55 protein-coding genes, 1 tRNA gene and 1 other RNA gene (2 of these 57 running past the window's edge) are annotated in these 55,682 nt (G+C 61.9%); 38 read left to right on the top strand and 19 right to left on the bottom strand.

Going from position 1 to position 55,682, the window contains the following annotated elements; all coding sequences use genetic code 11:
- A protein-coding gene (polA, locus tag C0V73_RS13830) for a DNA polymerase I (protein ID WP_102020581.1) crosses the window boundary here: on the bottom strand, positions 1–1,060 show its 5' end (the start). The gene continues 1,922 nt to the left of window position 1, outside the view; 1,060 of the gene's 2,982 nt are visible here — the first part of the coding sequence; its start codon is at positions 1,058–1,060; its stop codon lies beyond the left edge, outside the window.
- A 425-nt stretch (positions 1,061–1,485) separates the two neighbouring features.
- Here polA and C0V73_RS13825 point away from each other — a divergent pair, with 425 nt between their 5' ends.
- The 7 genes from C0V73_RS13825 to dnaJ all read left to right on the top strand — a co-directional run bounded on the left by C0V73_RS13825 (position 1,486) and on the right by dnaJ (position 10,437).
- Positions 1,486–1,932, top strand: coding sequence for a MarR family transcriptional regulator (locus C0V73_RS13825; RefSeq protein ID WP_102020580.1), 447 nt, complete (start codon positions 1,486–1,488; stop codon positions 1,930–1,932).
- A 106-nt stretch (positions 1,933–2,038) separates the two neighbouring features.
- On the top strand, positions 2,039–3,427 hold the full coding sequence (locus C0V73_RS13820) for a dipeptidase (RefSeq protein WP_102020832.1): 1,389 nt from the start codon (positions 2,039–2,041) through the stop codon (positions 3,425–3,427).
- A 314-nt stretch (positions 3,428–3,741) separates the two neighbouring features.
- Positions 3,742–4,200 carry a YbaK/EbsC family protein gene (locus C0V73_RS13815; protein WP_102020579.1) on the top strand — a complete coding sequence of 153 codons (459 nt, stop codon included), beginning with the start codon at positions 3,742–3,744 and terminating at the stop codon, positions 4,198–4,200.
- A gap of 180 nt (positions 4,201–4,380) precedes the next feature.
- Entirely contained in the window at positions 4,381–6,609 is a 2,229-nt protein-coding gene (locus C0V73_RS13810) for a transglycosylase domain-containing protein (RefSeq protein WP_102020578.1), read from the top strand.
- Positions 6,610–6,897: 288 nt separating this feature from the next.
- Entirely contained in the window at positions 6,898–8,811 is a 1,914-nt protein-coding gene (dnaK, locus tag C0V73_RS13805) for a molecular chaperone DnaK (RefSeq protein ID WP_102020577.1), read from the top strand.
- Complete coding sequence (locus C0V73_RS13800) at positions 8,811–9,281, top strand: hypothetical protein (protein WP_102020576.1); 471 nt, start codon at positions 8,811–8,813, stop codon at positions 9,279–9,281. Before dnaK ends, C0V73_RS13800 begins: the two co-directional genes overlap by 1 nt.
- A 4-nt stretch (positions 9,282–9,285) precedes the next feature.
- A complete protein-coding gene (dnaJ, locus tag C0V73_RS13795; protein ID WP_102020575.1) occupies positions 9,286–10,437 on the top strand; it encodes a molecular chaperone DnaJ in 1,152 nt (383 codons plus the stop codon).
- A 66-nt stretch (positions 10,438–10,503) separates the two neighbouring features.
- Here dnaJ and C0V73_RS13790 read toward each other — a convergent pair whose 3' ends face one another.
- Positions 10,504–10,755, bottom strand: a complete 252-nt coding sequence (locus C0V73_RS13790) for a hypothetical protein (RefSeq protein WP_245407972.1) — start codon at positions 10,753–10,755, stop codon at positions 10,504–10,506.
- A gap of 98 nt (positions 10,756–10,853) precedes the next feature.
- Here C0V73_RS13790 and C0V73_RS13785 point away from each other — a divergent pair, with 98 nt between their 5' ends.
- Entirely contained in the window at positions 10,854–11,468 is a 615-nt protein-coding gene (locus tag C0V73_RS13785) for a TetR/AcrR family transcriptional regulator (RefSeq protein WP_102020573.1), read from the top strand.
- Here the strand turns inward: C0V73_RS13785 and C0V73_RS13780 are convergent.
- Complete coding sequence (locus C0V73_RS13780; RefSeq protein ID WP_102020572.1) at positions 11,462–11,671, bottom strand: SlyX family protein; 210 nt, start codon at positions 11,669–11,671, stop codon at positions 11,462–11,464. The genes C0V73_RS13785 and C0V73_RS13780 overlap by 7 nt on opposite strands.
- A gap of 77 nt (positions 11,672–11,748) precedes the next feature.
- Positions 11,749–12,036 carry a hypothetical protein gene (locus tag C0V73_RS13775; RefSeq protein WP_102020571.1) on the bottom strand — a complete coding sequence of 96 codons (288 nt, stop codon included), beginning with the start codon at positions 12,034–12,036 and terminating at the stop codon, positions 11,749–11,751.
- Between the two features lie 159 nt (positions 12,037–12,195).
- On the opposite strand from C0V73_RS13775, the gene recF reads away from it, so the two are divergent.
- The 3 genes from recF to C0V73_RS13760 are packed head-to-tail and all read left to right on the top strand — an operon-like array spanning position 12,196 to position 14,597.
- Positions 12,196–13,323: a DNA replication/repair protein RecF gene (gene recF, locus C0V73_RS13770; protein WP_102020570.1), complete on the top strand. Its 1,128-nt coding sequence runs from the start codon at positions 12,196–12,198 to the stop codon at positions 13,321–13,323.
- 42 nt (positions 13,324–13,365) lie between these two features.
- Positions 13,366–14,124: a molybdopterin-synthase adenylyltransferase MoeB gene (moeB, locus tag C0V73_RS13765; protein ID WP_102020569.1), complete on the top strand. Its 759-nt coding sequence runs from the start codon at positions 13,366–13,368 to the stop codon at positions 14,122–14,124.
- Positions 14,121–14,597: a GNAT family N-acetyltransferase gene (locus tag C0V73_RS13760; protein ID WP_102020568.1), complete on the top strand. Its 477-nt coding sequence runs from the start codon at positions 14,121–14,123 to the stop codon at positions 14,595–14,597. The genes moeB and C0V73_RS13760 overlap by 4 nt, the downstream gene beginning before the upstream one ends.
- Before the next feature lie 5 nt (positions 14,598–14,602).
- Here C0V73_RS13760 and C0V73_RS13755 read toward each other — a convergent pair whose 3' ends face one another.
- Positions 14,603–15,607 (bottom strand): D-glycerate dehydrogenase, encoded by a 1,005-nt coding sequence (locus C0V73_RS13755; RefSeq protein ID WP_102020567.1) that lies wholly within the window; start codon positions 15,605–15,607, stop codon positions 14,603–14,605.
- A 199-nt stretch (positions 15,608–15,806) separates the two neighbouring features.
- Here C0V73_RS13755 and C0V73_RS13750 point away from each other — a divergent pair, with 199 nt between their 5' ends.
- Positions 15,807–16,349: an SH3 domain-containing protein gene (locus tag C0V73_RS13750; RefSeq protein WP_102020831.1), complete on the top strand. Its 543-nt coding sequence runs from the start codon at positions 15,807–15,809 to the stop codon at positions 16,347–16,349.
- Here C0V73_RS13750 and C0V73_RS13745 read toward each other — a convergent pair.
- Complete coding sequence (locus tag C0V73_RS13745) at positions 16,342–17,334, bottom strand: adenosine kinase (RefSeq protein WP_102020566.1); 993 nt, start codon at positions 17,332–17,334, stop codon at positions 16,342–16,344. The two genes, C0V73_RS13750 and C0V73_RS13745, sit on opposite strands and share 8 nt — an antisense overlap.
- A 328-nt stretch (positions 17,335–17,662) precedes the next feature.
- On the opposite strand from C0V73_RS13745, the gene C0V73_RS13740 reads away from it, so the two are divergent.
- Positions 17,663–18,607 carry an AEC family transporter gene (locus C0V73_RS13740; protein WP_102020565.1) on the top strand — a complete coding sequence of 315 codons (945 nt, stop codon included), beginning with the start codon at positions 17,663–17,665 and terminating at the stop codon, positions 18,605–18,607.
- Between the two features lie 74 nt (positions 18,608–18,681).
- Here the strand turns inward: C0V73_RS13740 and C0V73_RS13735 are convergent, their stop codons facing one another.
- Complete coding sequence (locus C0V73_RS13735) at positions 18,682–19,425, bottom strand: cytochrome c family protein (RefSeq protein WP_102020564.1); 744 nt, start codon at positions 19,423–19,425, stop codon at positions 18,682–18,684.
- A gap of 155 nt (positions 19,426–19,580) precedes the next feature.
- On the opposite strand from C0V73_RS13735, the gene C0V73_RS13730 reads away from it, so the two are divergent.
- From C0V73_RS13730 to C0V73_RS13720, 3 genes are read left to right on the top strand one after another with little or no spacing between them, the layout of a single operon-like run.
- Positions 19,581–20,345, top strand: a complete 765-nt coding sequence (locus C0V73_RS13730) for a 3-deoxy-manno-octulosonate cytidylyltransferase (protein WP_102020563.1) — start codon at positions 19,581–19,583, stop codon at positions 20,343–20,345.
- Positions 20,346–20,349: 4 nt separating this feature from the next.
- Positions 20,350–21,201 (top strand): prephenate dehydratase, encoded by an 852-nt coding sequence (locus C0V73_RS13725; RefSeq protein ID WP_102020562.1) that lies wholly within the window; start codon positions 20,350–20,352, stop codon positions 21,199–21,201.
- A 12-nt stretch (positions 21,202–21,213) separates the two neighbouring features.
- Positions 21,214–21,831: a hypothetical protein gene (locus C0V73_RS13720; protein WP_143708343.1), complete on the top strand. Its 618-nt coding sequence runs from the start codon at positions 21,214–21,216 to the stop codon at positions 21,829–21,831.
- A gap of 50 nt (positions 21,832–21,881) precedes the next feature.
- Here the strand turns inward: C0V73_RS13720 and nudC are convergent, their stop codons facing one another.
- Positions 21,882–22,841 carry an NAD(+) diphosphatase gene (nudC, locus tag C0V73_RS13715; RefSeq protein WP_102020560.1) on the bottom strand — a complete coding sequence of 320 codons (960 nt, stop codon included), beginning with the start codon at positions 22,839–22,841 and terminating at the stop codon, positions 21,882–21,884.
- Entirely contained in the window at positions 22,838–23,245 is a 408-nt protein-coding gene (locus C0V73_RS13710) for an HIT family protein (protein WP_102020830.1), read from the bottom strand. Before C0V73_RS13710 ends, nudC begins: the two co-directional genes overlap by 4 nt.
- 92 nt (positions 23,246–23,337) lie before the next feature.
- On the opposite strand from C0V73_RS13710, the gene ffs reads away from it, so the two are divergent.
- The 3 genes from ffs (at position 23,338) to C0V73_RS13695 (ending at position 25,768) form a co-directional block, all read left to right on the top strand.
- Positions 23,338–23,434, top strand: an RNA gene (gene ffs / locus C0V73_RS13705) — signal recognition particle sRNA small type.
- Positions 23,435–23,514: 80 nt separating this feature from the next.
- Positions 23,515–25,395: a DNA polymerase III subunit gamma/tau gene (locus tag C0V73_RS13700; protein WP_102020559.1), complete on the top strand. Its 1,881-nt coding sequence runs from the start codon at positions 23,515–23,517 to the stop codon at positions 25,393–25,395.
- Between the two features lie 49 nt (positions 25,396–25,444).
- Positions 25,445–25,768, top strand: a complete 324-nt coding sequence (locus tag C0V73_RS13695) for a YbaB/EbfC family nucleoid-associated protein (protein WP_102020558.1) — start codon at positions 25,445–25,447, stop codon at positions 25,766–25,768.
- A gap of 22 nt (positions 25,769–25,790) precedes the next feature.
- Here C0V73_RS13695 and C0V73_RS13690 read toward each other — a convergent pair whose 3' ends face one another.
- Positions 25,791–26,681 carry an alpha/beta fold hydrolase gene (locus C0V73_RS13690; RefSeq protein WP_102020557.1) on the bottom strand — a complete coding sequence of 297 codons (891 nt, stop codon included), beginning with the start codon at positions 26,679–26,681 and terminating at the stop codon, positions 25,791–25,793.
- A 79-nt stretch (positions 26,682–26,760) separates the two neighbouring features.
- Positions 26,761–27,381, bottom strand: coding sequence for an MOSC domain-containing protein (locus tag C0V73_RS13685; protein ID WP_102020829.1), 621 nt, complete (start codon positions 27,379–27,381; stop codon positions 26,761–26,763).
- Between the two features lie 56 nt (positions 27,382–27,437).
- Between C0V73_RS13685 and recR the strand changes: the two genes are divergently transcribed.
- Both recR and C0V73_RS13675 read left to right on the top strand, forming a co-directional pair.
- Complete coding sequence (gene recR, locus C0V73_RS13680; RefSeq protein ID WP_102020556.1) at positions 27,438–28,043, top strand: recombination mediator RecR; 606 nt, start codon at positions 27,438–27,440, stop codon at positions 28,041–28,043.
- Between the two features lie 46 nt (positions 28,044–28,089).
- Positions 28,090–29,322 (top strand): lytic murein transglycosylase, encoded by a 1,233-nt coding sequence (locus C0V73_RS13675; protein WP_172450187.1) that lies wholly within the window; start codon positions 28,090–28,092, stop codon positions 29,320–29,322.
- Positions 29,323–29,331: 9 nt separating this feature from the next.
- Here C0V73_RS13675 and C0V73_RS13670 read toward each other — a convergent pair whose 3' ends face one another.
- The gene (locus C0V73_RS13670) at positions 29,332–30,966 is read right to left on the bottom strand and encodes an MFS transporter (RefSeq protein WP_102020554.1); all 1,635 of its coding nucleotides are present in this window, start codon (positions 30,964–30,966) and stop codon (positions 29,332–29,334) included.
- Between the two features lie 242 nt (positions 30,967–31,208).
- On the opposite strand from C0V73_RS13670, the gene rimP reads away from it, so the two are divergent.
- From rimP to C0V73_RS13615, 11 genes are all read left to right on the top strand, one after another.
- Positions 31,209–31,805: a ribosome maturation factor RimP gene (gene rimP / locus C0V73_RS13665; RefSeq protein ID WP_102020828.1), complete on the top strand. Its 597-nt coding sequence runs from the start codon at positions 31,209–31,211 to the stop codon at positions 31,803–31,805.
- A 56-nt stretch (positions 31,806–31,861) separates the two neighbouring features.
- Positions 31,862–33,475 (top strand): transcription termination factor NusA, encoded by a 1,614-nt coding sequence (nusA, locus tag C0V73_RS13660; RefSeq protein WP_102020553.1) that lies wholly within the window; start codon positions 31,862–31,864, stop codon positions 33,473–33,475.
- A complete protein-coding gene (locus tag C0V73_RS13655; RefSeq protein ID WP_102020552.1) occupies positions 33,475–34,158 on the top strand; it encodes an RNA-binding protein in 684 nt (227 codons plus the stop codon). The genes nusA and C0V73_RS13655 overlap by 1 nt, the downstream gene beginning before the upstream one ends.
- Before the next feature lie 101 nt (positions 34,159–34,259).
- The gene (gene infB / locus C0V73_RS13650) at positions 34,260–36,968 is read left to right on the top strand and encodes a translation initiation factor IF-2 (RefSeq protein WP_102020551.1); all 2,709 of its coding nucleotides are present in this window, start codon (positions 34,260–34,262) and stop codon (positions 36,966–36,968) included.
- A 160-nt stretch (positions 36,969–37,128) separates the two neighbouring features.
- Positions 37,129–37,533, top strand: a complete 405-nt coding sequence (gene rbfA, locus C0V73_RS13645; protein WP_102020550.1) for a 30S ribosome-binding factor RbfA — start codon at positions 37,129–37,131, stop codon at positions 37,531–37,533.
- 12 nt (positions 37,534–37,545) lie between these two features.
- Positions 37,546–38,475, top strand: coding sequence for a tRNA pseudouridine(55) synthase TruB (gene truB / locus C0V73_RS13640; RefSeq protein ID WP_102020549.1), 930 nt, complete (start codon positions 37,546–37,548; stop codon positions 38,473–38,475).
- A 150-nt stretch (positions 38,476–38,625) separates the two neighbouring features.
- Entirely contained in the window at positions 38,626–38,895 is a 270-nt protein-coding gene (rpsO, locus tag C0V73_RS13635; RefSeq protein ID WP_102020548.1) for a 30S ribosomal protein S15, read from the top strand.
- A 317-nt stretch (positions 38,896–39,212) separates the two neighbouring features.
- Positions 39,213–41,351, top strand: a complete 2,139-nt coding sequence (pnp, locus tag C0V73_RS13630) for a polyribonucleotide nucleotidyltransferase (protein WP_102020547.1) — start codon at positions 39,213–39,215, stop codon at positions 41,349–41,351.
- Between the two features lie 75 nt (positions 41,352–41,426).
- Positions 41,427–42,443, top strand: coding sequence for a class I SAM-dependent methyltransferase (locus C0V73_RS13625; RefSeq protein WP_102020827.1), 1,017 nt, complete (start codon positions 41,427–41,429; stop codon positions 42,441–42,443).
- Between the two features lie 115 nt (positions 42,444–42,558).
- Positions 42,559–43,581 carry an AraC family transcriptional regulator gene (locus C0V73_RS13620; RefSeq protein WP_102020546.1) on the top strand — a complete coding sequence of 341 codons (1,023 nt, stop codon included), beginning with the start codon at positions 42,559–42,561 and terminating at the stop codon, positions 43,579–43,581.
- A 208-nt stretch (positions 43,582–43,789) separates the two neighbouring features.
- Positions 43,790–44,053 (top strand): LuxR C-terminal-related transcriptional regulator, encoded by a 264-nt coding sequence (locus tag C0V73_RS13615; protein ID WP_102020826.1) that lies wholly within the window; start codon positions 43,790–43,792, stop codon positions 44,051–44,053.
- A gap of 86 nt (positions 44,054–44,139) precedes the next feature.
- Here C0V73_RS13615 and fabB read toward each other — a convergent pair whose 3' ends face one another.
- Both fabB and fabA read right to left on the bottom strand, forming a co-directional pair.
- A complete protein-coding gene (gene fabB / locus C0V73_RS13610; protein WP_102020545.1) occupies positions 44,140–45,363 on the bottom strand; it encodes a beta-ketoacyl-ACP synthase I in 1,224 nt (407 codons plus the stop codon).
- 44 nt (positions 45,364–45,407) lie between these two features.
- Positions 45,408–45,923, bottom strand: a complete 516-nt coding sequence (gene fabA / locus C0V73_RS13605) for a 3-hydroxyacyl-[acyl-carrier-protein] dehydratase FabA (RefSeq protein WP_006725266.1) — start codon at positions 45,921–45,923, stop codon at positions 45,408–45,410.
- Between the two features lie 299 nt (positions 45,924–46,222).
- Between fabA and irrA the strand changes: the two genes are divergently transcribed.
- Positions 46,223–46,639, top strand: coding sequence for an iron response transcriptional regulator IrrA (irrA, locus tag C0V73_RS13600; protein WP_102020544.1), 417 nt, complete (start codon positions 46,223–46,225; stop codon positions 46,637–46,639).
- Between the two features lie 16 nt (positions 46,640–46,655).
- On the opposite strand, the gene C0V73_RS13595 is transcribed toward irrA, so the two are convergent.
- Positions 46,656–47,291 carry a trimeric intracellular cation channel family protein gene (locus C0V73_RS13595; RefSeq protein ID WP_102020543.1) on the bottom strand — a complete coding sequence of 212 codons (636 nt, stop codon included), beginning with the start codon at positions 47,289–47,291 and terminating at the stop codon, positions 46,656–46,658.
- Positions 47,292–47,453: 162 nt separating this feature from the next.
- Here C0V73_RS13595 and C0V73_RS13590 point away from each other — a divergent pair, with 162 nt between their 5' ends.
- Positions 47,454–47,891 (top strand): hypothetical protein, encoded by a 438-nt coding sequence (locus tag C0V73_RS13590; RefSeq protein ID WP_245407982.1) that lies wholly within the window; start codon positions 47,454–47,456, stop codon positions 47,889–47,891.
- Between the two features lie 6 nt (positions 47,892–47,897).
- On the opposite strand, the gene C0V73_RS13585 is transcribed toward C0V73_RS13590, so the two are convergent.
- Entirely contained in the window at positions 47,898–48,689 is a 792-nt protein-coding gene (locus tag C0V73_RS13585) for a YdcF family protein (RefSeq protein ID WP_102020542.1), read from the bottom strand.
- 139 nt (positions 48,690–48,828) lie between these two features.
- Here C0V73_RS13585 and C0V73_RS13580 point away from each other — a divergent pair, with 139 nt between their 5' ends.
- Positions 48,829–49,026, top strand: coding sequence for a hypothetical protein (locus tag C0V73_RS13580; protein ID WP_102020541.1), 198 nt, complete (start codon positions 48,829–48,831; stop codon positions 49,024–49,026).
- Positions 49,027–49,131: 105 nt separating this feature from the next.
- Here the strand turns inward: C0V73_RS13580 and C0V73_RS13575 are convergent.
- Together C0V73_RS13575 and C0V73_RS13570 are read right to left on the bottom strand one after the other, a co-directional pair.
- Positions 49,132–49,207: transfer RNA gene (locus C0V73_RS13575), tRNA-Ala, on the bottom strand.
- Between the two features lie 155 nt (positions 49,208–49,362).
- The gene (locus C0V73_RS13570; RefSeq protein ID WP_102020540.1) at positions 49,363–49,746 is read right to left on the bottom strand and encodes a TIGR02300 family protein; all 384 of its coding nucleotides are present in this window, start codon (positions 49,744–49,746) and stop codon (positions 49,363–49,365) included.
- Between the two features lie 220 nt (positions 49,747–49,966).
- Here C0V73_RS13570 and cmk point away from each other — a divergent pair, with 220 nt between their 5' ends.
- On the top strand, positions 49,967–50,593 hold the full coding sequence (gene cmk, locus C0V73_RS13565; RefSeq protein ID WP_102020539.1) for a (d)CMP kinase: 627 nt from the start codon (positions 49,967–49,969) through the stop codon (positions 50,591–50,593).
- Between the two features lie 152 nt (positions 50,594–50,745).
- Positions 50,746–52,449 (top strand): 30S ribosomal protein S1, encoded by a 1,704-nt coding sequence (gene rpsA / locus C0V73_RS13560; protein ID WP_102020538.1) that lies wholly within the window; start codon positions 50,746–50,748, stop codon positions 52,447–52,449.
- A 71-nt stretch (positions 52,450–52,520) separates the two neighbouring features.
- On the opposite strand, the gene C0V73_RS13555 is transcribed toward rpsA, so the two are convergent.
- On the bottom strand, positions 52,521–54,218 hold the full coding sequence (locus C0V73_RS13555) for a hypothetical protein (RefSeq protein WP_102020537.1): 1,698 nt from the start codon (positions 54,216–54,218) through the stop codon (positions 52,521–52,523).
- Between the two features lie 242 nt (positions 54,219–54,460).
- On the opposite strand from C0V73_RS13555, the gene C0V73_RS13550 reads away from it, so the two are divergent.
- Positions 54,461–55,682, top strand: partial view of a nicotinate phosphoribosyltransferase gene (locus tag C0V73_RS13550; RefSeq protein WP_102020536.1) — the 5' portion only. It continues 176 nt past the right edge of the window; 1,222 of the gene's 1,398 nt are visible here — the first part of the coding sequence; its start codon is at positions 54,461–54,463; the stop codon falls past the right edge of the window.

Here is a 55,682-nt window from a genome sequence, read left to right as displayed (position 1 = left end):
CGGCGGGTGTCTTGCCGTCGGGGCTGGCTGCCGGTGTAGACGACGCTGCGGCGGAGGGCGCCGAGGTCGGCGCAGACGATGCGGGAACGTCGCCAGCATCCAGGTCGGGGCCACGGGCGGCGTCACCCCATTCGACAGGAACAACAGCGGCGTCGATGGCGCCTGCATCGCAATCGCAGACTTCGGCGACGCGTCGCGTCAGGGTGGTGAATTCCATCGCCTTGAGGAAGGCGATGAGCTTCGGGCCGTTCTGAGGCTCCAGCACCAGTTCCTCGAGCTTCATGTCGAGCGGCACGTCGGTACGCAGTTCGACGAGCTGGCGGGAGAGACGGGCGAGTTCGGCATTGGCGACGATGTTTTCGCGACGCTTGACCTGCTTGATCTCGCCGGCGCGGGCGAGCAGCGTTTCGAGATCGCCGAATTCTTCGAGAAGCTGGGCTGCGGTCTTCGGGCCGATGCCTGGGATGCCGGGAACGTTGTCGGTCGAATCGCCGGTCATCGCCTGCAGATCGATCATCTTTTCCGGCGGCACACCCCATTTCTCGATGACGTCGGGAATGCCGATCTGCTTGTCCTTCATCGCGTCGTACATATGCACGTTCGACGTGACGAGCTGCATCAGGTCCTTGTCAGACGAGACGATGGTGACGTCGGCACCCGTCGCTTCCGCCTGGCGGGCATAGGTGGCGATGATGTCATCGGCCTCGAAACCTTCGGTTTCGATGCAGGGCAGATTGAAGGCGCGGGTCGCATGGCGGATCAGGCCGAACTGCGGAATGAGATCTTCCGGCGGGGCCGAACGGTTCGCCTTGTAGAGCGGGTAGATTTCCTTGCGGAAGGTCGTCGACGAATAGTCGAAGATGACGGCCAGATGGGTCGGCGTCACCCCGACATCGGTGTTGCGGGCGTCGCGCAGGAGCTTCCACAGCATGTTACAGAAACCGGAGACCGCATTGACGGGCAGACCGTCCGACTTGCGGTTGAGGGCCGGGATGGCGTGGAAGGCGCGGAAGATAAAACCCGAGCCGTCGACGAGGAAGAGATGATCGCCTTTTTTCATGTCGGCATGGATAGCGCGGGGCGGCTGAAACGTCCATGACGGTTTGCTGCCCGGCACGCAAAATCACACGGCTCGGACGACGAGATCTGTTCGTCTGATCACACCTAATCATCACGAAAAGCTTACCGATTTGTAATCTCGCTTTCCCTTGAAAAACCACATTCGAACCCACAAATCTCAGTCATCGGCGCCTGATCACGCCGTAGTCTGAAAGAGGCTCGTCCCCCGCCGCTTCAGACTCGGGCAAAGGCCTTATCCCCCTCTCCGGGCCTTTGTCCCCATATTCCGGAGCCGTCGTGGCAGTCCCCGCCCTCAGCCACGACGGCTTCCGTCCCCTCACCTGAAAACCCAAAATTAGTCAGCCTCGGAAATGGATCGCATGCGATCATTCCGGAACAACGAACCACGACGACGTGTCGAGTGCCATGGCCCATGACCGTACGATCCCCGACCGCTCCGAGTCGGCCACCTGGCTGGCGAGCCAGCTGGCGCGCGGTTTCACGCGGGCGCTGCAGACGCGAGCCGCAAAGCTCGGCTTCTCGCCCGGGCAGTTTCCGATCCTGATCGAACTCTGGGAGGAAGAGGGGCTGACCCAAAGGCAGCTGCTCGACCGCGTCGACGTAGAGCAGGCGACGATCGCCAATACGCTTGCCCGCATGGAGCGCGACGGGCTGATCGAGCGTCGTGCGCACCCGAGAGACAAAAGGGCGCAGCAGATCTTCCTCACCGACAAAGCGCGGGACATGCGCGAGGAAGCGCTGGCCGCGGCCGAAGAGGCGGAACAGGCGGTCTTTCAGGGGTTTCGGCGTTTCGAGAAGGAGTTGCTGAAAGAATATATCCGCTGGGCGATCGCGAATGCGCGCAAGCTGTGAACGTAAATCGATCCGGCATTGAGAAAAATTCGCGGTCCCGACGCCTCGAAACGTCAGGAGGTTTGGTCTATCGTCCGCCCCACTTTCAAATTTGCAGGACATGACCATGACCGATCTCTCCCCCATCCTCGCCAAGGCCGACGAGGCCCTGCCGCAGAGCCTCGAACGCCTGTTCGATCTCGTGCGCATTCCGTCGATCTCGACGGATCCGGCCTACAAGGCCGATTGCCGCAAGGCCGGCGAGTGGCTGGTCTCCGCACTCAACGAGCTCGGCTTCGAAGCGTCGCTGCGGGACACGCCCGGCCATCCGATGGTGGTCGCCCATCACGCAGCTGATCAGGCCGACGCTCCGCACGTGTTGTTCTACGGCCATTACGACGTCCAGCCGGTCGATCCGCTCGATCTTTGGGAAGACGATCCCTTTGCGCCTGCAATCAAGGAGAAGGATGGCCGCAAGGTGATCACCGGTCGCGGCACGTCCGACGACAAGGGCCAGCTTCTGACCTTCGTTGAAGCCTGCCGTGCCTACAAGGCGGTGAAGGGTTCGCTGCCGGTCAAGATCACGATCCTGTTCGAGGGCGAAGAAGAATCCGGCTCGCCGTCGCTGAAGCCGTTCCTCGCTGCCAATGCCGATGAGCTGAAGGCCGACTTCGCGCTCGTCTGCGATACCAGCATGTGGGACCGCGAAACGCCGGCAATTGCTGCTGCCCTGCGTGGCCTGGTCGGTGAAGAAGTCACCATCATCGCGGCCGACCGTGATCTGCATTCCGGTCTCTTCGGCGGTGCGGCTGCCAATCCCGTTCATATCCTGACCAAGATCCTGGCCGACCTGCATGACGAAACGGGCAAGGTCACCCTTCCCGGCTTCTACGATGGCGTCGAAGAGACGCCGGCCAACATCAAGGCCTCCTGGGAGAGCCTGGGGCGGACGGCGGAAAGCTTCCTCGGTGAGGTTGGCCTGTCGGTCCCCGCTGGTGAGAAGGGCCGCTCCGTGCTGGAGCTGACCTGGGCGCGTCCGACGGCGGAAGTGAACGGCATCATCGGTGGCTATACCGGCGAGGGCTTCAAGACCGTGATTGCGGCCAAGGCCTCGGCAAAGATTTCCTTCCGCCTCGTCGGCACACAGGATCCGGCCAAGGTACGCGAGAGCTTCCGCGCCTTCGTCCAGGCCCGTATTCCCGCCGACTGCAAGGTGGAATTCCACGAGCATGGCGGCTCGCCGGCGATCCAGCTGTCCTATGATTCGCCGGAGCTGACCAAGGCTAAGAATGCGCTGTCGGATGAATGGCCGAAGCCGGCCGTGATCATCGGCATGGGTGGCTCGATCCCGATCGTTGGCGATTTCCAGAAGATGCTCGGCATGGATTCGCTGCTGGTCGGCTTTGGCCTGACCGACGACCGCATCCATTCGCCGAATGAGAAGTATGACCTCAACTCGTTCCACAAGGGCATCCGCTCGTGGATCCGCATCCTCGACGCGCTGGCGAACGGCTGAGGCCAGAAAAGCAAAAAGGCCGGTCAAAAACCGGCCTTTCCTTTACGCTTCTACGCTTGCCTGCCAGTACATCCGTGGTCAGGGACGGAAACGTGCCATTCGATGTCTCGGATGTTGGCCCACCTTCGTGAACCGCATCCCGGATCTTGATGATCGCTCTGGATGCTTAACAACCGGTTAAGCGTTTCGAAGTTCCTGAAACAGGATCTTTGCAATCGCTCAATCGTCTGGTGATCCAGAGATGGGGATGCTCGATCCGGCTTTCAAGATGCATGCGCTTGAAAAGCCTTGAGCGCTCCGGTTAGACTTCTTCCATGAGCCTCGTATCCGTCCAACAGTTCTTCCGGGAAAAAGCACCCGACATCTCCGTCATTGTCACCGAGGCAAGCTCCGCGACCGTGGCGCTTGCAGCCGAGGCACATGGCGTGGAGCCGGACCAGATCGCCAAGACGATCTGCCTGAGGATCGGCGAGGACGTCGTGCTGGTGGTCACGGCGGGCACGAAGCGGCTCGACAATCGCAAGTTCAAGGACCGCTTCGGCGTGAAGCCGCGCATGCTCGATGCCGAAGCGGTGGTCGAGGCAACGAGCCATCCGGTCGGTGGCGTGTGCCCCTTCGGCCTGCCCTCCCCGCTCAAGGTCTATGGCGATCTATCGCTCAAGGCCTTCGACGAGGTGGTGCCGGCGGGTGGTGCGACCAATGCTGCGGTGAAGATCGCGCCGGAGCGAATGATCGCCCTGGTCGATGGCGAGTGGGCCGATCTCTGCCAATAAGCTCACGGCGCGTTCAAGGCTTGTTTACGGGGCTTTAACCACCCCTTAAATCGCCGCATTTACTGTGCAATTGCGCGATCATCCATCCGGGCGCCGGCGCGATCGACCGAGATTTCTTGAAGCAATTTTCGTGCGGGCTGAAAGCATCGCACAGCGAACATCTGGAGCAAGATCACCGCAATGGTGAGCCGAGGCAAATCCCGCGACCGCATTGAGCCGAGCTTCGACGAAGAGCGCGAAGACGAGGATTTTCGGCTCGACGCGGATGACCGCGTCATTGGCGGACGGCAGGTTCGCGCAGGGGCCAAGAAGTCCAAACCGACCGCCAAACGCGGCAAGTCCAGCAATCAGAGAGGCCGCAAGGCCAAAAGCAGTAGCGGCGGCGGCTTCGGACTGGGGCGGCTGATCTATTGGGGTTTCGTGCTGTCGATCTGGTGCGGCATCGGCGTCGTCGGACTGGTCGCCTATTACGGCTCGCAAATGCCGAGTGCCAGCAGCTGGTCGATCCCCGAGCGCCCGCCGAACATGAAGATCGTCTCGGTCGAGGGCACCGTCATCGCCAATCGCGGGGCAACCGGCGGGGAAGCCTTGCCGCTCGAGGAGATGTCGCCGTTCATTCCGCAGGCGGTCATGGCGATCGAGGACCGGCGCTTCTACTCGCATTTCGGCGTCGACCCGCTTGGTCTCGCACGCGCGATCCTGACCAATGTGACGAGCGGGCGCGCCGTGCAAGGCGGCTCGACGCTCACCCAGCAGTTGGCGAAGAACCTCTTCCTCTCGCCTGAGCGCACCATCGAACGCAAGGTGCAGGAAGTGCTGCTCGCTTTCTGGCTGGAGCAGAAATACACCAAGGATCAGATCATGGCGATGTATCTGAACCGAGTGTTCTTCGGCTCCAACGCCTATGGCGTGGAGGCCGCGGCGCGGCGCTATTTCAACAAGTCGGCGCGTGACGTGAACCTCGGCGAGGCAGCGCTTCTGGCCGGGCTTCTGAAAGCGCCCTCGCGACTTTCACCGGCGCGCGATCCGGAAGCGGCTGAGGCCCGGGCGCAGGTCGTGCTGCAGGCCATGCTGGAAGAGGGCTATATCACCGCGGACGAGATCAAGACGGCCATGTCGCAGCCGCCGACCAAGGCTAAGCGCTACTGGAGTGGTGCGGGCCAATATGTCGCCGATCTCGTGCGCGATGAAGTCACCATGCTGATAGGCAAGGTGACAGAAGATATCGTGGTCGAGACGACCATCGACATGACGCTCGAAAAGAAGGCCGAGGCGGCGCTGACCGAATCGCTTTCGGCTGAGGGCGAAAAGGTCAAAGCATCGCAGGCAGCGCTTGTCTCCATCGACGGTACGGGTGCTATCCGGGCGCTCGTAGGCGGGCGCGACTATGCGGAAAGCCAGTTCAACCGCGCGGTCAAGGCGAAGCGCCAGCCGGGATCGGCCTTCAAGCCCTTCGTCTATGCCGCTGCCGTCGAAAACGGACTGCGTCCGACATCGGTGCGCAACGATGCGCCGATCAGGATCGGTTCCTGGACGCCTGAGAACTATGACCAGAAGTACCGGGGACAAGTGACCGCGACACAGGCGCTTGCCGATTCGCTCAATACGATTGCCGCACAGCTGGTGATGGAAGTCGGTCCGGATCAGGTGATCAAGGTGGCGCATCGGATGGGCATCGAATCGGAGCTGCAGAACAATGCCTCGATCGCGCTCGGCACCTCGGAAGTCTCGCTGCTCGAACTAACGGCCGCCTACGCGCCCTTCATGAACGGCGGCTACAAGGCGACGCCGCATATCGTGCGCCGGATCTCCAAGGCCGACGGGTCTCTCCTCTACGAGAACAATTATCTCGAGCCGCCGAAGGTTTTGAACGACGGCGTGGTTGCGGCGATGAATGCGATGATGCGCGATGTCATCGACCATGGCACGGGCAAGAAGGCACAGCTTTCCGGCTGGGAAGCCGCAGGCAAGACGGGAACGACGCAGTCATTCCGCGACGCGCTGTTCGTGGGTTACACGAGCAATCTTACGACCGGTATCTGGTTCGGCAATGACGACGGTCAGTCGATGAAGAAGGTGACCGGCGGAGGGCTTCCCGCCAAGGCTTGGCATGACTTCATGACGGCTGCCCATCAGGGGCTTGCACCCGCCCCATTGCCGGGTGGCGACTACTTCGAACCGGCACCCGCCGAGGAGCCTGCGACGATCGGCACAATCATCTCCGACGTGCTGCAAGGCGGCGGCGAGGAGCGCTATTCTGGCGACCCCGTCTATGCGGAAGAGTATCCGTCAGGGCCTGTTCCCGCCGGAGAAGTAACCGGGTCTTCGGGGCCGGTGCCCCCGGCTGAGGTCGGCGGCGAACAGGGGACGCGACGGACCACGCTTCTCGACTTGATCCTCGGACAATAGAGCCCACATGTGGACAGCAAGACGCCGTCGGCCTGACGCAAGGCCGACTGACTAGCATGCCCGATCGATCAGGGCGGACCGGCGCCGCAAAGCACATGAAGCTGCAGCGCCAATCTGTTCTTTTTTACCGGTTTTCGGCGGATTTCCAGCCTTGCAGTCGGAAAATCCGCTTCTTATATACGCGACATAACCGCAGCAGCGCTGCAGTATATCCCAGACATCCACGTCGAGGGGTTGTCAGGAATGCCTGATTGGGGTTCCGACGGCCTGCTTCAAGGAGAGAATGACATGGCAAAAGTAATCGGTATCGACCTTGGAACGACCAATTCCTGCGTCGCCGTCATGGACGGCAAGGATGCGAAGGTCATCGAAAATTCGGAAGGTGCGCGCACCACCCCTTCGATGGTTGCATTTTCGGACGACGGCGAACGCCTCGTCGGCCAGCCGGCCAAGCGCCAGGCGGTCACCAACCCGACCAACACGCTCTTCGCGGTCAAGCGCCTGATCGGCCGCCGTCACGAAGATCCGACCGTTGAGAAGGACAAGGGCCTCGTTCCCTTCCCGATCATCAAGGGTGACAATGGCGACGCTTGGGTCGAAGCCCAAGGCAAGGGTTACTCGCCCTCGCAGATCTCCGCCATGATCCTCCAGAAGATGAAGGAAACGGCTGAAGCCTATCTCGGCGAAAAGGTCGAAAAGGCCGTCATCACCGTTCCCGCTTACTTCAACGACGCGCAGCGCCAGGCAACCAAGGATGCCGGCCGCATCGCGGGTCTTGAAGTTCTGCGCATCATCAACGAGCCGACGGCTGCTGCTCTCGCTTACGGCCTCGACAAGAAGGACGGCAAGACGATCGCTGTTTACGACCTTGGCGGTGGTACCTTCGATATCTCGGTTCTGGAAATCGGCGACGGCGTCTTCGAAGTGAAGTCGACCAATGGCGACACCTTCCTCGGCGGTGAAGACTTCGACATGCGTCTCGTCGAATATCTGGCAGCCGAGTTCAAGAAGGACCAGGGCATCGACCTGAAGGGCGATAAGCTTGCCCTGCAGCGCCTGAAGGAAGCCGCTGAAAAGGCCAAGATCGAGCTGTCGTCCTCGCAGCAGACCGAAATCAACCTGCCCTTCATCACGGCTGACGCTTCCGGTCCGAAGCACCTGACGATGAAGCTGACCCGTGCGAAGTTTGAAAGCCTGGTCGATGATCTCGTCCAGCGCACCATCGCGCCTTGCAAGGCAGCCCTCAAGGATGCCGGCGTTACCGCTGCCGATATCGACGAAGTCGTTCTCGTCGGCGGCATGAGCCGCATGCCGAAGGTGCAGGAAGTCGTGAAGCAGCTGTTCGGCAAGGAGCCGCACAAGGGCGTGAACCCGGATGAAGTCGTCGCACTCGGCGCCGCCATCCAGGCCGGCGTTCTTCAGGGCGACGTCAAGGACGTTCTGCTGCTCGACGTGACCCCGCTGTCGCTCGGCATCGAAACGCTCGGCGGCGTCTTCACCCGCCTGATCGACCGCAACACGACGATCCCGACGAAGAAGAGCCAGACCTTCTCGACCGCTGAAGATAACCAGCAGGCCGTGACCATCCGCGTTTCGCAGGGCGAACGTGAAATGGCCCAGGACAACAAGCTGCTCGGCCAGTTCGACCTCGTCGGCCTGCCGCCGTCGCCGCGTGGCGTTCCGCAGATCGAAGTTACCTTCGACATCGACGCGAACGGCATTGTCCAGGTTTCGGCCAAGGACAAGGGCACCGGCAAGGAACAGCAGATCCGCATCCAGGCCTCTGGTGGTCTCTCCGACGCCGACATCGAGAAGATGGTGAAGGACGCCGAAGCCAATGCCGAGGCCGACAAGCAGCGTCGCGCTGTGGTCGAAGCCAAGAACCAGGCGGAAAGCCTTGTTCATTCCACCGAGAAGTCGGTCAAGGAATATGGCGACAAGGTTTCGGAAACCGACCGCAAGGCCATCGAGGATGCGATTGCTGCCCTGAAGGCCGCAACCGAAGCCTCCGAGCCGTCGGCTGAAGACATCACCGCGAAAACCCAGACCCTCATGGAAGTGTCCATGAAGCTCGGTCAGGCCATCTACGAGGCCCAGCAGGCCGAGGGTGGCAATGGCAATGCTGAAGGCGGCCAGGATGACAATGTCGTCGACGCCGACTACGAAGAAGTGAAGGACGAAGACGCGAAGAAGTCGGCCTGATGCAGGGTCGCTTCGGACGCCGTTCCACGTGCTGGCTGGCCCTCGGGCCAGCCGCCATTTCGTTGATCCTGACGACCGGTGCCATGGCACAGGACAGGGGGCAGGTCAGCGCCGTTCACCGCCAGGTGGGCGCCGCCGAGGCCAGAGTGGCCAAGGCGATTTCCGCGAAAGACAGCAACTCCCTTTCCCGCATCGGCAATGAACTCGGCAAGATCATCGAAACCGCGCTTCAACGGCGCGAGAGCGGTGGCGAAGTTTCCTCCTGCGACATGGCCGCCCATTCGCTGGCATTCGCTGCAGTGACATCCGCTGACGGGCTGATCAGCAAGGGCGATGCCCGCAAGCTGCTCATGCAGGATGCGATGTCGGCCGCGTCCGATTTCCAGAAAGACATGCAGGCTTGCGACAAGCAGGCCGGCAAGGCAGCGGGCAGCCACACGAGCGTTGTGAAAGCTTTGAGGGCTTTGTAAGACGATGGCAAAGGCAGATTTCTACGAGACCCTTGGGGTCGCCCGTACGGCAGACGAGAAGGAGCTGAAAAGCGCCTTCCGCAAGCTGGCGATGAAATACCACCCAGACAAAAACCCGGGTGACGATGAAGCCGAGAAGAAGTTCAAGGAACTCAACGAGGCCTATGAAACCCTGAAGGATCCGCAGAAGCGCGCGGCCTATGACCGCTTCGGCCATGCTGCCTTCGAACAGGGCGGCATGGGCGGCGGCGGTTTCGGCGGCGGCGGCTTTGCCGGCGGCGGTGGCTTCTCCGACATCTTCGAGGACATTTTCGGCGAGATGATGGGTGGCGGCCGCGGCGGTCGTGCCCGGTCGACAGGTGGCCGCGAACGCGGTGCCGACCTGCGCTACAATATGGAAATCAGCCTCGAAGAGGCGTTTACCGGCAAGACGGCGCAGATCCGGGTTCCGACCTCGATCACCTGCGATGTCTGCACCGGTTCCGGCGCCAAGCCCGGCACCCAGCCGAAGACCTGCACGACCTGTCAGGGCTCGGGGCGCGTGCGTGCGGCCCAGGGCTTCTTCTCGATCGAACGGACCTGCCCGACCTGTCACGGTCGTGGCCAGACGATCAGCGATCCCTGCGGCAAGTGCCACGGCCAAGGCCGCGTCACCGAAGAACGGTCGCTCTCCGTCAGCATTCCCTCGGGGATCGAAGATGGCACGCGCATTCGTCTGCAGGGCGAAGGTGAAGCGGGACTGCGCGGCGGTCCCTCAGGCGATCTCTACATCTTCTTGTCGGTCAAACCGCACGAGTTCTTCCAGCGCGACGGAGCGGATCTCTATTGCTCCGTGCCGATCTCGATGACGACGGCGGCCCTCGGCGGCACGTTCGACGTGGTGACGCTTGATGGTACGAAGTCACGCGTGACGGTTCCGGAGGGCACCCAGCCCGGCAAACAGTTCCGCCTCAAGGGCAAGGGCATGCCGGTTCTGCGCTCGACGCAGGTTGGTGATCTCTACATCCAGATCCAGATCGAGACGCCACAGAAGCTAACGAAGCGGCAGCGCGAGCTGTTGCAGGAGTTCGAGCAGCTGTCGTCGAAGGAGAACAATCCGGAATCGACGGGCTTCTTCGCCCGGATGAAGGATTTCTTCGATACGCTCAGCGACTGAGCGCCGCAGAACACAGACAAGATTTGCAAGGGGCGGTCCTATAGGGCCGCCCCTTTTCGCATGGATTCAGGCGATCATGCGCGGTTGCCGCAGGATGAACCAGGCAAAGTGCTTCTGGATCGCGGGCGCGATACCATAGACGATCGAGAGCACCATAATCGGCGCAAGAAGCGCCGTGCGGGCCCAGATCGGCCAACCCTCGGTGAGCGGCATCAGGACGTAGAGGATCGCGGTGACGAAGGGGTAGATCACCAGGAGCATCAACAGGGCGAGCCTGTGCTTCGAGGGGATCGGTCGGGATGCGGAGATATGGGTCATGGGAAGCTCCATCAGAACGGTACGTTTCGTTTATATTGAAACGGGCCGTTTCGTTCAATAGATTTTTCTGCTAAGGATCGGGCAAAGGAGCACAAACTGTGACGAGCACCGCACCCGACATCACAAAGCGCACATCGATCGGCGCGCAACGGAACCCCGCCAGCGAGGACGCCATTCTAACGGCGGCGGCCGAGATCCTGAGCGAAGGCGGGCTGTCTGCCTTTTCCATCGAAGCGGTGGCGCGACGGGCCAAGGCGGGGAAGCCGACGATCTATCGCTGGTGGCCCTCCAAGGCGGCACTCCTGCTCGACGTCTATCATCGGCAGAAGGGTGAGACCTTCTATCCCGACACCGGAAGCACGCGGGGGGATCTGACCGCCTTCCTCGAGACCCTGCTCGGGTTCTGGAAGAAGAGTGGCGGAGAGGTGTTCCGGTCGATTATTGCCGAGGCGCAGAGCGATCCAGCGGCTCTGGAAGCGCTGCGGGACTATGCGGTCACGCGCTGCAGGGCAAGCGGCATCATCCTGGAGAGGGGCGTAGCGCGCGGAGAGATCAGGGCCGAACTCGATATTCCGCTGGTCATGGAACTTTTCTCCAGCTTTTGCTGGCAGCGATTGCTCACCGGGCGTCTGGATGCATCGCGCGGACAGCTGACGCATCTTGTCGACGCGGTGCTGACAGGGTTCGCCAAGAAGGATCGTGCCGCTCAGTAGTGCGGCGGGCGGGTGATGGCGGGGGCTTCGAGGCCCTGCTCTTCCAGGGACAGGAAGCGCTCCGTCAGACGATCAAGCTTCGCCCGCGTCTGTTCGACCACTTTCCACTGTTCCGTCAGCTGGTCAGACAGCTCCTCGATGATACGCATCTGATGCGCAACGGTCTCTTCCAGACGCGTGATGCGTTCGTCCTGCGTGTCCATGGGGCTCTCCATCGTCTCGATACGGCCTAGATGCCGCAAGACGCGGGCGCGGTCAAACGCCGTCTGGCATCCTTGCTTCAGCGCTGCTTCTTCTTGCGATAAGGCATCGTCATGACGGCCGATGCCGTGACGGCGGCCGCGAAAGTCAGTGCGAGAGGAACGGCCAGCATGATGGTCGGCAAGATCGGGTGGCTGGATCGGGCGAGCGACGTGCCCAGGCCGCCAAAATCGAGCCAGACGATGGCAAAGGCCACCAGAAAACCAAGGGCCGCTCCAAAGCTGGCGTTGAGCGCCAGAAAGCCCAGCATCTCCCAATGGTCGCGGCGGGCTTCTTCAGGGGTCAGATCATCGGAATGCAGGGGCATGGCTCGGCCTCCGGGCTCGGCTATCTGCTCAAACTACCACGTTCACTGCATCGTTCCATGTCGCCAAGCGCCGCATGGCCCGATCGACCAGAGATTGGCGCTTGCGCCTTGCCATCGCCGGCCAATCGGCCTAGCTCAAGGCGACAACGATTCCGACCGATGACCCAGAAGACACAGATCCACCGGCTCAAACTCAGCGACTTCCGCAACTACACGCAGGCCGGCCTGACGCTGGACGGGCGGCATGTTGTGCTGGTCGGCGACAATGGCGCAGGTAAGACCAATTTCATGGAGGCGATTTCCTTTCTGTCGCCGGGACGTGGCCTTCGCCGAGCGGTGCTCTCCGACATTCCGAGGGTCGGGGCCGCGGGGAGCTTCACGGTCTTTGCCGCTATCGAGGGCATGGCCGGCGAAGCCGATATCGGCACGGGCACCGAGACGACGGAAGAGGACAACCTCGTCCGCAGACTGAGGATCAACGGGTCGCCGGCGAAATCCGTCGACGAACTCACCGACCACCTGCGCGTGCTCTGGCTGACGCCGGCGATGGACGGGCTTTTCACCGGCCCCTCTGCGGATCGACGCCGCTTTCTCGACCGCCTGGTGCTCTCACTCGACCCCGCCCATGGGCGGCGCGCGAACGACTTCGAGCGGGCGATGCGCAGCCGCAACAAGCTGCTTTCGGAGGGACGATTCGATCCGAGCTGGCTCTCCGGCATCGAACAGCAGATGGCAGCACTCGGGGTCGCGATGGCCGCAGCGCGGCGGGAGATGCTTGGGCTGCTTTCGGGATTGATCGAGGCGGATCGGGACACATCCGCATTTCCATCCGCATCTCTCGCGCTCTCCGGCTTCCTCGATGACCTGGCCGACCTGCCGGCTTTCGAGTTTGAAGAGCGGTATATCGAGATCCTCGCCCAGTCGCGGCACAGGGATGCCGCAGCCGGGCGCACGCTCGACGGACCGCATCGGGCTGATCTGATCGTCCGCCACATCGAGAAAGACATGGATGCGGAGCGCTGCTCCACTGGAGAGCAGAAGGCATTGCTGATCGGGCTCATATTGGCCCATGCACGGCTAGTGGCGACGATGACCGGGTTTGCGCCGATCCTGCTGCTCGACGAAATCGCCGCACACCTGGACGAAGGACGGCGGGCAGCGCTTTTTGCCCGCATCGATGCCCTCGGCGGCCAGGCCTTCATGACGGGGACCGACAGGGCGATGTTTTCGGCGCTCGGGGATCGGGCTCAGTTCGTGACCATCAAGGACGGGCAGATCGATGGCTGACACTGCTTTCCTTCAGACCATGCCGGTGGCAAGGTGACCTCCATGGATCCGCTATCGCCTGAAGAACTCTCCCGCTATCACCGCCATATCCTGTTGCCCGAAGTGGGTGGTCATGGCCAGCAATTGCTCAAAGCCGCACGCGTGATGGTGATCGGGGCGGGTGGGCTCGGCTCGCCCGTGCTGCAATATCTGGCGGCAGCGGGTGTCGGCACGCTCGGGATCGTCGATGACGACGGCGTATCGCTTTCCAATCTCCAGCGGCAGGTGATCCATGACACGGGCACGCTTTCCGAGAAGAAGACGGAGAGTGCCGCGCGCGCCATTGCCCGGCTCAACCCGAATTGCCGCACGATGCGCTATGAAGAGCGCTTTACCGCCGAGTTCGCCCGGGATTACCTGCCGCGCTATACGCTGCTGATCGATGGCTCCGACAATTTTACCACCCGTTATGCGGCAGCGGATGCGGCAGAGCGCGCTACGGTGCCATTGGTGACCGGGGCTGTCGGGCGCTTTGATGGCACTGTGACCGTTCTCAAACCCTATGAGAGCGGGCCTGACGGTCTTGCCTATCCACGTTACACCGACCTCTTCCCCGAACCGCCGCCCGAAGGCCTCGTGCCGGCCTGTGCGGAAGCGGGCGTGATCGGGGCCCTCACCGGCGTCATCGGCACGCTGATGGCGATGGAGGCGATCAAGGTCATTACCGGCATCGGGGAGCCATTGGTTGGACGGCTCCTGATGTATGACGGGCTTGCCGCTCGTTTCGACACGGTGCGCTACAAGAGACGGACAGGGATATGAGTGTGACGATCAAACGGATCGATGAGAGTTTCCATCGCTACGAGGAACTTCTGGCGCTGATCATGGGCTCTTTCGCCTATATGGACGGCGTGATCGACCCACCCTCCTCCGCGCATCGGCTGACTGTCGATTCTCTCAAGGACAAGGCGCGGGACGAGATCGGCCTGACTGCCGAAGTCGATGGACGGCTTCTCGGCTGCGCTTTCCTGCGGCCCGAGCCGGGCTTCCTCTATGTCGGCAAGCTCGCGGTCTCGCCTGAGGCGCAAGGGTCTGGGATCGGCAGCCGTTTTCTAACCGAGGCGGAGGCGATCGCCCGGGATCTTGGCAAGCCCACCCTGCGGCTCGAGACGCGGATCGAACTTACCGGCAACCACAGACGGTTTGGTGCCTGGGGCTTCGTCCGCACCGCCGAAAAGAGCCATGCAGGCTACGACCGCATCACCTTCATCGAGATGCAGAAGCACCTGGCCTGACGGCCTCAGCCGCGGTTCGGCAGGACACGGTTCGGCGGGCGATGGCCGTCGAAATAAGTGCGGATGTTGATGACGACCTTGTCGCCCATATCGGTGCGACCTTCGATCGTGGCCGAGCCGGTATGCGGCAGGAGCACCACCTTACCCTCATTGGCGAGCTTCACCAGCTTCGGATTGACCGCAGGCTCGTTCTCGAAGACGTCGAGACCGGCACCGGCGATCTTGCCCGCGCGCAAAGCCTGGACCAGAGCGTCTTCGTCGATGATATCGCCGCGGGCGGTGTTCACCACATAGCTTGTGGGCTGCAATAGGGCCAAACGGCGCGCCGATAGCAGGTGGAAAGTGGCTGGCGTCGACGGGCAGTTCACCGAGACGATGTCGACACGGGCGAGCATCTGGTCGAGGCTGTCCCAGTAGGTTGCTTCCAGCTCTTCTTCGGTGGCCGGGTTGGCGCGCTTGCGGTTGTGGTAGTGGATCGAGAGACCGAAGGCCTTGGCACGGCGGGCAACGGCCGTGCCGATACGGCCCATGCCGATGATCCCGATGCGCTTGCCCCAGATGCGGCGCCCGAGCATCCAGGTGGGCGACCAGCCTTCCCATTCGCCCGGCTTGTCCATGAGCACGCGCGCACCCTGCACCAGACGGCGCGGGACCGCGAGGATCAGTGCCATGGTCATGTCGGCGGTGTCTTCGGTCAGGACATTCGGCGTATTGGTGACGGTGATGCCCTTCTTCGCGGCCGCATCGATGTCGATATGATCCGTGCCGTTCGAGAAACTGGCGATCAGTTTCATCTGCGGACCCGCTTCGGCGATGAGCGCTGCATCGATTCGGTCCGTTACGGTCGGCACGAGAACGTCCGCCGTCTTCACGGCCGCGATCAATTCTTCGCGCGTCCGCGGCTTGTCATCGACGTTCAGCTCCGCCTCGAACAGCTCCCGCATGCGCGTTTCCACGGCATCCGGCAGTTTCCGCGTGATATAGACCCTTGGTCTTTTCCTGTTCGTCATGGACCGGACCGATGCCTTCTTCAGAACTCGTTAACCAAGTCGCGGGATACTTCGCTCCTCAGGAAGGCAATTTCTACCAAACCCGTCGGCGAAGACAAACAAAACTCGTCGGCTCGTGGCGGATTTGTCCGAAACCCGCGTGACGCGTGACGGGGCGGTAAGAAAGCACTTCATTTCCATAGCTTAGCCCGGAATGACCATGTTTCATAATCTGTGCCGCGTCAGCCTAGCCTTCAGCGTCCTTGCGCTGGCTCTCGTGGCCGGCCCGATGGCCGGTCATGCGCAATCGACGACCAAGGGATCGAGCGGCCTGCCGCTGCCCCGCTTTGTCAGTCTCAAGGCCGAAAAGGTCAATCTTCGCATCGGGCCCAGCACCGACTATGCGGTGTCCTGGCGCTACATGAAATCCGGCCTGCCGGTGGAGATCATCCGCGAATACGAAAACTGGCGGCAGATCCGCGATGCCGACGGCACCGAGGGCTGGGTCAATCAGACATTGCTCACAGGCGAACGGACGGCGGTTGCCGCCCCGTGGATGCGGGGCAATGGCGACAATGTCTATGTGATGATGCGACGCGATTCCAACTCATCGTCCGCCGTCATTGCCAAGCTCGAGCCCGGCGTGGTGCTCAAGCTCAGCGAATGCAACGGCAACTGGTGCCGCGCCGAGACGGGCGGCGTCAGTGGCTGGCTCTCGCAGAACGAGATCTGGGGCGCCTATCCCGGCGAGGCCTTCAAATAAGGCTGATTGCCGCTGCACCCTTCTGGAGGGACATCATCGGACGCGGGCCGATCTGCTGGATAACGACGCCCGCGGCATAGCAGCCGAGATGGCCGCAGTCTTCAAGGCTTCGGCCGTTCGTGTAGCCAAAAAGGAAGCCGGAGGCGAAGAGATCGCCGGCCCCGGTCGTGTCGACGACGGTCTCGACCTTCGTTGCCGGCACGCGGATGCGCTGGTCATTCTTGACGATCACCGCTCCCTGATCGCCCATGGTAACGGCGGCCAGCTTGCAATCTTTTGCGATGCGATCCAGCGCTTCGGCAAAGCTGTCGGTCTCGTAGAGGGAAAGGGCTTCCTGCTCGTTGGCGAAGACGATGTCCACGGTGCCTGAGCGCATGAGCTCGAGGAACTCAGCGCGGTAACGCCCGACGCAGAAGCTGTCGGACAGGGTCATCGACATTTCCTGGCCGGCTTCATGGGAGATCCGAGCGCAATCGAGGATCGCCTGCTTGGCGCGCGGCGGATCCCAGAGATAGCCTTCGAAATAGGTGACCTTGGATTTTGCCACCACTTCCGGCTCAACGTCTTCGGGGCCGAATTCGACGCAGGCGCCGAGATAGGTGTTCATCGAGCGCTCGCCGTCTTCGGTGACGAAGATCATGCTGCGGGCGGTCGGCGGCTGGCTGCCCAGCGGGCGGGTTTCGAAATGCACGCCCTGGGCGCGGATGTCATGCGTGAAGATCTCGCCGAGCTGGTCTTCCGAGACCTTGCCGAAATAGGCAGCCTTGCCGCCGAAATTCGCAATGCCGGCCGCCGTGTTGCCAGCGCTGCCGCCAGAGGCTTCCACCGCCGGTCCCATCATGCCGTAGAGCCGTTCGGCGCGTTCCGCGTCAATGAGGTTCATGGCGCTCTTGGTGATGCCGTTGTCGATCAGAAACTGGTCGTCGCAGCGAGAAATAATGTCGACGATCGCGTTTCCGACAGTCAGGACATCGAACTGGCTCATGGTGGGCGGGGCTCCGTTTGCTTGGTCAGACGGTCATAGCCGTTTTTCCAGCGATGGGAAGGGGCAAGCGGATCAACGTCATCGTGTCGTTACATCGACAGGTTAGGGATCGACACAAGGACGGCCATCTCCCCTGGACGTCCGGTTGGACCATCCCCGGTCCTACACGGGAGAGCCGACCACGGATGTACTGGCGGCGGATCCCAACCCGGCATGAGGCCGGGCGTGAAAGCAGGCAATGGCCTGCTTTTGTCGTTTGTGGCGGATTGGCTGGGATCGGCAGGGGGCCTAAGAAGGTCTCATCTTGCCATTTCCCGAGTCGATTTTCATGACAGCCGTTGCCCAGGACGTCCTTCCCATCTTCATTCTGATTCTTTTCGGCTGGGCCCTCGTCCGGCTGAAGATCCTCGCCGCAGATATTGGCGACGGGCTCGGCGATTTCGTCTTCAAGGTGGCGGTGCCGCTGCTTTTGCTCCGAACCATCGCCAATGCCGACTTCCACGGGGCTTCTCCTTTCCGTCTGTGGATTGCCTATTTCTCCGGCGTCTTCGTTGCCTGGGCGGTGGGCCATCTGGTCGCGACACGCATCTTCAAGCGTGACCAGCGGCTTGGTGTACTGGCAGGCGTATCATCCGCCTTTGCCAACAATGTCTTCATCGGTCTGCCACTCGTCGAGCGTACGGTCGGGCCGGAAGGGATCGTTGCCATGTCGATCCTGCTCGCCATACACCTGCCGCTGATGATGATCGCCGGTGTGATTGCCATGGAGCGGGCCGAGCAGAAGAGCGGCGGCCGCAAAGCGGAGGGCATCCTGTCCGTCGTGAAGCAGGTGGGCATGAACCTCGTTCGCAACCCTCTGATTATCGGTCTTGCGGGCGGCATCCTGCTGCAGATCCTGGGCACGCCCGTGCCTGCGATGATCGACGGTGTCGTGGCGCAGGTGGCCGGGATGGCGGCGCCGGCCGCGCTGATCTCGCTCGGCATGACCTTGAACAAGTACGGGATGGCAGGGAATGTGCGGATCGCAACGAGCATCTCGCTCTTGAAACTCGGCCTGATGCCGGCGGTGGTCTGGGTCGCTTCGACCCTGCTTGGCCTCTCACCGCAATGGACGGCAGCACTTGTTCTGACGTCTTCGGTGCCGACCGGCATCAATGCCTGGCTGATTGCGAGCCGCTTCGGCGTGGGGCAGGGGCTTGCCGCATCCGTGATCACACTTTCGACCGCGGCAGGCGTGGTGACCGTTTCCTTCTGGGCACTGCTTCTGCTCTGACGCCCAAACGAAAATGCCCGGCCGCAAGGCCGGGCATTGGAATGAAACGGATCCGATGGATCAGTCCCTAAGGATCAGGGCGTGGCCGGCTGTGCCGGTGCAGGCTCGGCCGGAGCAACTGGGGCCGTCTCTGCCGGTGCCGCAGGAGCAGCGTCAGCCGGAGCGGCAGGGGCAGCTTCAGCGGGTGCTGCGGCCGGGGCCTCAGCGGGTGCTGCAGCGGCGTCTGCCGGGGCTGCATCTGCCGGAGCAGCAGCGGCATCGGCCGGCGCTGCGTCAGGTGCCGGCAGCGGAACCGGGCTGTCAGCCATGGTGTGCAGGTAGACGATCAGGTTGGCGCGCTCGTCGTCCTTCTTGACGCCGGCAAAGCCCATGGCGGTGCCCGGGATGTGCTGCTTCGGAGCGAGCAGGAACTCGTTCAGGTGATCCCAGGTCCAGAGAACCGAGCCGCCCTGGGCGAATTCAGTCATGGCAGCCGAATAGCTGAAGCCTTCATGCGAAGCGATCGGGCGGTCGACAAGGCCATAGAGGTTCGGGCCAACCTTGTTGGCGCCGCCCTTGTCGACCGTGTGACAGCTCGCACACTTCTTGAAGACGCCTTCGCCTGCAGCCGCGTCGGCGCTGGCGAGAAGCACGGCGATGGGCGTCGCGGCGACCTCCGGTGCTGCGTCTGCCGGTGCGGCTTCTTCTGCCACAATGGCGAAGCCTTCCTTCTCAGGCGTTTCCGAATGGAAAATGCCTTCCGAAGCGATCGACACAGACATCAGGACGAAGACGGTGCCGAGAAAGGCACCCACGCCCATGTTGGTATAAGAGTTCATCTGCAAAGCTCCCCGTGCAGCCGGCCGATGAGCAACCGGACGATCTTGAAATCGCGCGGAACCTATGTCTTTTGCATAACACATGCAACACGATTATGGTCCCGCAACTGGGACTATTTGACACTTCTGTGCGGTGATTTGAAGGGGTTACGGACATGAATGAAGGCGGAACCGCCAAAACCTTAGTCCTGATCCCGGCCCGCATGGCATCCACCCGACTTCCGGGCAAGCCGCTGGCCGATATCGCCGGCCTTCCGATGATCGTGCAGGTCGCAAAACGCGCCCAGGAAGCTGATGTCGGGCGAATCATTGTGGCCGTCGACGATCAGCAGGTGTTCGACGCGGTCGAGGCGGCGGGCTTCGAGGTGGTGATGACGCGGGCCGACCACCAGTCCGGATCCGACCGCATCTTCGAGGCCCTGACAAAGGTCGATCCGGATGGACAGGCCGAGATCGTAATCAATGTGCAGGGCGACCTGCCGACGATCGATCCGCAGACCATTCGCGCCTCGCTACGGCCGCTCGAAGACCCCTCCGTCGATATCGCAACGCTGACCGTCGAAATCGAAGACGAGCAGGAAAAGACCAATCCGAACGTGGTGAAGGTCGTCGGCTCCCCGCTGTCCGCCGACAGGCTTCGGGCGCTCTACTTTACCCGTGCGACGGCACCACATGGGGCCGGGCCGCTCTATCACCATATCGGGCTCTATGCCTATCGCCGCCACGCGCTCGAGCGCTTCGTTTCGCTTGCGCCCTCGACCCTCGAAAAGCGCGAATCGCTCGAACAGCTTCGCGCGCTCGAAGCCGGCATGCGCATCGATGTCGAGGTGGTGAAGACCGTGCCGCTCGGCGTCGACACGCCCGCCGATCTCGAAAAGGCGCGGCGCATTCTTTCCGCATCCTCAAACGCAGGACACTGATCCCTTGGCACCGACGAACAAGATTTCCTTCCAGGGCGACTACGGCGCCAATTCCGACATGGCCTGCCGGGATATGTTCCCGAATATGGAGCCTCTGCCCTGCCCGACCTTCGAGGATGCCTTCGTGGCGCTGGAGACCGGCGAGGTTGATCTCGCGATGATCCCGATCGAGAACACGCTCGCGGGTCGTGTTGCCGACATCCACTATCTGCTGCCGCTGTCGCGCCTGCATATTGTCGGCGAGTATTTCATGCCGATCCGCTTCCAGCTGATGGTGCTGCCGGGCGTGATGCTCGACGAGATCCGCACCGTGCACAGCCACATCCATGCGCTCGGCCAGTGCCGCAAGATCATCCGCAGCCATGGCTGGAAGGCCGTTGTCGCCGGCGATACGGCAGGGGCTGCCAAGCTGGTTTCCGAGAAGGGTGACCGCACGATGGCTGCCCTCGCTCCGCGGCTCGCAGCCTCGCTCTACGGGCTCGAGATTCTGGCCGAAAACGTCGAGGATTCGGAAAACAACGTGACCCGCTTCGTGGTGCTCTCTCGCGACGAGGACGACCAGAAGCGCACTGCTGCTGACGAGCAGTTCATCACCACCTTCGTGTTCAATGTGCGCAACCTTCCGGCTGCCCTCTACAAGGCGATGGGCGGCTTTGCGACGAACGGGGTGAACATGACGAAGCTCGAAAGCTACCAGATCGGCGGCAAGTTCACGGCGACGCAGTTCTATGCCGATATCGAGGGGCATCCGGACGATGCGCCGGTGCGCAGAGCGCTGGAGGAATTGCGGTTCTTCTCGGAGAAGGTGCGCATTCTCGGCGTGTACAAGGCGCACGCCATGCGGGGCAAGCTCTAAGGCGACACCGGCGTGAGCGAACTATGTCAGTCGTATCTTCGTTTGTTCAGCCGGGGTTATCTGCCTCTGCCACTCGTCGGAATTCCCTCGCTGACCTACACGGTCAGTTACTACACTGGGACAGACGCCACTGGATTGTTCTCTTTCCTTAGTGTCTTTTACCCACGACTGGCCTGCGACCTTGAAGTCGTCTCCAGCTATGCTGGATACAACGGTGACGCCTATGTAGGCTCGATCCTGCTCGGCATAGCAGGCTGCTTTGCCTTCATATTCATCAGCCTCGGAAATTTGATTGTTTTTGGCCACCGTCAAATTCGAAAATATGTCGGCAGAGAGCACCTAAGCAAGAGGATGATGGCACTAGCCGTGATCGTGTCACTGCTGCTTATTGCCTTCGTGTTTATGATGCACTCCTACTTGCCAACGATTAACGGTTCGCAAGGTGGGTGTTCCTGGCTGGGAAGAGGCTTGCCTACGAATGAATTCGCGCAACAGTTCTGGTTCTCTCTATTTCTTTCGGGCTGGTTGTTGTGCGGCCTTGTTCAGTTAGCTCAAGGTTTGATCGTTCACTTTGTAGGTCTGTTCCTTCCGACAAAGGCAACAATTCCTCGGCACAGAACAGATAGCTAAAGCTTCCGACAGCTTGGTGAGAACGGTGAAAGCGCAGTGGGTTTGGCGGCTCAGTGCCGCCACTCGAACCAGTCCTCGATCAACCTGCGGGCGATCGTGCCCTGGATCGGTAGTGAGCGTCCGTCGAACGACCCCTCCGACAGCATGGCGCCGATCTCGGCCCGGGTGAACCAGCGGCAATCCTCAAGCTCAACGGAGTCGAAGGCAATGTCGAAGTCCGTGGCCTCGCCGTAACAGCCGATCATCAGCTGGTGCGGCATCGGCCAGGGCTGCGATGCGTAATAGCGGACGCGGCCGACGGTGATGCCGGACTCCTCGCGCGTTTCGCGCCGGACGGCGTTTTCGATGGTCTCGCCCGGCTCGACGAAACCGGCAAGCGAGGAATACATGCCTGCAGGGAAGCGCGGGCTCCGGCCCATCAGGCACCGATCCTTCTTCTCGTCGACGATCAGCATGATGGCGACCGGATCGGTGCGCGGGAAGATCTCGTGGGCGCAGGCCGTGCATTTGCGCTTGTAGCCGCCGATGAGGGTTTCCAGCGTGCCGCCGCAGCGACCGCAGAAGCGGTTGTCGGCATTCCAGCGCAGGAGGCTCAGCGCCTGGGCGACTTCGCCGAGCACTTCGTCACCAACAAGAGCGTCACGGAAGAGCGCACGCGGGTCGGCCGGCTTGTAATGCGCGGCGAGCGCTTCCGGAGCGACATTGACGGGCACGGCGAGGCGCGGTTCGCCGGAGGCCTGGTGGCCCAGCAGGATTGCGTCGTCGAAATTCGGCTGCAGCTCGGCGAGTTCGTAAGGGGCAAACAGCGGATCGAGGACCTGGCCATCATGCTTCAGCACAAGCTGGGTACCGGAGAAGGCAAGGATATGGGTGCCCTCGACCTTCAACGCTTTTTCAAGTGAGGTCTCGTCGCGATGTTCGCTGTCGCGGTCGAGCTTGTTGCCCGAGAAGGCCGTGAGTTCGCTGGGTTCGAGATGCGGGGCACGGTTGAGGAAAATCGAATTCTTCATTGGAATGCTTCAAGTATCCTGTGCTTCATGGCCTCGACGGCCTTTTCCTCATACGGGACAGACTGGCCAAAACCCCAGATCGGGCCGGGCCAGTTCGGGTCATTTTCGCTGCGTGCGACGACATGCACGTGAAGCTGGCGCACGATATTGCCGATCGCCGCGATGTTGATCTTTTCGGCACCGGTCGCCTTCTTCAGCGCGGTGCCAACGGTCACCTGCTCGAAGGTTAGCATGGCCTGGTCGAGCGGCGTGAGGTCGAATATCTCCGATACATCAGGGCGCTGCGGGACAAGAATCAACCACGGCCAACGGCTATCCCGGGCAAGCCGCAGGTCGCAAAGGCCGAGTTTCAGGATCGACTCGCTGTCTCTGCCAAGACGCTCATCCAGGGTGAATGGCTGCACGGTGTTTCTCTCCGCTTTGTTTTCAACGACGCTAGCAGTTTTTTCGGCGCTTGGCTTGCATTTGGCGACGTTATTGCCGATATGTCTCCTCGGGAGGTTGGTGGTGGACGAGCCACTCGCCAACCGGGTCAGGTCCGGAAGGAAGCAGCCCCAACGAGCGCGGCACGGGTCATCGTGCCAGCCTCCCACCTCATCTTCATTTACGGCCTCTCTTTCCAACAGGGGCCGTGCCATGCCCGGATGCGGGCGACGGGGAAGCTGGCAACGCGATGAGCGATTTAGAGCCCACTGCAGAGGCCAAGACCGCCCCCGGCGGCTACCGCGTTCTCGCCCGCAAATATCGCCCCAAGGATTTCACGGATCTGATGGTCGGCCAGGAGCCGATGGTGCGGACGCTGACCAACGCGTTCGAGACCGGCCGTATCGCCCAAGCCTATATGCTGACCGGTGTGCGCGGGGTGGGCAAAACGACCACGGCCCGCATTCTGGCGCGCGCGCTGAACTACAAGACCGCTGAGATCGACAAGCCGACGATCGACCTTCGCATCCCCGGTGAACATTGCCAGGCGATCATGGAAGGCCGGCATGTCGACGTAATCGAGATGGATGCCGCCTCGCATACCGGTATTGACGACATCCGAGAGATCATCGAGCAGGTGCGCTATCGCCCGGTCTCGGCGCGCTACAAAGTCTATATCATCGACGAAGTGCACATGCTCTCGACGGCAGCCTTCAACGGGCTGCTGAAGACACTCGAAGAGCCGCCGGAGCATGTGAAGTTCATCTTCGCGACGACCGAAATCCGCAAGGTTCCAATCACCGTTCTTTCCCGCTGCCAGCGCTTCGACCTGCGCCGGATCAGTGCCGGCGATCTCGTCGGGCTGTTCTCGACGATCGCGTCCAAGGAAGGCATCGAGGCCGAGGAAGAGGCGCTTTCGATGATCGCGCGCGCGGCCGAAGGCTCTGCCCGTGACGGGCTCTCGCTTCTCGACCAGGCGATCGCGCATGGCGGCGGCATAGTGCATGCCGATGCCGTTCGCGCCATGCTGGGTCTCGCCGACCGGGCGCGCATCGTCGATCTTTTCGAGCATGTGGTGCGCGGTGATGTGGCGGCAGCACTCTCCGAATTCGGCAGCCAGTACGAGGCGGGTGCGAACCCGACGGTGGTGCTGACCGATCTCGCCGACTTCACCCATTTGGTGACCCGGCTCAAATACATTCCGTCTGCCGCGCAAGATCCATCACTTTCCGAAGTGGAACGCGTGCGGGGCGCAGAGCTGGCTGATAGCGTAGCGGTAACGACGCTGTCGCGTATGTGGCAGATGCTGCTCAAGGGCATTCCGGAAGCGGAGGCCTCGTCGCGACCGGCGGGTGCGGCCGAAATGGTGCTGATCCGGCTTGCACATGCCGCGCATCTCCCCTCGCCCGAGGATGCGGCGCGACGCCTGCTAGAGCTTTCCAATGGCGATGGCGGAGCAGAGCGCGGGCCATCCGCACCCCGTCCGAACGGCGGTGGTGGTGGCGCCTCGATGGCGATGCGGGTGCAGGCGGTGGGTCAACCCGCGCAGGACAGCGCCCCGCGCCCGGCAATGAGCCAGCCGGTTGCGCATCTGCAGAGCGTGCCGGCTGGTGATGCCCTGCCGCAGATGATGGAACGCCGCGAACCCAAGGTCGAGGAAGCACTCGCCCCGGGTGTCCGCGTAGAGACGCTGGACGATATCGCGGATCTTTGCACCAAGAACCGGGCGCCCGTGCTTAGGGCCCAGCTGCGCCAGTTCGTGCATCTCGTGAAGATCGAGCCGGGCCGGCTGGAAATTCGTCTCGAATCGCAATGCCCGCCGACAATCGTCAACGAGCTGAAGATGAAGCTCAGCGAGTGGACCGGCATCACCTGGTGGGTGACGCTCTCCAACGATGCGGGCGCGCCGACGCTGGTCGAGGTCGAGAGGACAACTCGCGAGGCGCGGCTGGTCGATGCGCGCCAGGACCCTGATGTGGCCGCGATCCTCGCCCGCTTTCCGGGCGCCAAGGTGACCGACGTCCGGATCAAGGCAGCGGCGATCGAAGACGACGACATCGTGGCGGCACCGCCGGCTGCGGCGGAATCAGCCGACGGCGACATCCTGCCGGGCGACGATATCGAATTCTAGGGCTCAAAACCCTTCTCGCAAAACACGACAACAATCCAAGGAGATGACGATGCGCGACATCATGGGCATGATGGGCAAGGTCAAGGAAATGCAGTCCAAGATGGAGAAGATGCAGGAAGAGATTGCTGCACTCGAAATCGAAGGCAAGTCTGGCGGCGGCCTCGTGACCGTCGTCCTGACCGGCAAGGGCGAGATGCGCAGCATCAAGATCGACCCGTCGCTCTTCAAGGAAGACGAAGTCGAGATCCTCGAAGACCTGATCGTGGCTGCCCACAAGGACGCCAAGGACAAGGGCGAAGCCCAGGCGCAGGAAAAGATGGCGGCGCTGACCGCCGGCATTCCGCTGCCGCCGGGCATGAAGTTCCCGTTCTGATGAGGACGGCTGATCGGGTCTGTCAGGGATAGACCCGATTGCCCCACGGATTTTCTCCTTCGCGCAGAAACGCGAGGCTCTGGCGCCAGAAGCCATCCTGATGGCGGGCGTGGAAGAGATCGAAGTGACCGACCTTGGCAAAGCCGAGGTCCTCGGGTGCGAGCAATACCTTGGTCACCGGAGCGCGGCGATAGTAGCGCATGGCGCGGCTGATCGCCTTCGGGGTGGCGAATTCATCATCCGACATGGTGACGCTGAGGATCGGGCCGGTTGCGGTCGCGAAACGGTCGCACATGGCTTCGGCGGCCTCTTGTGACAGACCCTGCTCGGCCCTGCCCTGCTGCAGCCCCCAGCCATAGGCGACGCCTTTCGGCAGATCTTCCAGCCAGCCAAGGCGCTTGCCGGGAAAGTGCCCGAGCGCGAGCGTGATCGCGGGCATCGCGACATGCCATTTCAGGAATAGCTGCAGGCGCCGCGCCGGCAGGTAGTCTCCCCAATAACCATATTGGCCGCCGACCGAGAGCATGGCCGAGCTGCGGCCCACCGCCGGCGAATAACCCGGCAGGAAACCGCCGATGCTATGGCCGACGACGAGCACGCGTCCGGTATCATCCTCCTGCAGGGCATGGCGCAGGGCCACGTCGAAATCCCGCTCGCCCCATTGGCGCCAGGTGAAGGTCGAGCCCTTGAGGCTTTCTGGGCGCGACAGCCCGATGCCGCGATAGTCATAGGTCAGGACAGAGAAACCGTTGGCCGCGAGATAGGCAGCATAGCGGTGGTAATAGCGGGCGTGGACGCCGGTAGCCGGGTTGATGACAACGGTGGCGGATGGCGACGCCTCCGCTGCCGGCCACCAATAACCGATCAGCCGCACGCCATCGGCCGCGGTCAGCTCTATTCTCCTCGGGTCCATCACTCCTCCAAGCGGGCGGCATGATGGCGAGAGGTGGGATGGGGGTAAAGCCTCGGAGACTAAGACCTTCGGCGGAGGCTCACATCTCGCCGGCGCGGATCGCGTCGCGGACCTTGTAGTGGACGGGTGCGGCGAGATAACGGACACGGTCGGTCTCGCTCAGTTTGCGGCCGAAGGTCGCCATTATCTCGCGCATCGTGATGCGGTCGCCGCTCCAGGGCTTGAATTCGACGGCCTGGCCGGCTTCGACCATGCCACCCTGCAGCACCCGCGCATAGGCGCCCGGACGGGCGGCTTTCGTATAGCGCTTGACGATGGTCGGGTCGTCCATCTTGGCGGCGAAGGTGGCGCAGGGCATGCGGGCGGAGGTGACTTCAAGAAGCACCTCCCCGATGGCCAGCCTGTCGCCGGCCGCCAACATGGCGCTTTCCAGGCCTTCGATCACCAGGTTCTCACCAAACGTGCCATAGGGCAGATCGCGGCCGAGCTCGGCCTGCCACCAGTCGAGATCGATGGAACCCTCGATATAGACGGCCTGATCGACGCCACCATGGTGCTTGCGGTTGAGGATCGCGTCGCCGACGAGGCCTTCGGCATCGACCATGATGGGACCCTGAATGGCGAGCTTGTTGATGCCGGTCTTGTATTTCTTGCCCGGCAGGATCTCGGGTCGACCGAGGCAGACGGCGAGGATTTTCATGTCGGGCATCCCTTCGGCGATTCCGTTTCCCGACTATATGGGCTAGAAACGCCGCCATGGCAAAACGAGTCACCGGCCCCGAAATCGAGAAACTCATCCAGCTTCTGGCGAAAGTGCCGGGGCTTGGACCACGCTCGGCACGGCGTGCGGCGCTGCATCTGATCAAGAAGAAAGACCAGCTGCTTGGCCCGCTGGGTCACGCCATGGGCGAGGCCTATGACAAGGTGAAGATCTGCTCCTGCTGCGGCAATGTCGACACCGTCGATCCCTGCACCGTCTGCACTGACGTCGCTCGCGACCAGTCCGTCATCATCGTCGTCGAGGATGTCTCCGACCTCTGGGCGCTGGAACGCGCAGCCGCGATGAATGCTGCCTATCATGTGCTGGGAGGCACTTTGTCGCCGCTCGATGGGATCGGTCCCGATGATCTCAACATCAAGGGGCTGATCGACCGGGTGGCAAAGGGCGGGATCCGCGAGATCATCATCGCGGTCAATGCGACCGTCGAGGGGCAGACCACAGCGCACTATATAACGGACCATCTGACCGGGCTCGACGTGAAGATCACGCGGCTTGCCCATGGCGTGCCCGTCGGCGGCGAACTGGATTATCTGGACGAGGGAACACTGTCTGCGGCGATCAGGGCCCGGACCACGATCTGACCGCGAGGAAGAACCGATGGCACGCACCCGCAAGCCGCTCCGCTTGATGATGACGACTGTTTCGCTGCTTTTGGCAGGGAGTTTTGCCACGCCGTCGGCAGCCGCTTCCCGGAGCGCCGTGGAGGCGCAGTTCCGGCAATGGATCGCAAGCGATCTGTGGCAGGCGGCTCAGGAAGGCGGGATCAGCAAGGAGATTTTCGACCGGACGCTTCAGGGCGTAAAGCTGAACTGGGATCTGCCTGATCTCGTGCCGCCGGGCACGGAGCCGCCGAAGGAGCGGACGCAGAGCCAGGCGGAGTTCAGTTCTCCGGCATCATATTTCAACGAGAAGCGCCTGCAGGGACTGGCCGCAACCGGACGAACCCTTGCGAGCCAGCATGCGTCGACGCTGCGCAAGGTCGAGGCGACCTATGGCGTTCCGGGTTCTGTGATCGTCGCCATCTGGGGACGCGAGTCCGGCTATGGGCGGGCGAAGTTGCCGCATTCGGCGATCGACGTGCTGGCGACCAAGGCCTTCATGTCGACCCGCAAGCCGATGTTTCAGCAGGAGCTGATTTCGGCGCTGCATATCGTCGAAAGCGGGGACGTGAGCGCCGACCGGCTGATGGGCTCCTGGGCTGGGGCGCTCGGGCAACCGCAGTTCATGCCGGGAAGCTACCTCAAATATGCCGTCGACTTCGACGGCGACGGCAAGCGCGACATCTGGAACTCGGTGCCGGATACGCTGGCGTCCATCGCCAACTATCTGGTGAAGAGCGGTTGGCAGCGGGGTCGCGACTGGGGTTATGAGATCACCATTCCCGACGGCGTCTCCTGTGCGCAGGAGGGGCCTGACAGAGCCAAGCCGGTCTCGGCCTGGGCAAGCGGCGGGCTGACCCGAATTTCCGGTCGGGCCTTCCCGTCGGCGGAGAACTCGCAGCCGGCGATGATGCTGGTGCCGGCCGGCACCTATGGTCCGGAATTCTTGGTGACGCCGAACTTCTATGTGCTGAAGGAATACAACAATTCCGACCTCTATGCGCTGTTCATCGGCAATCTCGCCGACCGGATCACGAGCGGTGGCGGCGCGTTCAAGGCGCCGTGGGGCGATGTCGGCAAAATGCTGCGCTCGGATGTGCTCGCCATGCAGAAGGCGCTGGTGGCAGAGGGCTACGATGTCGGCAAGGTCGATGGTCTGCCCGGCTTCAACACCCGGCGGTCGCTCGGCGAATGGCAGACGAAGAACGGGATGAAACCGACCTGCTATCCGAGTGCAGACCTCAAGGCCAAGCTGCGCTGATCTCTGGGATCAGTGGTGATCGATATGCGACTGGTGGAAGACGTCGTCGGCCGGCGGGATTGCCTGCCGCTCGATCATCCGGTGGACCTTGGGCGGCCGGTCGCCGCGATGCAGTTCCAGCAAACGGTCGGTGATTTCGGCATCAGCCTTGGTGCGGCGCTGGTTGTGGCGGACGTAGTCCACCCAGGTCGGCACATGATAAGTTTCCGTCCAGATATCAGGGTTCTCCAGATCGCGCATCAGAGTCCAATTGCGTGCGCCGTCCCGCAGGCGAATGCGGCGACGCTCGACCATGATCCGCAGAAACTCTGGAACGTCTTCATCGGTGATCTCAAAATCCACATGAATGACGATCGGGCCGCTGCGCGGGCGGATGTCAAGCTTGAGGGACGGTTCGTTGAAGCGGTTGAGCGGATCGAGATCGAGGGTGGCGAAGGTGGGCATGGGCAAGAAGAAGCCGATGAAGACGCCGACCATCATCAAGAGGCTGGATGCCACCAGCGCATGGTCGGAGCCATAGTTCTCGGCCACGCTGCCCCAGAGCCAGCTGCCTGTGGCCATGCCGCCGAAGGTGGCGGTCTGGTAAAGCGAGAGCGCGCGCCCCACGACCCAACGGGGGGCCGAGAGCTGTACGACAGTGTTGAAGAGCGACAGTGCCAGCACCCAGCAGGCACCGGCGACCATCAGGGCCAGCGCCGTGATCCAGACCGAAGTGCTGATGCCCGTGACGCCGGCTGCCACGGCAAAGCCGGCGAAGGCTGCGCGGACAATGTCCTCGCTCGACACGAGTTCGCGGGCGCGCTGGTTGGAAAAGGCGCCGAAGATGGCGCCGAGGCCGAAGGCACCGAGCAGGCCGCCGAAGGTGAGCGGTCCGCCTGAGAGCTGGTCACGGGCGACGATCGGCAGCAACGAAAGGATTGCGGTTGCCGTCAGACCGAAGACAAAGCCCCGGAAGAGAACCTTTCCGAGATTGGGCGACATCGCGACGTAGCGCAGGCCCGCTGCGATGGCCGAGCCCAGATGCTCCCGAGGGAGCGGGCTCTTCGGGATATCCGGACGCCAGCGGAAGAGTGCGTAGGTAATGGCAAAGTAGGAGAGCGTGTTGACCGCGAAGGCAGCCGCCGCCCCCGCAGCGGCAACGATCGCACCGCCGATCGCCGGGCCGACGCTGCGGGTGATGTTGAAGCCCATGCTGTTGAGCGAGACAGCGGCCGGCAGATCGGCGCGCGGGACGATGTCGCCGACCGAGGCCTGCCAGGACGGATTATTGAGCGCGGTCCCACAGCCGATCAGGAAGGTGAAGGCCAACAGCGCCCAGGGGGTGATGAGATCAAGCAACGCAAACAGTGTCAGGAGTGCCGAGACCACGATCATGAAAAGCTGGGCGGCAATCATGACCCGGCGGCGATCGAAGCTGTCGGCGATCGCACCGGCGATTAGGGAGAGCAGCATGATCGGTCCGGTGTTCGATGCCTGAACGAGCGCCACCATGTTCTCGGAGGTGGAGATCGAGGCCATCATCCAAGCGGCACCGACGCCCTGGATCAGGCCACCCAGATTGGACGAGATGCTGGCGAGCCAGATCCGGCGATAGGCATCATTGCGGAGCGGTAGAAGCGGGGAGCGGCGTTCTGATGTGGACATGAGTTGAACTTTTCTGGCCGCGGTGATGTCGAGAGACAACCGTGGTGAGCACGAGCTTGCCTTGCGCAACGCATGAATGGCAAGTTTGTTTTCACCCCTCACCGAAAAGCTTGCAAAAGTTGGGGCGCTCGCGTATATGAGCTTCAAATTCTTGATCGACAGATGAAGGGTGGGCCCGGAAGGACCCGCTCTTTTTTATTGGCGATCGCAGCCAATCGGGAGTAAAACGATTGTCCGAAGACATGCCGAAGCCGGAACTCGGCGAAGCACGGATCATCACTGAGACGGGCCTTGACCGTCGTATCGCAGACATTATCGAGCCCGTGCTCGTCGCGATGGATTTCAAGCTGGTTCGCGTGCGTATGATGAACCAGAACGGAATGACGCTGCAGATCATGGCGGAACGCACCGACGGCACAATGACCGTCGAAGATTGCGAAGCCGTATCGATGGCCGTGTCGCCGGTTCTCGATGTCGAGGATCCGGTCGACAAGGCCTATCACCTTGAAGTGTCGTCGCCGGGCATTGACCGGCCCATGGTGCGCAAGTCGGATTTCAGCCGCTGGCAGGGCCATATCGTGAAGTGCGAGACGTCGATCCTGGTCGACAACCGCAAACGCTTCCGCGGCAAGATCACCGACGTGAACCAGGACGGCTTTACCCTGGAGCGTGACCAGGTGGCCTATGGCGAAGAGCCGAAGGTGGTTATCCCCTTCAATACGCTCGCCGAGGCAAAGCTCATTCTGACGGACGATCTGATCCGTGACGCGCTCCGAGCCGACAAGCTCGCCAAGGCGCAGGCCGCGAACCAGAACGACGAAGACGACAGCGAAGAATAACGTTTGACCTATAGCCCAAGGCCGATGCCCGGGCGTGAAGACGGAGACCTAAGACAATGGCAGTCAGTGCTAACAGGCTCGAGCTCTTGCAGATCGCAGATGCCGTCGCCCGTGAAAAGGTGATCGACCGCGAAATCGTGCTCGCCGCCATGGCCGACGCGATCCAGAAGGCTGCCCGGTCGCGCTACGGCAGCGAGACCAACATTCGCGCCGACATCAATTCCAAGACCGGCGAGATCCGTCTGCAGCGTCTTCTGGAAGTGGTCGAGAAGGTCGAAGACTACGCGACGCAGATCGCGCTCGAACTCGCCCGCGACCGCAATGTCGACGCCAAGCTCGGCGATTTCATCGCCGATCCGCTGCCGCCGATGGACTTCGGCCGTATCGCCGCCCAGTCGGCCAAGCAGGTCATCGTGCAGAAGGTGCGCGAAGCCGAGCGTGACCGCCAGTTCGACGAATTCAAGGACCGCGTTGGCGAGATCGTCAACGGCACCGTCAAGCGCGTCGAATACGGCAACGTCATCGTCGATCTCGGCCGTGGCGAAGGCATCATCCGTCGTGACGAGATGATCCCGCGCGAAGCTTTCCGTTACGGCGACCGCGTGCGCGCCTATGTCTACGACGTGCGCCGCGAACAGCGCGGCCCGCAGATCTTCCTGTCGCGTACCCATCCGCAGTTCATGGTGAAGCTCTTCACCATGGAAGTGCCTGAAATCTACGACGGCATCATCCAGATCAAGTCGGTTGCCCGTGACCCGGGTTCGCGCGCCAAGATCGCTGTTATCTCGAACGATTCGTCGATCGATCCGGTCGGCGCCTGCGTCGGTATGCGCGGCTCGCGCGTTCAGGCCGTTGTCGGCGAGCTTCAGGGTGAAAAGATCGACATCATTCCGTGGAGCCAGGATCCGGCATCCTTCATCGTCAACGCCCTGCAGCCGGCTGAAGTCGCCAAGGTCGTTCTCGACGAAGATGCAGAGCGCATCGAAGTCGTGGTTCCGGACGAGCAGCTGTCGCTCGCCATCGGCCGTCGTGGTCAGAACGTGCGTCTGGCATCGCAGCTGACCGGCTGGGACATCGACATCATGACGGAAGCCGAGGAATCGGAGCGCCGCCAGAAGGAATTTAACGAACGCACCAACCTGTTCATGGATGCGCTCGACGTCGACGAAATGGTCGGCCAGGTGCTGGCTTCGGAAGGCTTCGCCCAGGTCGAGGAAGTGGCTTACGTCAATCTCGACGAAATCGCTTCGATCGACGGCTTCGACGAAGACACGGCGCAGGAAATCCAGACCCGTGCCCGCGAATACCTCGAGAAGATCGAGGCCGAGATGGACGCGAAGCGCAAGGAACTGGGCGTTGCCGACGAACTGCGCCAGATCGAGGGCATCACCTCGCAGATGATGGTCGCGCTCGGCGAAGACGGTATCAAGACGATCGAGGACTTCGCCGGCTGCGCCGCTGACGATCTCGTCGGCTGGAGCGAACGCAAGGACGGCGAGACGAAGAAGTTCGAGGGCCTGTTCTCGAAGTTCGACATCTCGCGTGCCGAAGCCGAAGCGATGGTCGTCAAGGCACGCCTCGCTGCTGGCTGGATCACCGAGGAAGACCTCGCGGTCGAAGCTGAAGCAGAAGGCGAACTCGAAGGCGAAGAAGCCGAGCAGGGAGCGTGATGAGCGCCGAGAGGCCGGACGCGACAGAGGTCGAAGGCGATTTCGACCTCTCCGAAGCGAACGGGCGGATGTGCATCGTTACCCGCGAAAGCGGATCGCCGGAAACGCTGTTGCGTTTCGTGGCGGCACCCGACGGGACAATTGTCCCGGATCTAAAGCGGGCGCTTCCAGGCCGGGGCTGCTGGGTCAGCCCCAGCCGTGAGGCTGTCGACAAGGCCGTGGCGAAGAAGCTCTTCGCCCGGGCCCTGAAACGAGATGTGAAGGCGGATCCAGATCTCGGATCCGTGGTTGAGCGGCTTCTGGTCGCGCAACTGATCGGCATGATGAACATGGCACGGAAGGCCGGCCAGTTCGTCACCGGAGCGGCGAAGGTCGAGGCGGCGGTGCGAAGCGGTGAGGCCATTGCGGTGTTCCATTCGCAGGATGCCGCAGCGGATGGCGTGAGAAAGATCGACCAGGCCCGAAAGGCCTGGCACCTCGGAACGGGGGCGGAGGCGGAAGTGCCCGCTTTCCACCTTCTGACCGGGGCGGAATTGGAAGAGCAGATGGGCCAGAATGCGTTTATCCATGCTTGCGTGCTTGCAGGGCAGGCAGGTGAAGGTGTAGTGAAGCGCGCAACTCTGCTCGAAACCTATCGCGGCCGCGCGCCGCAGGTATCGGGCGCTGGCCCGAAATCACAATGACGCGGTCACCGGCACAGGTCGGCCTCCGTGGTTTAGGACAGTATGTGAACGGCGAGGCCTGATGCTCGGCATCCGGCCCCGCTCGAAGGAACGGGAACGGAATGACCGACAACAAAGACGACAAGACTATCGGCGTGAAGAAGACTCTCACCTTGAAGCCCTCAGGGATGAGCCAGGGTACCGTGCGCCAGGACATGGGGCGCGGCCGTACGAAGTCGGTCGTCGTCGAGACGGTAAAGCGCCGTCCGACCCGCCCGCTGGACGAAAAGCCACCAATTACGCCGATCACACCTGTTCGTGCGGAACCGGTCGCGGCGGCTCCGACGCCGGCGCCGACACAGTCTCCTTCGCAGGTTGCAGCACCTGTTGCAGCTGCTCGCCCGGCAGCGGCACCGCAGCCGCATCGTCCTCAGCAACCGCAGCGCCCCCAACAGCCGCAGCGCCAGCAGCCTTCGCAGCCGCCGCGGCAGCAGGAACGTCCGCGTGGCGCCGTTCTGCACGACCTATCGGCCGGCGAGATGGAAGCGCGTCGCCGCGCTCTCGCCGAAGCCCAGGTTCGTGAAGTCGAGGAAGCCAAGCAGCGCGTGATCGAAGAGGCTCGCCGCAAGGTGGAAGCCGAGGAAGCCGCACGCTTGGCCGCCGAAGAGGCCGCACGCCGCGCCGCCGAGCCACAGCCCGAGCCGCAGCCGGAACCCGAAGATAACGCCGAGCCCGAAGTGGCGCCGGTGGCTGCTGCGCCCGCCCCTGTAAACCGTACGGCCATTCCGGCACCCGGCGCACCCGGGTTCGTGCGTGGACGCAAGACCAATGACGAAGACGAGGGCCGTGCCTCTCCGCGGACGATCCCCGGCCGCGGCAAGGTCGCCATGCCTGTCGCCCCCAAGGTCCCTGCCCGTCCGAAGGTCGAAGAGGACCGTCGTCGTGGCAAGCTGACCGTCACCACGGCCAATGTCGAGGATGACGGCACGGCACGCGGTCGTTCGCTGTCTGCCATGCGCCGCCGGCAGGAGAAGTTCCGCCGCAGCCAGATGCAGGAAACCCGCGAGAAGGTCATGCGCGAGGTCATCCTGCCGGAAACCATCACCATTCAGGAACTGTCGCAGCGCATGTCCGAACGCGCCGTTGACGTCATCAAGTACCTGATGAAGGAAGGCCAGATGATGAAGCCGGGCGACGTCATCGACGCCGACCTCGCCGAACTCATCGCCACCGAATTCGGCCACACCGTGAAGCGCGTTTCGGAATCCGACGTCGAAGAAGGCATCTTCAACGTCAAGGACGACGAAGGCGAACTGGTGGCGCGTCCGCCGGTTGTTACCATCATGGGCCACGTCGACCACGGCAAGACCTCGCTGCTCGACGCCATCCGCAAGACCTCGGTCGTATCGGGCGAAGCCGGTGGCATTACCCAGCATATCGGTGCTTACCAGGTCGAGCAGAACGGCCAGAAGATCACCTTCATCGACACCCCCGGCCACGCCGCGTTTACCGCGATGCGTGCCCGTGGCGCCCAGGCGACCGACATTGCGATCCTCGTGGTCGCAGCTGACGACAGTGTAATGCCGCAGACGATCGAATCCATCAGCCATGCAAAGGCTGCCGGCGTTCCGATCATCGTGGCGATCAACAAGATCGACAAGCATGAGGCAAACCCGGACAAGGTTCGCCAGCAGCTTCTGCAGCATGAAGTGTTTGTCGAATCCATGGGCGGTGAAGTGCTCGACGTCGAAGTCTCGGCGAAGAACAAGCTCAACCTCGACAAGCTGCTCGAAGCCGTGCTGCTGCAGGCCGAAATCCTTGACCTGAAGGCCGACCCGACGCGTACTGCCGAAGGTACTGTTATCGAAGCTCAGCTCGACCGCGGTCGTGGTGCCGTTGCAACGGTTCTCGTCCAGAAGGGCACGCTGAAGCCTGGCCAGATCATCGTTGCCGGTGACCAGTGGGGCCGCGTTCGTGCCCTCGTCAACGACAAGGGGGAGCACGTCAAGGAAGCGGCTCCTGCCATGCCGGTCGAGATCCTCGGCCTGTCGGGCACGCCTGCTGCCGGTGACAAGTTCGCCGTCGTCGAGAACGAAAGCCGCGCTCGCGAAATCTCCGAATATCGTCAGCGTCTGGCCCGCGACAAGGCTGTTGCCCGCCAGTCGGGTCAGCGCGGTTCGCTGGAACAGATGATGAGCCAGCTGCAGAACACCGGCTTCAAGGAGTTCCCGCTGGTCATCAAGGGCGATGTTCAGGGTTCCGTCGAAGCCATCGTGGCGGCGCTCGACAAGCTCGGCACCGACGAAGTGCGTGCCCGTATCGTCCATTCGGGCGCTGGCGCCATCACGGAATCGGATATCTCGCTCGCCGAGGCTTCCAATGCCGCGATCATCGGCTTCAACGTCCGTGCGAATGCTCAGGCTCGTACCGCTTCCGAGCGTGCCGGCATCGAGATCCGCTACTACAACATCATCTACGATCTGGTGGATGACGTGAAGGCAGCGATGTCGGGCCTGCTCTCTCCGGAGCGTCGCGAAACCTTCCTTGGCAATGCCGAGATCCTGGAGGTGTTCAACATCACCAAGACCGGCAAGGTGGCAGGTTGCCGCGTTATCGAAGGCAAGGTCGAACGTGGTGCGGGCGTTCGCCTGCTGCGCGACAATGTCGTCATCCACGAAGGCAAGCTCAAGACGCTCAAGCGCTTCAAGGACGAAGTGTCCGACGTGCCGATGGGTCAGGAATGCGGTATGGCCTTCGAGAACTACGAAGACATCCGCGCCGGCGACACGATCGAGTGCTTCCGCGTGGAACATATCACGCGTACGCTCTGATCTCAGGCGTTTCGACCACGATCCCTACGGGCGCCGGATCTTCCGGCGCTCGCTGTTTATGGGGATCATGACCTCCGACGTAGCGTCGGATGAACGGCAATTCACGGCATGATGTTAGCGGCGATAGCCCCGGATACCTCATGCGAAAGGCAAGTGAACCATGACAAAACCAACCTCATCGGCACCTTCGCAGCGCATGCTGCGCGTCGGCGAGCAGGTGCGCGCCGCCATCACCCAGGTGCTTCAGCGCGGGGAAGTGAACGACGATGTCATCGAAAAGACCGTGATTTCGGTCTCGGAAGTGCGGATGTCGCCGGACCTTAAGATGGCGACCGCCTATGTGGCGCCGCTCGGCGTTTCCGACCATGACGCTGTCATCGCAGCCCTCAACAAGCATGCGAAGTTCATTCGTGGACGGATCGGCGGCCAGCTTCGGCAGATGAAGTACATGCCGGAAGTGCGTTTCCGCGACGATACCAGCTTCGACAATTACCAGAAGATCGATGCGCTCCTGCGCTCGCCGGAGGTCCAGCGCGACCTCGGCTCCGACGAAGACAAAGACTGAGAAAAGACCTAGATGTCCAAACCCAGAAAGCCCAAGGGCCGCCCGATTTCGGGTTGGCTCATCCTCGACAAGCCGGTGGATTTCGGCTCGACAGAGGCGGTTGGCAAGATCAAGTGGCTGTTCAACGCCCAGAAGGCCGGCCATGCCGGCACGCTCGACCCGCTCGCTTCCGGCATGCTGCCGATCGCCCTCGGCGATGCGACGAAGACCGTTCCCTATGTCATGGACGGGCGCAAGATCTATGAATTCACGGTGACCTGGGGCGAGGAGCGCTCGACGGATGACCTTGAGGGAGAGGTCACGCAGAGCTCGGACAAGCGTCCGACCGAGGAAGACATTCGCGCCCTGCTGCCGAACTATACGGGGACCATCAATCAGATCCCGCCGCAGTTCTCTGCGATCAAGATCGCTGGTGAGCGCGCCTATGATCTGGCGCGCGATGGCGAGACGGTCGAGATCCCCTCTCGCGAGGTCGAGGTCCACCGCCTGACGCTTCTCAACTGCGAAGCCGACAAGGCCCATTTCGAGGTCGAATGCGGCAAGGGCACCTATGTGCGATCGCTCGCCCGTGATTTCGGTCGCGATCTCGGCTGCTATGGTCACATCTCCTCTCTCCGCCGCACCTTCGTGGCCCCGTTTGCCGAAGAGATGATGGTGCCGCTCGCGGAGCTCGTGGCGCTCGAAGCCATCGAAGACCGCGATGAACGGCTGGCCGCTCTCGATGCTTTCCTCGGCGATACGGCAGAAGCACTCTCCGCCCTGCCGCAGCTCAGGATCACCGATGACCAGGCGCATCGGCTGCGCATGGGCAACCCGATCATCCTGCGCGGGCGCGATGCGCCGGTCGCAGAACCGGAAGCCGTGGCGCTTGCCGGTGGCAAGCTCATTGCAATCGGCGAGATTGCCGGTGGCGAATTCCATCCGCGGCGAGTCTTCGCCTGACGCCTTCCCGCCGCCTGCTCTTTCCTTTCTTCAGGGAATAGAGTATAGGCGGCGGCAGCTGGCCCCTCGGGTGCCTGCATTCACGGCCAATGCTGGACGACATCCCGGCGTTTGGCGACCTGTTTCTCCTTATTCTAGAAAGGATTCACGATGTCGATCACTGCAGAGCGCAAGGCCGCCCTCATCAAGGAATACGCAATCAAGGAAGGCGACACCGGTTCTCCGGAAGTTCAGGTCGCAATCCTGACCGAGCGTATCACCAACCTGACGGAACACTTCAAGGGTCACAAGAAGGACAACCACTCGCGTCGTGGCCTTCTGACCATGGTTTCGACCCGCCGTTCGCTTCTCGACTATGTCAAGAAGCAGGACGAGGCTCGCTACACGAAGCTGATCACCAGCCTCGGCATCCGTCGCTAACAAGTTCCCGGCGGGTCTTCGGAGACGAAGATCCGCCGGTTGCCTTTCCGGGTCAGGCCAGACGACCCGCGACCGGTTCCGCGCGACGATCGCCCGGAACGAACGACAGACCGGATGGGCCGGATCTGTCGACGACAACCGATGACCTGTCATGGGGCAGGATTGTTGGACGCTTCCGCATCCCGAAGGATGCATATGCCGGCCGTGGCCGTTTCCGAAGCCTCCCACTGTCTTGCCCGTGATTGCGTCAGCACATTGCAGACCGACCGCCCCCTGCCAATTCGGCAGGACGAAGGTCCGCATACGAAGGACAAGATATGTTTGATGTTCACAGCGTTGAGATCGAGTGGGCAGGCCGCCCGCTGAAGCTGGAAACGGGCAAGATCGCCCGCCAGGCCGACGGCGCCGTTCTCGCCACCTATGGCGAAACCGTTGTTCTCGCCACCGTCGTTTCGGCCAAGTCGCCGAAGCCGGGCCAGGACTTCTTCCCGCTCACCGTCAATTACCAGGAAAAGACCTATGCCGCCGGCAAGATCCCGGGTGGCTATTTCAAGCGCGAAGGTCGTCCGTCGGAAAAGGAAACGCTGGTTTCCCGCCTGATCGACCGCCCGATCCGCCCGCTCTTCCCGGAAGGCTACAAGAACGACACCCAGGTCGTCGTCACCGTCATCCAGCATGACCTCGAGAACGACCCTGACGTCCTGTCGATGGTTGCCGCTTCGGCTGCCCTCACCCTCTCCGGCGTTCCCTTCATGGGCCCGGTCGGTGGCGCCCGCGTTGGCTACATCAACGGCGAATACGTTCTGAACCCGCATCTCGACGAGATGGACGAGTCGGTTCTGGACCTCGTCGTTGCCGGCACCCAGGACGCCGTCCTGATGGTCGAGTCGGAAGCCAAGGAACTGAACGAAGACGTCATGCTCGGTGCCGTCATGTTCGGCCACAAGGGCTTCCAGCCGGTCATCGACGCGATCATCAAGCTCGCTGAAGTGGCTGCCAAGGAGCCCCGCGAATTCGAGCCGGAAGATCATTCCGCTCTCGAAGCCGAAATGCTCTCGATCGCCGAGACCGAACTGCGCGCTGCCTACAAGATCACCCAGAAGGCTGATCGTTACGCCGCCGTCGACGCCGTCAAGGCCAAGGTGAAGGCACACTTCTTCCCGGAAGGTGCAGAGCCGAAGTATTCGAACGAAGTCATCGGTGCCGTCTTCAAGCACCTGCAGGCGAAGATCGTTCGCTGGAACATCCTCGACACGAAGAGCCGCATCGACGGCCGCGACCTGTCGACCGTTCGTGCGATCGTATCGGAAGTCGGTATCCTGCCGCGTACGCACGGTTCGGCTCTCTTCACCCGCGGCGAGACGCAGGCGATCGTTGTTGCCACGCTCGGCACCGGCGAAGACGAACAGTATGTCGACTCGCTGACCGGCATGTACAAAGAACGCTTCCTTCTGCATTACAACTTCCCGCCCTACTCGGTCGGTGAAACTGGTCGCATGGGCTCCCCGGGCCGCCGCGAAATCGGTCACGGCAAGCTCGCCTGGCGCGCTATCCGCCCGATGCTGCCGTCTGCAGAGCAGTTCCCTTACACGCTGCGCGTCGTCTCCGAGATCACCGAGTCGAACGGCTCGTCCTCGATGGCCACCGTTTGCGGCACCTCGCTCGCTCTGATGGACGCCGGCGTTCCGCTGGCCAAGCCGGTTGCCGGTATCGCCATGGGTCTGATCCTGGAAGGCGAGCGCTTTGCAGTTCTCTCCGACATCCTGGGTGACGAAGACCACCTCGGCGACATGGACTTCAAGGTAGCGGGTACTGCCGACGGCATCACCTCGCTGCAGATGGACATCAAGATCGCCGGTATCACCGAAGAGATCATGAAGGTCGCGCTCGGCCAGGCTCAGGGTGGCCGCAAGCACATCCTCAACGAAATGGCGAACGCCCTTTCGGAAAGCCGTGGCCAGCTCGGCGAGTTCGCTCCGCGCATAGAAGTGATGAACATCCCGGTCGACAAGATCCGTGAAGTCATCGGTTCGGGCGGCAAGGTCATCCGCGAAATCGTCGAAAAGACCGGCGCCAAGATCAACATCGAAGATGACGGCACCGTGAAGATCGCCTCTGCCTCCGGCAAGGAAATCGAAGCAGCCCGCAAGTGGATCCACTCGATCGTGGCCGAGCCGGAAGTCGGCGTCGTCTATGAAGGCACCGTTGTGAAGACCGCCGACTTCGGCGCCTTCGTCAACTTCTTCGGCTCGCGTGACGGCCTCGTGCACATCTCGCAGCTTGCTTCCGAGCGCGTTGCCAAGACCTCTGACGTCGTCAAGGAAGGCGACAAGGTCTGGGTCAAGCTGATGGGCTTCGATGAGCGCGGCAAGGTTCGCCTCTCCATGAAGGCCGTCGACCAGACGACCGGCAAGGAAATCGTTGCCGAGAAGAAGGATGGCGAAGCCGCTGAATAAGCGGACGTCGTACCCGATCCGAGGCGCGGGAGAAATTCCGCGCCTTTTTTGTTCGCCGAGAGAGAAGACCAAGCCATGAGCCGCGAAAGCCTGAAGACCCTTTTCCATCCCTTCGTCACCGAGGCTGTCGCTCTACCGGCTGCAGAAAGCCGTTGGCTCTTCCTCGGCGCGGAAGCCGGATTTGCAAAACCCGAAGGCTTCGCAGCCGAACTGACGGCGGTGCAGGATTTCCGCCCCGAGTTTCGGCGGCTCGAAGCCAGCCATCTGAAGCCCCTTCCCGCCGTCGAGGGCGAATCCTATGATGGCGCGCTCGTCCTGTGCGGCAAGCACAAGGGCGTCAACGAGGATCGCATCGCCGAGGCGCTGAAGCGCGTCAAGGCCGGCGGCACCGTCGTTGTGGCCGGCGCGAAGGAAGACGGGATCGTGCCGCTTCGCAAGCAGCTCGATCGCCTGGGGCTCGAGCCCGAGTCCACGCCGAAATATCACGGCGTCGCAGTCTGGTTCACGGTTCCCGCCGACACCGCCACGCTGGTTGCAGCGCTTGCTGCGAAATCCGTGACGGTCGAGGGACGGTTCGAGACCCGCTCCGGTCTCTTCTCCCATGCGCATGCCGACGAAGGTTCGGAATTGCTGGCAAGCCGCTTCCCGGCCGACTTCAATGGAAATGCCGCTGATTTTGGCGCAGGCTGGGGTTATCTATCGGTGATGCTGGCCCAGGCTGCGCCGCGCACCAATCGCATCGACCTGTTCGAAGCGAGCCACGAGGCGCTGGAGCATGCCAAGCGCAATCTGGCGAAGAACTGCCCTGATCTGACGACGCGTTTCTTCTGGCAGGATTTGGCCAGCGAACCGCCGAAGGAAAAGTACGATCTGGTCATCATGAACCCGCCTTTCCACGAGGGTCATGCTGCTGAGCCATCGATCGGCGCTGCCATGATCAAGGCGGCAGCAGAAGCGTTGCGCGGCGGCGGAGACCTCCTGATGGTGGCCAATCGTGGACTGCCGTACGAGCCGGTGCTGGGTGCGCATTTCAAGCAGCATGGCGAAGTCTGCCGCAATGCCCGCTTCAAGGTGCTCTGGGCCAAGCGCTGAGCACGCGTGATCGTGAACGGCCGCGTTCGACCATAGACTACGCGGCCCTCGACTCTGGACATCCGCTGGCTTAGCATCTCACGCCAACAGCTTCACTTCTGGCGCCAGCGGTCCAATGCCTCCTCGGAACCTCACCGATGAATTGACCACCGTAGCCGGCCTCGCCTCTGCGGTGGTCGAGCATGCCCAGTCCTATGGCATCGATATAAAGCCGATTTGCAAGGCGCTGGACATCGATCCAGAGGTGTTCCAGAGCTTGACAGCGCGGATCAGCCTCGACCGCCTCTGCAGGCTTCTGGAGGCCTGTGCGTTGCTGGCCGATGACGAAGCGTTTGGGCTGACCAGCATCAAGGGCTATGAGGCGGGCTCGACCGGCCCCTTCGGCTACGGCCTGATGGCAGCGCCGACCGGGTTAGACTTCGTGCGCTTCCTCGACGGCCACATCCAGTATGTTACCCATACCAGCTATTCCAGGCTCTCGATCGACGAGCGCGGGGCACACCTAGCCTGGACCTTTGCACCCATCATCGTGAAGCGCGACCAGTATGTCGACATGTCCGTGGGTCTTGTGATGCAGAGGGCAAAGGAGCTCACCAGCAGCGACAGCATCGAGATCGAGCTGGAACGGCAGCAGCCGCGCAATCCGCAGCCTTTCCGGCAGCTTCTGTCGCGCCGGATAAGATTTGCGGCCGGTATGAACTGCGTTCACTTCCCCCCCAGCTTTCTGGATGCGCACAATCCCACGGGCGATCGACGCCTTTTCGAGCTGATGGATCTTCAGTGCCGCAGCCTGAGAACTGCCCTGCCGGACAAGCCGGCGGATTTCCTTGAGCAGGTCAGGCAGTATCTGCTGCTTCACGTGTCAGATGACGACTATCCTCTTTCCGAGATCGCCCCCTATTTCGGACTCTCAGAGAGGACCTTCCAGAGGCGACTGGCCGCCCAGGGGACGAGTCTCAACGATTTGCGGGATCAGATCAGGAAGGACGTCAGCTTCAACCTGCTGACGGAAAGCGAGCTGCCGATCTCCGAGATCTGCTATCGCCTAGGCTATTCGGCGCCCAGCGCCTTCACCCGATCCGTGACGCGGTGGTTCGGTTCGACGCCGACAGAGGTGCGGGAGCGCAAGTCTGCGTGAACCGTCGACAACTTGACAATCCAGGCTCGAAGGTTCCTAATTCGATTGTGAGAACGCTTTATTGCGCCGCAGACCGCTTGATTAGCGCGCACGGATAAAAGCTTGTCGTCTGCGGTGAACGACTGCCGCCCATCAGAATGATATCTGCGCCGCTTGACGACCTGATGTGTTCATCAAGTCGCGTATCTCCATTGCGGCAACTTTGATCATGAAAACCGATACCATACGGGCCATCGGGAGGGATTCCTCTTTTCCGGCCCTATCCGACCGGGAAATCCGCTGTCTGCAGCTGGTGGCCGAAGGCATGCGCTCGGATGAGGCTGCCAATGTACTGGCTTTATCAAATCAAGAGGTGAACCTGGCTTTGGTCAGCGCCCAGGAAAAGCTTGAGGCGAGCAATCTGATGCATGCGGTGAGCCTCGCCATGCTGATCGGCGTCATCGACCATACCGATCCCCATCAACCGAAGTAAGCCGAACTCCCACGGCTGGCGGACCACTTCGGATGAACGCCTGGCGCGGTAACGCGCCAGGCTTTTTTATGTCTGCTGTCTTGTGATCAGCCGTTATGGCGCTGGAAGACCAGCGTCGCATTGGTGCCGCCGAAGCCGAAGGAGTTCGACAGGACGGTGTCGATCTTGGCGTTGTCGATGCGCTTGCGCACGACCGGCACGCCTTCGAATTCCGGATCGAGCTCGGTGATATGCGCGCTCTCGCCGATGAACTTCTCCTGCATCATCAGAAGGCCGTAGATCGATTCCTGGACGCCGGCGGCACCCAGCGAGTGACCTGTCAGAGACTTGGTCGACTGGATATGCGGGATCTTGTCGCCGAAGACTTCGCGGATCGCGCCGATTTCCTTGCTATCACCCACCGGCGTCGAGGTGCCGTGCGTGTTGATGTAATCAACTTCGCCAGTGACGGTCGCGAGTGCCTGACGCATGCAGCGCATGGCACCTTCGCCCGATGGGGCGACCATGTCGTAGCCATCGGAGGTCGCGCCATAGCCGACGATTTCGGCATAGATCTTGGCGCCGCGGGCCTTGGCGTGCTCGAGCTCTTCCAGAACCACAACGCCGGCACCTCCGGCGATGACGAAGCCGTCGCGGGAGACGTCATAGGCGCGGGAGGCGGTCGAAGGCGTGTCGTTGTACTTCGACGACATCGCGCCCATGGCATCGAACAGGCTCGACATGGACCAGTCGAGATCCTCGTGGCCGCCGGCAAAGACCATGTCCTGCTTGCCCCACTGGATCATCTCGTAGGCATTGCCGATGCAATGGGCCGAGGTCGAGCAGGCAGACGAGATCGAATAGTTGACGCCGTGCAGCTTGAACCATGTGGCAAGCGTGGCAGATGCGGTCGACGACATGGCCTTCGGCACGGCAAACGGGCCGATGCGCTTGGGGCTGTTGTTCTGGCGGACGATGTCAGCCGCTTCGACGATCTGCTTAGTCGACGGGCCGCCGGAACCCATGATGATGCCGACGCGCTCGTTCTGCTGATAGTCGGCCTCTTCGAGGCCAGCATCGGCAATTGCCTGCTTCATGGCAACATGGTTCCAGGCGCCGCCCTGGGACAGGAAACGCATGGCACGGCGGTCGACGAGTTCCGTCGGATCCAGATTGGGCTTACCCCAGACCTGGCACCGGAAGCCGTGCTCGGCGAAATCGGGAGAAAAGGTGATGCCCGACTTGGCATCGCGCAGCGAAGCGGTGACTTCGGCGGCATCGGCACCGATGGAGGACACGATGCCAAGACCTGTTACTACAACCCGTCTCATCTCTCAGACCTTCTTTATGAACTTCAGGTGCGGACCGGGCCGTATCAGGCCGTCTTGTCCTTCGACAGACCGACGCGCAGGTCGGATGCCTGATAGATAGTTTCGCCATCGGCCTTCAACCAGCCGTCAGCCGTACCAAGCACCAGGCGACCGCGCATGACGCGCTTGAAGTCGATGCCGTATTCCAGGAGCTTGGTCTCGGGGCGCACCATGCCCTTGAACTTGACCTCACCGGTGGAGAGAGCCATGCCGCGACCGGGCTCACCCAGCCAACCGAGGAAGAAGCCGGTCAGCTGCCACATGCCGTCGAGGCCGAGGCAGCCCGGCATGATGGGGTTGCCCTGGAAATGGCAGGGGAAGTACCAGTCGTCGGGGCGCACGTCATATTCCGCGCGGATATAGCCCTTGTCGAAGGCGCCGCCGGTTTCCGAAATGTCGGTGATCCGGTGGACCATCAGCATCGGCGGCAGAGGGAGCTGCGCATTGCCCTCGCCAAAGAGTTCACCGCGGCCGCAGGCGAGGATTTCGTCGTAGTTATAGCTGGACTGTCTCGTAACCATTGTTCTTCTTCTTCCCCCCTCTGCTTCACATCGTCGGGACCCATTAGACCAAGACGGTGGCAAATTGAAGCCCCGCGCCCATCCGCTGGTTCCCAGGGCATTTTTGCCCATCCTCTTATCATCGTCGCATACAGGAAGGAAAAGGGCATCACCAGACCCGAGGGGCCAAAAACCGCCCAATAGCGGGCGTCTGCGGGCTTCTGCCCACTGCAACTATTGAAACACCCTGATTTTGCAGCTATATCGACATCTGTGGATGCTTATGCATGCCACGCAACGACTGGAGTGCGTCTTTGACGATGGCAACCTGCGAAACGGGTATCGAACTCAAACTGCGTCGCTCGGGACTGCGCCCGACGAAGCAGCGCATTGCGCTTGCCGGTCTTTTGTTCGCAAAGGGTGATCGGCATCTGACCGTGGAAGAACTCCATGAGGAAGCGCTGTCGGCTGATTTTCCGGTGTCGCTTGCGACCGTCTACAACACCCTGCACCAGTTCACCGAAGCCGGTTTGATCCGGGTGCTCGCGGTCGAGAGCTCGAAGACCTATTTCGACACGAATGTCTCGGACCACCACCACTTCTTCGTGGAAGGCGAGAACAAGGTTCTCGACATTCCCGTGAACAATATCAGCATCGACAATCTGCCGCCGCCGCCGGAAGGCATGGAAATCGCCCATGTCGATGTCGTGATCCGCTTGCGGCCCAAGCAGGGCTGAACGCCCTACCCTCCCCTCACATGACTTCGTCCGGATGCCGGCCAGGCTTGTGCTTGTAGGTCGGAAACGTCCATCCGAAGTGCAGCGCTCCTCCACGGATGACAAATGCCGCTGCGGCTCCAATCGCGGAGGCCGCATAAAGGGGCATGCCAAGCTCGTTTGCCGCCGTGAACACGGCAGCACCGACAAGGGCAGCCGTGATGTAGATCTCCGGGCGCAGCAGCACGGAAGGCTCGTTTGCCAGGAGGTCTCGCAGGACGCCACCGAGGCTTGCCGTCAGGGTTCCGGTGACGATCGCGATCGTCGGCGAGCCGGTCGCTGCAAGGCCCTTCGCCGCCCCCATGACGCAATAGGCCGAGAGGCCGATCGCATCGAGCCAGATCAGAAGGCGGTAGCGCGATTCGACGAGATGGGCGGTGAAGAAGACCACAACGCCAATCGCGCAGCAGACCAGGATGTAATCCGGATTGAGCACCCAGAAGACGGGGACGCGACCAAGCACGATATCGCGCACCGTGCCGCCGCCAAGCCCCGTCACGACGGCGAAGAATAGAAAGCCGATCATGTCGAGCTGCTTGCGGGAGGCGGCAAGCGCGCCCGTCGCCGCAAACAGGGCGATCCCCGCATAATCGAGATAGGATAGGAGCGACATGCCTTCATTCCTTAATGGAGCCGTTTGCCCGAGGCCAGATTTGCACCACGCCGTTAAGGGTGGGGCAAGACGCAGCCGCTAGACTTATCCATCGTTCAGCACAGAATGCGATCCGGAGTCCAGACCGTGACTTTTCTCTCCCGCCTCCTCCTCGTTGTCGCCATGGGCCTTTTTTCGGCGCCTGCGGGCGCCCAGCAGGAATTGCTGACCGATCCCGAGATCTACGAGAAGGACCACTACACCAAGCGCTGCGATGCGGTGCAGTTCGGCAGTGCTTTCATCGATCGCATCGATATTAACAATGACGGCATCAAGGACGCGGTCACCAACAGCAGCGAAATCGTTTGCGACGGCGTGCGCGGACCCGATTGCACGGCAGAGGGCTGCCCGTTCAACTTCTACCTTCAGGTGAAGGAAGGCGGCTACTTCATGATCGCCACGGCGCAGATGTACTCCTATGACTTCGTTCAGCGGTTCGGGAACATGGTCTTCGTGCTGAAGATGCACCCGCGCTATTGCGAGCGTGAGGAGGGCCAGGAGCCCTGCGCCATGACGGTGCGCGTGCGCGGCACGAAATTCCTGACGATCTCGAAGAAATAACCCGGCTCACGGCGCCGGAAAGACCTCGTCGATGCGGCCTAGCGCCCGATAGGCGAAGAGCCCCACCCATTCCCGGACAGATGTCGACATCTGCTGTGCGTTCAGGCTCGGCTGGGTGAAGTCAAGCCGGAAGGCGACATTGCCGGCGGTGCGATAATCGACCGGCCACGGCGCTACCTCGACGCCTGCCTTCCGGAACAGGCCAACCGAGCGCGGCATGTGAAAGGCGGAGGTAATGAGCAGGCAGGGCCCAAGGCCGCTGGAGGCCAGGAGCTCCCGGCTGTTCTGAGCGTTCTCGTCGGTGTTTCTGGAAGTCGTCTCGGCAATCAGCCTGTCGCGAGAAATTCCAAAAGCCTCGAAAAAGCGGATCGATGCCGCGGCATCCCCTTCATAAGCGCCGCTCAGCGAGCCATCGCCGCCGGACACCAGGATCCTTGCCTCGGGATAGCGGATGGCCAGCCGCAGCGCTTCGACGAAGCGGTCAGCCGCCTGATTGAGATCCATGCCGCCGCGCTCCGTGGTCACCTCCGTTTCGAAGGCACCGCCCAGCACGATCATGCAGGAGAGCTCAGCCGGGTCCGCCGTCTGACGCGGGAAGCGCGCTTCAAGGCTTTGCAGCAGCAGGGAGCCGAGCGAGGTATACTGCGTGAGGAAGAGGACAAGCAGGGAGACAAAGAGGGCGGATGCCGCCAGGCGCAGCCAGCGCATCCAGATCAGCATCAATGCGAGGCCGCCGAGCAGGAAAACGAGGGACAGGGGCTGGACCATGTTCCAGAAAATCTTTGAAACGACAAACACTCTGCATTCTCCCAGTCCAAGATCCGAACGCGCCATCCAGGTGGCCGCCGCTTCAGGAGACCAGCTTCGCTCAAGGACGCGTTACTAAACCCTCGTCCCACTGTCATCATTTCGATTCTGAATTTTTCGGGAGGTCACCATGCGATTTGCCGTCGACACCGTCGACGATTCCGGCAACGACCGCCTCTATATCGGCACTCCCGTTGACGTCATCGAGGACAAGCTGCACCTGAAGCTGCGCGACGGCGAGGTAAAGCTCGACATCCGCAAGATCATCGACTGGTTCCAGATCGATCTCTCGGAGAGCGGCGAGCGGGTGGAACTGTTCCGGAGGTGAGTAGCGCGGGCGCTTGCCCATCAAGGGAAGTGCGCCGCCATTGCGATCGCAACGACAAAAAGCGCCTTAGGGCGCTTTTTTGTACCAAAATTTCATCGGAAAATTTGGTGGAGCTAAGCGGGATCGAACCGCTGACCTCTTGCATGCCATGCAAGCGCTCTCCCAGCTGAGCTATAGCCCCATCAGGGTACCGGGTAATTTCCGGCTCCGGGAACCCCGTTGAAAGCACCGCTTCCGTCGGGGTGGCGGCTTGATACTTCCGGTAGTCGGAGATGGCAAGCCGAAAAATGAAAGCCCGGGCATTTTTTTAAGCCCGGGCTCGAAATCCTTGAAATATCAGACTTCGTCGTCGTCGCCGGTGACGCCGATCAGGCCGGTCATGTCATCGTCGTCATCGTCTTCGTCGGCTTCCAGGAAGGTGTCGTCGTCGTCGCCGTCGATCTCGACGTCGTCGTCGCCCATATCGGGGATATCGTCACCCGCTGCCTCGTCGGCGTCCTCGAGGGACACGAGCTCGACATCCGTGTTTTCGGTATCGACTTCGGCGACTTCCTCTTCCTCAGCCTTCTCCATGATGGCTGCGACCGAGGTTTCCTCAAAATAGGAAAGCGGCCAGGACTTGTTCGTGTACGGTGACACGATCGGGTCCTTGTTCAAGTCGTAGAATTTCTTGCCGGTGTCGGGGCAAGTGCGTTTCGTTCCAAGTTCTGCCTTCGCCACTGTCAAAGCCTCATGAAGTCGTGAAGAATAAGGGCATGCGCCTAGCGCCCGGCACGAGGCCGGCCAAACTGTAGTCGGTCCCCTTAATCGCTGGCGTTCGTCCTGTCAAAGGCAAACTTCGCTCCGGTTTCTGCAACCTTGGGATCGCATGCATCGCTTGGCAAGCGGGCACAAGGTTTGTATCAGACGGGCGAAGGAACCAGGAGAGACAGAGGGTCGAATGATCATTGCCATCGACGGACCGGCCGCGGCCGGCAAGGGAACCCTCTCGCGCCGGATCGCGGAGACTTACGGCTTCCACCATCTGGATACTGGTCTCACCTATCGGGCGACGGCCAAGGCCCTTCTGGACGCGGACCTGCCGCTCAACGACGAGGCGATCGCGGAAGGCGTGGCCCTCAATCTCGATCTCGGCGGACTGGATCGCGATATTCTCTCAGCCCATCACATCGGCGAGGCGGCTTCCAAGATCGCGGTCATGCCGGCAGTCCGCCGCGCTCTGGTCGAGGCTCAGCGCTCATTCTCCACCCGCCTGCCCGGCACGGTGCTCGACGGACGTGACATCGGTACCGTGGTGTGTCCGCAGGCCGCGGTGAAGCTCTATGTGACGGCCTCTCCGGAGGTGCGTGCGAGGCGCCGCTATGACGAGATCCTCGCCAAGGGGCTTGAGGCCGATTTCGATGCGATTTTCGCCGATGTGAAGACTCGGGACGAGCGCGACATGGGCCGCGCCGACAGCCCTTTGAAACCGGCTGATGACGCGCACTTGCTAGATACTTCCGAAATGAGTATAGAGGCCGCGTTCTTGGCAGCGAAGACACTGATCGATGCTGCCCTGACGAAATGAAGTGACCAGGATCCGGCCAAGCCGGAGCCTTCAGGCCGACACCCAGTCCCCGCGCCGGATTGCTCTCCAAATGAGAGCGGATCGGATGCCGGCCAAGATCAACACCAACCCCCGGCGCTCACGCATCCAGTGGGATGCGACTAGGAGATTTCATGTCTGTTTCTACCCCGTCGCGCGAGGACTTTGCTGCCCTCCTCGAGGAATCCTTTGCCAAGACCGATCTGGCCGAAGGCTATGTTGCCAAGGGCATCATCACGGCCATCGAAAAGGACGTTGCTATCGTTGACGTCGGCCTCAAGGTCGAAGGCCGCATCGCGCTGAAGGAATTCGGTGCACGCGCTAAGGACGGCACGCTCAAGGTCGGCGACGAAGTTGAAGTTTACGTCGAGCGCATCGAAAACGCTCTCGGCGAAGCTGTTCTGTCGCGCGAGAAGGCTCGTCGCGAAGAAAGCTGGATCAAGCTCGAAGCCAAGTTCGAAGCTGGCGAGCGCGTTGAAGGCGTTATCTTCAACCAGGTCAAGGGCGGCTTCACGGTTGACCTCGACGGCGCCGTTGCCTTCCTGCCGCGTTCGCAGGTCGACATTCGTCCGATCCGCGACGTTACCCCGCTGATGCACAACCCGCAGCCCTTCGAAATCCTCAAGATGGACAAGCGTCGCGGCAACATCGTTGTATCGCGTCGTACGGTTCTCGAAGAGTCCCGCGCCGAGCAGCGTTCTGAAATCGTTCAGAACCTCGAAGAAGGCCAGGTTGTTGACGGCGTCGTCAAGAACATCACCGATTACGGTGCGTTCGTTGACCTCGGCGGTATCGACGGCCTGCTGCACGTCACCGACATGGCATGGCGCCGCGTCAACCATCCTTCGGAAATCCTGTCCATTGGCCAGTCGGTCAAGGTTCAGATCATCCGTATCAACCAGGAAACTCACCGCATCTCGCTCGGCATGAAGCAGCTCGAGTCGGATCCGTGGGATGGCATCGCTGCCAAGTACCCGGTTGGCAAGAAGATCTCCGGTACCGTCACGAACATCACCGACTACGGCGCATTCGTCGAGCTGGAGCCGGGCATCGAAGGCCTGATCCACATCTCGGAAATGTCCTGGACGAAGAAGAACGTTCATCCCGGCAAGATCCTTTCGACCACGCAGGACGTCGACGTCGTCGTTCTCGAAGTCGATCCGTCCAAGCGCCGTATCTCGCTCGGTCTCAAGCAGACCCTCGAGAACCCGTGGCAGGCATTTGCCTACAGCCACCCGGCCGGCACTGAAGTCGAAGGCGAAGTCAAGAACAAGACCGAATTCGGCCTGTTCATCGGCCTCGAAGGCGACGTTGACGGCATGGTTCACCTCTCGGATCTCGACTGGAACCGTCCGGGCGAACAGGTCATCGAAGAGTTCAACAAGGGTGACGTGGTCAAGGCCGTCGTTCTCGATGTTGACGTCGAGAAAGAACGCATCTCGCTCGGCATCAAGCAGCTCGGCAAGGATGCTGTCGGCGACGCCGCTGCTTCCGGCGACCTGCGCAAGAACGCTGTCGTTTCGTGCGAAGTCATCGGCATCAACGATGGCGGCATCGAAGTGAAGCTGGTCAACCACGAGGACATCACGTCCTTCATCCGCCGCAACGACCTGGCCCGCGATCGTGACGATCAGCGTCCGGAGCGTTTCTCGGTCGGTCAGGTTGTCGACGCTCGCGTCACCAACTTCTCCAAGAAGGACCGCAAGGTCATGCTGTCGATCAAGGCTCTCGAGATCGCAGAAGAGAAGGAAGCCGTCGCTCAGTTCGGTTCGTCCGACTCTGGCGCGTCGCTCGGCGACATCCTGGGTGCAGCCCTGAAGAACCGCAGCAACGACTAATCCTCGCTGTTGACTGAAATAAAAGAACCCGCCGGCAGCAATTCCGGCGGGTTTTTCTTTGCCTGGATTAATCAGTTGAGGCCGGCCATCCGCAGGTAGAGCTCATGGGCAGGCTCTACCCGGAGGCTGAGCGGGCTGTCAGCAGGCGGCGGCAGTGCGGGTGGAGTCGATTCCTGCTCAAGAGCTGCGGGACCGGCAGGTCCATCGACGTGGCCTGGAGCATTGTCGGAGGCTGTGTCCGTATGGCTCTCCTCGCCTGCAGGCTCTCCGGAATCCTCAGGATCGTGATCGTCAGACTCCCCCCGGCCCCCGGCCTGTTCGTCCCGCTCTTCCTCTTCCTCGACACGATCCTCTTTGAAGTCATCATCGATCAGGTAGGAGATGAAGGGCAAGGGAATGCCTTCACGGGCGATGGCGGGGCGAATTTGAGCTTGCTCCGCAAGGAGAGCCAGTGGCGGCAGACTGCGCTCCTCGGTGTGCTCAGGTGATGCGGGATCGAGCATGCGGCTGGCGTGCTCTGGTTCATCGGCTGCCTCGTCCGGCATCACTGTTTCGGGCGACGGGAGTGGGAGAGCCGTTTCAGCGGCAGCCTGACGGCTGTTTGCCAGGATCTGGCCGCCGACATCGGCGGACAGCGTCTTCAATTGAAGGAGAGCCTTGACGAAGTCCGTCTCCAGCAGCTCGGCAAGCCAGGCGGCCGGTAGCGGCGGTGCGGGAGGTGCGTCCGCCGGGATGGAAGGCGGGGCGGCCCCAAGCAGCGCTGCTCGTTCGATTGTTTGCCGGCCATCGGTCTCGGCCTGGGCACGCCGCTCGGTGGGCAGATTTCGTGACGGGACGAGCGGCTCGCCGGACCGCGGAGTGCTGTCATCGCCGGCCGGGGGTTCGGCAAGGTCCGGCGTGACAGGTCCTGCCGTGGCGGCGTCTGTGCTCGCCTTGGATAATTGCGTCGACGAGTTGGGCGTCGAAGCCGCATTGGTGCGGGGAGTTTCGGATGGCGGCTGCTCGCCAGGCAATCGAGGCGCGGCAGAAGACACTGACGATCGTGACGGCAGAGCGGCATCCGTGTTGGATGGCCTCGCTGGAGCGGAAGCCGTCTGTTTGGTTCCGGTCTCTGTCTCGCCACCAATCGCCTGGGCAGCAAGTCGGGTCCCTTGAAGCTGCTCCCCTGCCTTCTGATTCGGCAGCGGCGCATCCGCTACAGGTCGCCCGGCATCATTGGCGGCGATCCGCCGTGCCGGCGAAGCGTCAGCCGAGCGGAGATCGCCGGCAAGCTCTCGGTAGGACGAGATGACGGAGCGCGCTGCGCCATCCCTGTCCGTTTGGCGATAAAGCTCGAGGTAGAGCGCCAGCGTCGTGCGCTCAGGTCCGGACGGATTGGCCATGGCGTCGAGAAGGGTCCGCAACTGCAGGCCGGCGAAGGACTGAGCAAGAAGTTTCTGGAGCTTCACGCGATCGGCGGCGGGAAGACCGGCAATGCCATCTATCAATCTGCCCATGTAGTCGGTGAGGCTTTCATCGACACCGCGTTCGATCTTCAGCGCGCTTCCCAGCACTTCGGCAAGGGCGGCGAGATTTTGCGACATCCGTTCGGGGCCGGATAGCAGCATCATGTTGAGCTGTCCGGCAACAGCTGCTTCGCGAGCGATTGCTGTCGGTGCTGCCGGCACATTGGCCGTCGTCGGACGTGCCGAGACCGTCTGATCCGGGCGCTGTTTTGCCTCGGTCGCCGAAGCATAGGCATTTGCGGACGCAAGGACTGGAGGAAGCATGGGCCACCTCTACGGTTCTGGTGCCTCTGGACTAAGACCACGAACGAACGCCGGGATTGAGGTCCACCTGTTGTGGCTGACACACCGACCTTTCGGCTCCGATCCTCAATCGTCGCTCGATATGGTTAACCAATTGCTAACCGCGCCAACAATCTGCAGGACACCAGCCTCGCGCATAGATTGACAGGCATCATGGAGACGGCGGCAGACTGTCGCCCGATGGACCAACGACAGGCGCAGGCATGACACGCAATCTTCTCCTGAATACGGACAGCTACAAGCTCGGCGTCTTTCTTCAGTATCCCAAGGACACGCGCTCCGTCAGCGCCTTCGTCACGACGCGCGGCAACTCCTTCCGTCCGGAGGTGATGTTCTTCGGGCTGCAGATGTTCCTGAAAGACTATCTGTCGACACCGATCACGCGAGCCGATATCGACGAAGCGGAAGATGTGACGCGTGCGCATGGCCAACCTTTCGACCGCAGCGGCTGGGAGCATATCCTCAACGCTCATGGCGGAATTCTGCCGCTCAGGATCGAAGCGCTGCCGGAAGGCACGGCGATTCGCCGGGGTGTGCCGGTCATGCAGGTGGTGAACACCGATCCGCGCGTGCCATGGCTGACCTCGTACATGGAGACAGCACTTCTTCGTGCCGTCTGGTATCCGTCAACCGTTGCGACCACCGCCTGGCGGTTGCGTCTGGCGATCCAGCCTTTCCTGGAGCGGACGACCGATGATCCGGCGGGACTGCAGCCGAGCCGAATCAGTGATTACGGTTGCCGCAGTACATCCAGCGTCGAACAGGCCGCGATCGGCGGGGCGGCGCATCTGGTGCACTTCCACAGCTCCGATTCGCTTCCCGCCATCATGCAGGCGCGGCGCTTCTACAAGACGTCCATGCCGGCCTATTCCGTGCCGGCAGCCGAACACGGCACGATCATCGCCTGGGGTCAGGCGCATGAGGCCGAGGCCTATTCCAACATGATCGACAATTTTGCGAGCTTCGGCGCCTATTCCGTCGTCTCCGACAGCTTCGATCTGCACAATGCCGTCGCTGAAATCTGGGGCAAGAAGCTGCAGACCAAGGTGCGCGCGGCTGGCGGCGTTCTCGTCGTGCGGCCCGACAGTGGCGACCCGATCGATACGCCGGTTCAGGTCGTTGCGCAGTTGGCCTATGCCTTCGGCACACGCCTGAACGGCAAGGGCTTCAAGGTCCTTGATGGCAATGTGCGGGTCCTCCAGTCCGACGGCGTCTCGATCCAGGACATTCAGATGATCCTCGGGCGGCTCGAGGGTATGGGCTTCTCTGCCGAGAACATCTCTTTCGGCATGGGGTCTGGGCTGCTGCACAAGATCAACAGGGACACTATGTCCTTCACCATGCGCACGAGCGCGGTCGAAGACAGCGCTGGGCAATGGCGGCCGGTGGCGCGGCGTCCTTCCAATCCGCAGGAGAAAACGCCGA

It is taken from the genome of Rhizobium sp. TH135, assembly GCF_002855515.1.
Taxonomy (GTDB): Bacteria; Pseudomonadota; Alphaproteobacteria; order Rhizobiales; family Rhizobiaceae; genus Allorhizobium.
The sequence above is the reverse complement of the archived record's forward strand: the minus strand, read 5'-3'. Positions and strand labels throughout refer to the sequence as shown.

What these genes read in the sequence shown, in the direction of transcription:
- C0V73_RS13800 (WP_102020576.1), top strand. Translation starts at nt 8,811, where the DNA reads ATGCAGGGTCGCTTCGGACGCCGTTCCACGTGCTGGCTGGCCCTCGGG.
- C0V73_RS13820 (WP_102020832.1), top strand. Translation starts at nt 2,039, where the DNA reads ATGACCGATCTCTCCCCCATCCTCGCCAAGGCCGACGAGGCCCTGCCG.
- C0V73_RS13700 (WP_102020559.1), top strand. Translation starts at nt 23,515, where the DNA reads ATGAGCGATTTAGAGCCCACTGCAGAGGCCAAGACCGCCCCCGGCGGC.
- nudC (WP_102020560.1), bottom strand. Translation starts at nt 22,841, where the DNA reads ATGAAGAATTCGATTTTCCTCAACCGTGCCCCGCATCTCGAACCCAGC.
- C0V73_RS13750 (WP_102020831.1), top strand. Translation starts at nt 15,807, where the DNA reads ATGTTTCATAATCTGTGCCGCGTCAGCCTAGCCTTCAGCGTCCTTGCG.
- C0V73_RS13745 (WP_102020566.1), bottom strand. Translation starts at nt 17,334, where the DNA reads ATGAGCCAGTTCGATGTCCTGACTGTCGGAAACGCGATCGTCGACATT.
- C0V73_RS13740 (WP_102020565.1), top strand. Translation starts at nt 17,663, where the DNA reads ATGACAGCCGTTGCCCAGGACGTCCTTCCCATCTTCATTCTGATTCTT.
- nusA (WP_102020553.1), top strand. Translation starts at nt 31,862, where the DNA reads ATGGCAGTCAGTGCTAACAGGCTCGAGCTCTTGCAGATCGCAGATGCC.
- dnaK (WP_102020577.1), top strand. Translation starts at nt 6,898, where the DNA reads ATGGCAAAAGTAATCGGTATCGACCTTGGAACGACCAATTCCTGCGTC.
- dnaJ (WP_102020575.1), top strand. Translation starts at nt 9,286, where the DNA reads ATGGCAAAGGCAGATTTCTACGAGACCCTTGGGGTCGCCCGTACGGCA.
- C0V73_RS13780 (WP_102020572.1), bottom strand. Translation starts at nt 11,671, where the DNA reads ATGGACACGCAGGACGAACGCATCACGCGTCTGGAAGAGACCGTTGCG.
- C0V73_RS13755 (WP_102020567.1), bottom strand. Translation starts at nt 15,607, where the DNA reads ATGACGAACAGGAAAAGACCAAGGGTCTATATCACGCGGAAACTGCCG.
- C0V73_RS13810 (WP_102020578.1), top strand. Translation starts at nt 4,381, where the DNA reads ATGGTGAGCCGAGGCAAATCCCGCGACCGCATTGAGCCGAGCTTCGAC.
- C0V73_RS13735 (WP_102020564.1), bottom strand. Translation starts at nt 19,425, where the DNA reads ATGAACTCTTATACCAACATGGGCGTGGGTGCCTTTCTCGGCACCGTC.
- fabA (WP_006725266.1), bottom strand. Translation starts at nt 45,923, where the DNA reads ATGGTTACGAGACAGTCCAGCTATAACTACGACGAAATCCTCGCCTGC.
- recR (WP_102020556.1), top strand. Translation starts at nt 27,438, where the DNA reads ATGGCAAAACGAGTCACCGGCCCCGAAATCGAGAAACTCATCCAGCTT.
- cmk (WP_102020539.1), top strand. Translation starts at nt 49,967, where the DNA reads ATGATCATTGCCATCGACGGACCGGCCGCGGCCGGCAAGGGAACCCTC.
- fabB (WP_102020545.1), bottom strand. Translation starts at nt 45,363, where the DNA reads ATGAGACGGGTTGTAGTAACAGGTCTTGGCATCGTGTCCTCCATCGGT.
- moeB (WP_102020569.1), top strand. Translation starts at nt 13,366, where the DNA reads ATGGATCCGCTATCGCCTGAAGAACTCTCCCGCTATCACCGCCATATC.
- rbfA (WP_102020550.1), top strand. Translation starts at nt 37,129, where the DNA reads ATGACAAAACCAACCTCATCGGCACCTTCGCAGCGCATGCTGCGCGTC.
- C0V73_RS13690 (WP_102020557.1), bottom strand. Translation starts at nt 26,681, where the DNA reads ATGGACCCGAGGAGAATAGAGCTGACCGCGGCCGATGGCGTGCGGCTG.
- C0V73_RS13620 (WP_102020546.1), top strand. Translation starts at nt 42,559, where the DNA reads ATGCCTCCTCGGAACCTCACCGATGAATTGACCACCGTAGCCGGCCTC.
- C0V73_RS13675 (WP_172450187.1), top strand. Translation starts at nt 28,090, where the DNA reads ATGATGACGACTGTTTCGCTGCTTTTGGCAGGGAGTTTTGCCACGCCG.
- C0V73_RS13670 (WP_102020554.1), bottom strand. Translation starts at nt 30,966, where the DNA reads ATGTCCACATCAGAACGCCGCTCCCCGCTTCTACCGCTCCGCAATGAT.
- C0V73_RS13825 (WP_102020580.1), top strand. Translation starts at nt 1,486, where the DNA reads ATGGCCCATGACCGTACGATCCCCGACCGCTCCGAGTCGGCCACCTGG.
- C0V73_RS13760 (WP_102020568.1), top strand. Translation starts at nt 14,121, where the DNA reads ATGAGTGTGACGATCAAACGGATCGATGAGAGTTTCCATCGCTACGAG.
- C0V73_RS13790 (WP_245407972.1), bottom strand. Translation starts at nt 10,755, where the DNA reads ATGACCCATATCTCCGCATCCCGACCGATCCCCTCGAAGCACAGGCTC.
- recF (WP_102020570.1), top strand. Translation starts at nt 12,196, where the DNA reads ATGACCCAGAAGACACAGATCCACCGGCTCAAACTCAGCGACTTCCGC.
- C0V73_RS13555 (WP_102020537.1), bottom strand. Translation starts at nt 54,218, where the DNA reads ATGCTTCCTCCAGTCCTTGCGTCCGCAAATGCCTATGCTTCGGCGACC.
- C0V73_RS13815 (WP_102020579.1), top strand. Translation starts at nt 3,742, where the DNA reads ATGAGCCTCGTATCCGTCCAACAGTTCTTCCGGGAAAAAGCACCCGAC.
- infB (WP_102020551.1), top strand. Translation starts at nt 34,260, where the DNA reads ATGACCGACAACAAAGACGACAAGACTATCGGCGTGAAGAAGACTCTC.
- rpsO (WP_102020548.1), top strand. Translation starts at nt 38,626, where the DNA reads ATGTCGATCACTGCAGAGCGCAAGGCCGCCCTCATCAAGGAATACGCA.
- truB (WP_102020549.1), top strand. Translation starts at nt 37,546, where the DNA reads ATGTCCAAACCCAGAAAGCCCAAGGGCCGCCCGATTTCGGGTTGGCTC.
- C0V73_RS13615 (WP_102020826.1), top strand. Translation starts at nt 43,790, where the DNA reads ATGAAAACCGATACCATACGGGCCATCGGGAGGGATTCCTCTTTTCCG.
- C0V73_RS13580 (WP_102020541.1), top strand. Translation starts at nt 48,829, where the DNA reads ATGCGATTTGCCGTCGACACCGTCGACGATTCCGGCAACGACCGCCTC.
- C0V73_RS13730 (WP_102020563.1), top strand. Translation starts at nt 19,581, where the DNA reads ATGAATGAAGGCGGAACCGCCAAAACCTTAGTCCTGATCCCGGCCCGC.
- C0V73_RS13625 (WP_102020827.1), top strand. Translation starts at nt 41,427, where the DNA reads ATGAGCCGCGAAAGCCTGAAGACCCTTTTCCATCCCTTCGTCACCGAG.
- C0V73_RS13595 (WP_102020543.1), bottom strand. Translation starts at nt 47,291, where the DNA reads ATGTCGCTCCTATCCTATCTCGATTATGCGGGGATCGCCCTGTTTGCG.
- C0V73_RS13685 (WP_102020829.1), bottom strand. Translation starts at nt 27,381, where the DNA reads ATGAAAATCCTCGCCGTCTGCCTCGGTCGACCCGAGATCCTGCCGGGC.
- rpsA (WP_102020538.1), top strand. Translation starts at nt 50,746, where the DNA reads ATGTCTGTTTCTACCCCGTCGCGCGAGGACTTTGCTGCCCTCCTCGAG.
- rimP (WP_102020828.1), top strand. Translation starts at nt 31,209, where the DNA reads ATGCCGAAGCCGGAACTCGGCGAAGCACGGATCATCACTGAGACGGGC.
- C0V73_RS13695 (WP_102020558.1), top strand. Translation starts at nt 25,445, where the DNA reads ATGCGCGACATCATGGGCATGATGGGCAAGGTCAAGGAAATGCAGTCC.
- irrA (WP_102020544.1), top strand. Translation starts at nt 46,223, where the DNA reads ATGGCAACCTGCGAAACGGGTATCGAACTCAAACTGCGTCGCTCGGGA.
- pnp (WP_102020547.1), top strand. Translation starts at nt 39,213, where the DNA reads ATGTTTGATGTTCACAGCGTTGAGATCGAGTGGGCAGGCCGCCCGCTG.
- C0V73_RS13775 (WP_102020571.1), bottom strand. Translation starts at nt 12,036, where the DNA reads ATGCCCCTGCATTCCGATGATCTGACCCCTGAAGAAGCCCGCCGCGAC.
- C0V73_RS13590 (WP_245407982.1), top strand. Translation starts at nt 47,454, where the DNA reads ATGGGCCTTTTTTCGGCGCCTGCGGGCGCCCAGCAGGAATTGCTGACC.
- C0V73_RS13655 (WP_102020552.1), top strand. Translation starts at nt 33,475, where the DNA reads ATGAGCGCCGAGAGGCCGGACGCGACAGAGGTCGAAGGCGATTTCGAC.